The sequence below is a fragment of the Streptomyces venezuelae genome, assembly GCF_008642375.1.
In the GTDB taxonomy this organism is placed as follows: domain Bacteria; phylum Actinomycetota; class Actinomycetes; order Streptomycetales; family Streptomycetaceae; genus Streptomyces; species Streptomyces venezuelae_G.
Genome location: NZ_CP029194.1, coordinates 4190568 through 4246184, shown reverse-complemented (window position 1 = coordinate 4246184; position 55617 = coordinate 4190568). Strand labels below are relative to the sequence as shown.

54 protein-coding genes and 3 tRNA genes (2 of these 57 running past the window's edge) are annotated in these 55617 nt (G+C 71.8%); 31 read left to right on the top strand and 26 right to left on the bottom strand.

Features of this window, described 5'->3' with window-relative positions:
* Window positions 1-223, bottom strand: the 5' end (the start) of a protein-coding gene (locus DEJ46_RS19375; protein ID WP_150268123.1) for a PP2C family protein-serine/threonine phosphatase. Its footprint begins 1235 nt before the window's first position; only the first 223 of its 1458 coding nucleotides appear in the window; the start codon lies at window positions 221-223; its stop codon lies beyond the left edge, outside the window.
* A 593-nt stretch (window positions 224-816) separates the two neighbouring features.
* Between DEJ46_RS19375 and DEJ46_RS19370 the strand changes: the two genes are divergently transcribed.
* Together DEJ46_RS19370 and DEJ46_RS19365 are read left to right on the top strand one after the other, a co-directional pair.
* Window positions 817-1524, top strand: a complete 708-nt coding sequence (locus DEJ46_RS19370) for a bifunctional DNA primase/polymerase (protein WP_150268121.1) — start codon at window positions 817-819, stop codon at window positions 1522-1524.
* 187 nt (window positions 1525-1711) lie between these two features.
* The gene (locus tag DEJ46_RS19365; RefSeq protein WP_223834812.1) at window positions 1712-2410 is read left to right on the top strand and encodes a hypothetical protein; all 699 of its coding nucleotides are present in this window, start codon (window positions 1712-1714) and stop codon (window positions 2408-2410) included.
* A gap of 220 nt (window positions 2411-2630) precedes the next feature.
* On the opposite strand, the gene DEJ46_RS19360 is transcribed toward DEJ46_RS19365, so the two are convergent.
* The 3 genes from DEJ46_RS19360 to DEJ46_RS19350 all read right to left on the bottom strand — a co-directional run bounded on the left by DEJ46_RS19360 (window position 2631) and on the right by DEJ46_RS19350 (window position 5324).
* Window positions 2631-3608, bottom strand: a complete 978-nt coding sequence (locus tag DEJ46_RS19360) for a DUF5926 family protein (protein WP_150268120.1) — start codon at window positions 3606-3608, stop codon at window positions 2631-2633.
* 201 nt (window positions 3609-3809) lie between these two features.
* The gene (locus tag DEJ46_RS19355) at window positions 3810-4412 is read right to left on the bottom strand and encodes an ATP-binding protein (protein ID WP_150268118.1); all 603 of its coding nucleotides are present in this window, start codon (window positions 4410-4412) and stop codon (window positions 3810-3812) included.
* 81 nt (window positions 4413-4493) lie between these two features.
* Window positions 4494-5324, bottom strand: coding sequence for a glycerophosphodiester phosphodiesterase (locus DEJ46_RS19350; protein WP_150268116.1), 831 nt, complete (start codon window positions 5322-5324; stop codon window positions 4494-4496).
* A 251-nt stretch (window positions 5325-5575) separates the two neighbouring features.
* On the opposite strand from DEJ46_RS19350, the gene DEJ46_RS19345 reads away from it, so the two are divergent.
* Window positions 5576-7060, top strand: a complete 1485-nt coding sequence (locus DEJ46_RS19345; protein WP_190622752.1) for a S1C family serine protease — start codon at window positions 5576-5578, stop codon at window positions 7058-7060.
* A 79-nt stretch (window positions 7061-7139) separates the two neighbouring features.
* Here DEJ46_RS19345 and DEJ46_RS19340 read toward each other — a convergent pair whose 3' ends face one another.
* Window positions 7140-8048 (bottom strand): MHYT domain-containing protein, encoded by a 909-nt coding sequence (locus DEJ46_RS19340; RefSeq protein ID WP_150268113.1) that lies wholly within the window; start codon window positions 8046-8048, stop codon window positions 7140-7142.
* Between the two features lie 166 nt (window positions 8049-8214).
* Here DEJ46_RS19340 and DEJ46_RS19335 point away from each other — a divergent pair.
* The 11 genes from DEJ46_RS19335 (at window position 8215) to DEJ46_RS19285 (ending at window position 18239) form a co-directional block, all read left to right on the top strand.
* A tRNA-Ser gene (locus DEJ46_RS19335) sits at window positions 8215-8301 on the top strand.
* Window positions 8302-8383: 82 nt separating this feature from the next.
* A complete protein-coding gene (locus DEJ46_RS19330) occupies window positions 8384-8908 on the top strand; it encodes an O-acetyl-ADP-ribose deacetylase (RefSeq protein ID WP_150274565.1) in 525 nt (174 codons plus the stop codon).
* A gap of 427 nt (window positions 8909-9335) precedes the next feature.
* Window positions 9336-9641: a hypothetical protein gene (locus DEJ46_RS19325; protein ID WP_055642378.1), complete on the top strand. Its 306-nt coding sequence runs from the start codon at window positions 9336-9338 to the stop codon at window positions 9639-9641.
* 205 nt (window positions 9642-9846) lie between these two features.
* The gene (locus tag DEJ46_RS19320) at window positions 9847-11013 is read left to right on the top strand and encodes an acyl-CoA dehydrogenase family protein (RefSeq protein WP_150268111.1); all 1167 of its coding nucleotides are present in this window, start codon (window positions 9847-9849) and stop codon (window positions 11011-11013) included.
* Entirely contained in the window at window positions 11010-11957 is a 948-nt protein-coding gene (locus DEJ46_RS19315) for a bifunctional MaoC family dehydratase N-terminal/OB-fold nucleic acid binding domain-containing protein (RefSeq protein WP_150268110.1), read from the top strand. Before DEJ46_RS19320 ends, DEJ46_RS19315 begins: the two co-directional genes overlap by 4 nt.
* Before the next feature lies 1 nt (window position 11958).
* Window positions 11959-13020: an acyl-CoA dehydrogenase family protein gene (locus tag DEJ46_RS19310; protein ID WP_150268107.1), complete on the top strand. Its 1062-nt coding sequence runs from the start codon at window positions 11959-11961 to the stop codon at window positions 13018-13020.
* Window positions 13017-13406, top strand: coding sequence for a MaoC family dehydratase (locus DEJ46_RS19305; protein WP_150268105.1), 390 nt, complete (start codon window positions 13017-13019; stop codon window positions 13404-13406). Before DEJ46_RS19310 ends, DEJ46_RS19305 begins: the two co-directional genes overlap by 4 nt.
* Window positions 13403-14569 (top strand): lipid-transfer protein, encoded by a 1167-nt coding sequence (locus DEJ46_RS19300; RefSeq protein ID WP_150268103.1) that lies wholly within the window; start codon window positions 13403-13405, stop codon window positions 14567-14569. The genes DEJ46_RS19305 and DEJ46_RS19300 overlap by 4 nt, the downstream gene beginning before the upstream one ends.
* 52 nt (window positions 14570-14621) lie before the next feature.
* Window positions 14622-15734: a DUF1906 domain-containing protein gene (locus DEJ46_RS19295; protein WP_150268101.1), complete on the top strand. Its 1113-nt coding sequence runs from the start codon at window positions 14622-14624 to the stop codon at window positions 15732-15734.
* Window positions 15735-15878: 144 nt separating this feature from the next.
* Window positions 15879-16436 carry a SigE family RNA polymerase sigma factor gene (locus DEJ46_RS19290; RefSeq protein WP_150268099.1) on the top strand — a complete coding sequence of 186 codons (558 nt, stop codon included), beginning with the start codon at window positions 15879-15881 and terminating at the stop codon, window positions 16434-16436.
* Between the two features lie 150 nt (window positions 16437-16586).
* Window positions 16587-18239 carry a long-chain fatty acid--CoA ligase gene (locus DEJ46_RS19285; RefSeq protein ID WP_150268097.1) on the top strand — a complete coding sequence of 551 codons (1653 nt, stop codon included), beginning with the start codon at window positions 16587-16589 and terminating at the stop codon, window positions 18237-18239.
* A 63-nt stretch (window positions 18240-18302) separates the two neighbouring features.
* Here DEJ46_RS19285 and DEJ46_RS19280 read toward each other — a convergent pair whose 3' ends face one another.
* Together DEJ46_RS19280 and DEJ46_RS19275 are read right to left on the bottom strand one after the other, a co-directional pair.
* Window positions 18303-22151 carry a PAS domain-containing protein gene (locus DEJ46_RS19280; RefSeq protein ID WP_150268096.1) on the bottom strand — a complete coding sequence of 1283 codons (3849 nt, stop codon included), beginning with the start codon at window positions 22149-22151 and terminating at the stop codon, window positions 18303-18305.
* 152 nt (window positions 22152-22303) lie between these two features.
* Window positions 22304-22729: an SSI family serine proteinase inhibitor gene (locus DEJ46_RS19275; RefSeq protein ID WP_150268094.1), complete on the bottom strand. Its 426-nt coding sequence runs from the start codon at window positions 22727-22729 to the stop codon at window positions 22304-22306.
* Between the two features lie 284 nt (window positions 22730-23013).
* Here DEJ46_RS19275 and DEJ46_RS19270 point away from each other — a divergent pair.
* From DEJ46_RS19270 to DEJ46_RS19260, 3 genes are all read left to right on the top strand, one after another.
* Window positions 23014-23104, top strand: a tRNA-Ser gene (locus tag DEJ46_RS19270).
* Between the two features lie 278 nt (window positions 23105-23382).
* Window positions 23383-23455, top strand: a tRNA-Arg gene (locus tag DEJ46_RS19265).
* A gap of 116 nt (window positions 23456-23571) precedes the next feature.
* On the top strand, window positions 23572-23802 hold the full coding sequence (locus tag DEJ46_RS19260) for a hypothetical protein (RefSeq protein ID WP_150268092.1): 231 nt from the start codon (window positions 23572-23574) through the stop codon (window positions 23800-23802).
* Here the strand turns inward: DEJ46_RS19260 and DEJ46_RS19255 are convergent.
* The 13 genes from DEJ46_RS19255 to DEJ46_RS19190 all read right to left on the bottom strand — a co-directional run bounded on the left by DEJ46_RS19255 (window position 23799) and on the right by DEJ46_RS19190 (window position 34863).
* Entirely contained in the window at window positions 23799-25049 is a 1251-nt protein-coding gene (locus DEJ46_RS19255; RefSeq protein WP_150268090.1) for a tyrosine-type recombinase/integrase, read from the bottom strand. The genes DEJ46_RS19260 and DEJ46_RS19255 overlap by 4 nt on opposite strands.
* A complete protein-coding gene (locus DEJ46_RS19250) occupies window positions 25049-25246 on the bottom strand; it encodes a helix-turn-helix domain-containing protein (protein ID WP_150268088.1) in 198 nt (65 codons plus the stop codon). Before DEJ46_RS19250 ends, DEJ46_RS19255 begins: the two co-directional genes overlap by 1 nt.
* A gap of 198 nt (window positions 25247-25444) precedes the next feature.
* Window positions 25445-26611 carry a DUF3631 domain-containing protein gene (locus tag DEJ46_RS19245; protein WP_150268086.1) on the bottom strand — a complete coding sequence of 389 codons (1167 nt, stop codon included), beginning with the start codon at window positions 26609-26611 and terminating at the stop codon, window positions 25445-25447.
* A gap of 184 nt (window positions 26612-26795) precedes the next feature.
* Entirely contained in the window at window positions 26796-27746 is a 951-nt protein-coding gene (locus DEJ46_RS19240; RefSeq protein ID WP_150268084.1) for a bifunctional DNA primase/polymerase, read from the bottom strand.
* Window positions 27747-27827: 81 nt separating this feature from the next.
* Entirely contained in the window at window positions 27828-28325 is a 498-nt protein-coding gene (locus DEJ46_RS19235) for a hypothetical protein (RefSeq protein ID WP_150268082.1), read from the bottom strand.
* A gap of 208 nt (window positions 28326-28533) precedes the next feature.
* Entirely contained in the window at window positions 28534-30651 is a 2118-nt protein-coding gene (locus DEJ46_RS19230) for a hypothetical protein (protein WP_150268081.1), read from the bottom strand.
* Window positions 30652-30653: 2 nt separating this feature from the next.
* Window positions 30654-32381 (bottom strand): hypothetical protein, encoded by a 1728-nt coding sequence (locus tag DEJ46_RS39975; RefSeq protein ID WP_223834794.1) that lies wholly within the window; start codon window positions 32379-32381, stop codon window positions 30654-30656.
* Window positions 32382-32459: 78 nt separating this feature from the next.
* A complete protein-coding gene (locus DEJ46_RS19215) occupies window positions 32460-32675 on the bottom strand; it encodes a hypothetical protein (RefSeq protein WP_150268079.1) in 216 nt (71 codons plus the stop codon).
* A gap of 14 nt (window positions 32676-32689) precedes the next feature.
* Window positions 32690-33028, bottom strand: coding sequence for an RRQRL motif-containing zinc-binding protein (locus DEJ46_RS19210; protein ID WP_150268077.1), 339 nt, complete (start codon window positions 33026-33028; stop codon window positions 32690-32692).
* Complete coding sequence (locus DEJ46_RS19205) at window positions 33028-33267, bottom strand: hypothetical protein (protein WP_150268075.1); 240 nt, start codon at window positions 33265-33267, stop codon at window positions 33028-33030. Before DEJ46_RS19205 ends, DEJ46_RS19210 begins: the two co-directional genes overlap by 1 nt.
* Window positions 33264-34214, bottom strand: a complete 951-nt coding sequence (locus tag DEJ46_RS19200; protein WP_189508825.1) for a DUF2637 domain-containing protein — start codon at window positions 34212-34214, stop codon at window positions 33264-33266. The genes DEJ46_RS19205 and DEJ46_RS19200 overlap by 4 nt, the downstream gene beginning before the upstream one ends.
* Window positions 34215-34267: 53 nt before the next feature.
* Complete coding sequence (locus tag DEJ46_RS19195; protein ID WP_150268071.1) at window positions 34268-34606, bottom strand: hypothetical protein; 339 nt, start codon at window positions 34604-34606, stop codon at window positions 34268-34270.
* Complete coding sequence (locus tag DEJ46_RS19190) at window positions 34603-34863, bottom strand: DUF6284 family protein (RefSeq protein WP_150268068.1); 261 nt, start codon at window positions 34861-34863, stop codon at window positions 34603-34605. Before DEJ46_RS19190 ends, DEJ46_RS19195 begins: the two co-directional genes overlap by 4 nt.
* Before the next feature lie 676 nt (window positions 34864-35539).
* Between DEJ46_RS19190 and DEJ46_RS19185 the strand changes: the two genes are divergently transcribed.
* The gene (locus DEJ46_RS19185; RefSeq protein ID WP_150268067.1) at window positions 35540-36346 is read left to right on the top strand and encodes a sigma-70 family RNA polymerase sigma factor; all 807 of its coding nucleotides are present in this window, start codon (window positions 35540-35542) and stop codon (window positions 36344-36346) included.
* A complete protein-coding gene (locus tag DEJ46_RS19180) occupies window positions 36333-37157 on the top strand; it encodes a protein phosphatase 2C domain-containing protein (protein WP_150268065.1) in 825 nt (274 codons plus the stop codon). The genes DEJ46_RS19185 and DEJ46_RS19180 overlap by 14 nt, the downstream gene beginning before the upstream one ends.
* Window positions 37158-37413: 256 nt before the next feature.
* On the opposite strand, the gene DEJ46_RS19175 is transcribed toward DEJ46_RS19180, so the two are convergent.
* A complete protein-coding gene (locus DEJ46_RS19175) occupies window positions 37414-38307 on the bottom strand; it encodes a hypothetical protein (protein WP_150268063.1) in 894 nt (297 codons plus the stop codon).
* A 114-nt stretch (window positions 38308-38421) separates the two neighbouring features.
* On the opposite strand from DEJ46_RS19175, the gene DEJ46_RS19170 reads away from it, so the two are divergent.
* The 11 genes from DEJ46_RS19170 to DEJ46_RS19125 all read left to right on the top strand — a co-directional run bounded on the left by DEJ46_RS19170 (window position 38422) and on the right by DEJ46_RS19125 (window position 50288).
* Window positions 38422-38787: a PH domain-containing protein gene (locus tag DEJ46_RS19170; RefSeq protein WP_056653911.1), complete on the top strand. Its 366-nt coding sequence runs from the start codon at window positions 38422-38424 to the stop codon at window positions 38785-38787.
* Window positions 38788-38915: 128 nt separating this feature from the next.
* Window positions 38916-39752, top strand: a complete 837-nt coding sequence (locus tag DEJ46_RS19165) for a BRO family protein (RefSeq protein WP_150268061.1) — start codon at window positions 38916-38918, stop codon at window positions 39750-39752.
* Between the two features lie 82 nt (window positions 39753-39834).
* Complete coding sequence (locus DEJ46_RS19160) at window positions 39835-40704, top strand: DUF2797 domain-containing protein (RefSeq protein WP_150268059.1); 870 nt, start codon at window positions 39835-39837, stop codon at window positions 40702-40704.
* Between the two features lie 74 nt (window positions 40705-40778).
* Complete coding sequence (locus tag DEJ46_RS39970) at window positions 40779-41114, top strand: antibiotic biosynthesis monooxygenase family protein (protein ID WP_223834791.1); 336 nt, start codon at window positions 40779-40781, stop codon at window positions 41112-41114.
* Complete coding sequence (locus DEJ46_RS19155; RefSeq protein ID WP_223834789.1) at window positions 41101-41988, top strand: amidohydrolase family protein; 888 nt, start codon at window positions 41101-41103, stop codon at window positions 41986-41988. The genes DEJ46_RS39970 and DEJ46_RS19155 overlap by 14 nt, the downstream gene beginning before the upstream one ends.
* Window positions 41989-42087: 99 nt before the next feature.
* Entirely contained in the window at window positions 42088-42831 is a 744-nt protein-coding gene (locus DEJ46_RS19150) for a response regulator transcription factor (protein WP_150268055.1), read from the top strand.
* 5 nt (window positions 42832-42836) lie between these two features.
* Entirely contained in the window at window positions 42837-44366 is a 1530-nt protein-coding gene (locus DEJ46_RS19145; protein WP_150268053.1) for a sensor histidine kinase, read from the top strand.
* A gap of 26 nt (window positions 44367-44392) precedes the next feature.
* Entirely contained in the window at window positions 44393-45682 is a 1290-nt protein-coding gene (locus tag DEJ46_RS19140) for a bifunctional glycosyltransferase family 2/GtrA family protein (protein ID WP_223834787.1), read from the top strand.
* Window positions 45679-47868: an ArnT family glycosyltransferase gene (locus DEJ46_RS19135; protein ID WP_150268049.1), complete on the top strand. Its 2190-nt coding sequence runs from the start codon at window positions 45679-45681 to the stop codon at window positions 47866-47868. Before DEJ46_RS19140 ends, DEJ46_RS19135 begins: the two co-directional genes overlap by 4 nt.
* Window positions 47869-47943: 75 nt before the next feature.
* Window positions 47944-49464 (top strand): MFS transporter, encoded by a 1521-nt coding sequence (locus DEJ46_RS19130; RefSeq protein ID WP_150268047.1) that lies wholly within the window; start codon window positions 47944-47946, stop codon window positions 49462-49464.
* Window positions 49465-49499: 35 nt separating this feature from the next.
* Window positions 49500-50288 (top strand): TetR/AcrR family transcriptional regulator, encoded by a 789-nt coding sequence (locus DEJ46_RS19125; RefSeq protein ID WP_150268045.1) that lies wholly within the window; start codon window positions 49500-49502, stop codon window positions 50286-50288.
* A 78-nt stretch (window positions 50289-50366) separates the two neighbouring features.
* Here the strand turns inward: DEJ46_RS19125 and DEJ46_RS19120 are convergent, their stop codons facing one another.
* Together DEJ46_RS19120 and DEJ46_RS19115 are read right to left on the bottom strand one after the other, a co-directional pair.
* Entirely contained in the window at window positions 50367-51974 is a 1608-nt protein-coding gene (locus tag DEJ46_RS19120) for an MDR family MFS transporter (protein ID WP_150268044.1), read from the bottom strand.
* 15 nt (window positions 51975-51989) lie between these two features.
* Window positions 51990-52433, bottom strand: a complete 444-nt coding sequence (locus DEJ46_RS19115) for a MarR family winged helix-turn-helix transcriptional regulator (RefSeq protein ID WP_150268042.1) — start codon at window positions 52431-52433, stop codon at window positions 51990-51992.
* A 178-nt stretch (window positions 52434-52611) separates the two neighbouring features.
* Between DEJ46_RS19115 and DEJ46_RS19110 the strand changes: the two genes are divergently transcribed.
* The gene (locus tag DEJ46_RS19110) at window positions 52612-52923 is read left to right on the top strand and encodes a hypothetical protein (protein WP_150268040.1); all 312 of its coding nucleotides are present in this window, start codon (window positions 52612-52614) and stop codon (window positions 52921-52923) included.
* 132 nt (window positions 52924-53055) lie between these two features.
* Here DEJ46_RS19110 and DEJ46_RS19105 read toward each other — a convergent pair whose 3' ends face one another.
* From DEJ46_RS19105 to DEJ46_RS19095, 3 genes are all read right to left on the bottom strand, one after another.
* Window positions 53056-53922 (bottom strand): hypothetical protein, encoded by an 867-nt coding sequence (locus DEJ46_RS19105; RefSeq protein WP_223834785.1) that lies wholly within the window; start codon window positions 53920-53922, stop codon window positions 53056-53058.
* Between the two features lie 50 nt (window positions 53923-53972).
* Entirely contained in the window at window positions 53973-54941 is a 969-nt protein-coding gene (locus DEJ46_RS19100; protein ID WP_150274560.1) for an RNA polymerase sigma factor SigF, read from the bottom strand.
* Window positions 54942-55176: 235 nt separating this feature from the next.
* Window positions 55177-55617, bottom strand: partial view of an RNA polymerase sigma factor SigF gene (locus DEJ46_RS19095; protein ID WP_150268038.1) — the 3' portion only. It continues 405 nt past the right edge of the window; the window shows 441 of its 846 coding nt (coding positions 406-846); the start codon falls outside the window, past its right edge; its stop codon occupies window positions 55177-55179.

Genomic DNA, 55617 nt, shown 5'->3' with positions numbered 1-55617 from the left:
GTTCGTGGAGGGTGGTGAGGTCGGAGACCCAGCCGGCCAGCCGGTCCTGGATCAGCGCGCCGGGCGGGAGGGCCGCGTCGGCGGGTGCCGCCGCCGCGGGGACCCCGGGAAGGGGCGCCGTAGTGTGCGGGGGGTGGGGAACCGTGGAATCGATTCCGGCCACTTTCGGCATGTGTGGGGCGCTCATGTCAGTCGGCTTTCCGACCGGTGCGTTTGACGCCATAGCATCGCAAACCCCCATGTCATTCTGCGCCGCTCGATGCATCCACATCTACACGCACGGGAGGAGCGATGTCCAGCATTGTCCCCATGGGACTTGTGGTGTCCGTGAGCTTGGGCGCAGGGGTTGAAGTCCGCGAGAAGTTGGCCGAAAATTGCCCCCGGTGTGCACCTTTTGCGGTCGACTGGCGTCGTTTGAAAGCGCGTCATTCCGAGCGTGCTGGGTACGTACTCGATGACAGGCAGGGGCAGTTGGAGCTGCCCCGGAACGTGCCGTGGAACCCCGGCGTCTTACGTGCCGCAGGCCTCGGCCCGTCCCCCAGTGGCGGGGAACGTGTTCTGACCCGGCTTGGATCTGGCACCGATACGGATCGACCTGGCTCGACCTGGTTCCGACCTGGCTCCACCTGGTTCTGACCTGCTCCACCGGTTCCTCCCTGGCTCGACCTGGCTCCACCGGTTCATACCTGGCCCGTCGACCCCGCTTTCGGCGCGGGGCGGGGCGCCACCGACCCTGTACGCGCTGATACGCACGGTGAAGAGATCTGCACATGGTGTGATGTGGATTCGGCGTTCAACGGAAAGGAACGAGCGCTCATGCGCGAGATCCTCGGAATCCTGGGACCCCTCGTGAGGCGAGGCAGGCGACGCAGGCTCCGGCTCCGGCGCGCGGCGACGACCGCCCGGCTCGACGCCGCGGTCGCCTTCGCGGTCGAGTGGGACTGGCCCGTCCTGCCGGGCGTGGGCCTGAGCGCGACGACCCGCACGGCCGCGGGGCCCGCCTGCGCCTGCCCCGACCCCGAGTGCGCGGTGCCCGGCGCGCACCCGTTCGACCCCGGGCTCCTCGCGGCCACCACCGACGAGCGGATGATCCGCTGGTGGTGGACCAAGCGGCCGGAGGCCCCGGTGGTGCTCGCCACGGGCGGCGGCGCGCCCTGCGCGGTGAGCCTGCCCGCGGTGGCGGGAGCTCGGGCGCTGACCGCGCTCGACGCGATGGGCATGCGGCTCGGCCCGGTGGTGGCGACCCCGACGCGGTGGTCGATCCTCGTCGCCCCGTACGGCCTCGAACGGCTGGGCGAGCTGCTGTACGCGAAGGACAGCGTGCCCAGTTCGCTGCGGTTCCACGGCGAGGGCGGCTATCTGCTGCTGCCGCCCTCGGTCGCCGGGAGCGGGCAGGTGCGGTGGGAGCGGGCGCCGCTCGCCGGGTCGGCCCGGCCGTGGCTGCCGGACGTGGAGGCCGTGGTGGACGCCCTGGTCGAGGCGAGCACGAGCACACCGGGCGGCGGGAGCCGGCTCACTTACTGAGCGGGGCGGTGCTGCGCGGTGCGGGCTGCGCGGTGCGGGGCTGCGCGGTGCGGCGCGTTCACCCGAACGGGTGTGTCCTGGCCCGACTTGCAGGGGAATCGGGCGCGCGGCCGACCGGGCGCCCGCCGGCCGCCGATATGTTCGCCCCACCCGTCGAAGATTCCGGGCGAAAGAGCAGGTGGGTCGCATGAGTCCGGTGATGAGCCCGGCGAAACTCCGCATGATCGGACTCGGAACGGCCGTCGCGGTCGCCGTCCTCGTGCCGATCGTCGCGGTGGCCGGACCTTCGGGCGATCCCGTACGGCCTGCCGGCCCTGCCGGCTCTGGCGACGCGAAGTCCGGGGACGGAGCCCGAACCGGAGCCCGTGCCGGCGACGGGGACCTGTTGGCGGACCTGGGGCTCGGGCGTGGGCCTCGTACGGCGGAATCCTCGGCCGCCGGTGCCACGCAGGGCGGCCGCGCTTCCGCCCCCTCCGTCTCCCCGTCCGCCCCAGCCGCCACATCCGTCCCCTCCGCCGCTCCTGTGGCCCCCGAGCGGATCACGAAGTGTGGGCCGGAACTCGCCTCTCCCGAGGGGATCGAGGCGCAGACCTGCGTCCTGGCCGAGGGGCCCGACACCTGGGCGCGTACGTACTACCGGAACGCGACGGGGCAGGAACTCGACGCGTTTCTGACCCTGATGGCGCCCGGCGGGCGGACCGTACAAGTGCGTTGTCCGGTCGCGGCGCAGGACGAACCGGGAACCTGTGAAACGCCCAGGGAACGCGGTCAGGGCAAGGCCACGGCGTATACGGCGGTAGCGGAATTCGCGGGTACCGGCGAAGGGGGCAGCACTCCGCTGCTGCTGAGGTCGGGCAGCAACACGGCGGACGCCGAAGGAAGTTGAGTGCCGAACGCCCCGGCGCGGCCTGGGGCGGGCATGGAAACGCCCGATCGCTGGCGACGGGGGATGCACCAGCGACCGGGCTTCCAGAACGGTAACAAGAGATCTGCTGTTCGCAAATTCGATCTCGGTTATTCGGACAGGGATTTACCCGCCCGCAGACCGGGTTGTGGCGGAAGTCACCGACTGGTCGGTCTGTCAGTCACCGATACCGCCTGGGGTATCAGCTGAGAGTCACCTGACGGTTCGTGAGGCCGCCGCGCGCCCGGCGCTCCTCGGCCGTGAGCGGAGCGTCCGAGGCGAGCGCTCCGGCGAGCCGCTCGGCGAACTCGGCGGCCGGCTTCTCGCACTCCTCCGCGGTCATGGAGGTCGGCAGGTCCCACACCGGCACCATGAGGCCGTGGGCGCGGAACGAGCCGACGAGCCGGGTGTTCTCGCCGAGGGACGTGCCCTCGCCGGCCTGGAGCCGGGCGAGCGCGTCGAGGAGCTTCTCCTCCGGGTGCGGCATGACCCAGCGCAGGTGGTTCTTGTCCGGGGTCTCGCACCAGTACGCCGAGTCCACACCGGTCAGCTTGACCGTCGGGATCGCGGCGGCGTTGGCGCGCTCCAGGGAGGCGGCGACCTCGGGGTCGGCACCGTCCGCGGAGGCCGGGACCCAGAACTCGAAGCCCGTGTGGACCTCCGGGGCGAACGGCGCGTCCGCGTCGAGCAGCTCCTGCAGGCGCGGCCCCTCGGCCGGCACGCGGCGCGGCGGGACCGGGGTGCCCGGCTCGGTCTCCAGGGCGCGCTGGAGGGTGTCGGCGAGGTCGCGCGCGAGGTCGCCGGAGGAGGAGTCGTTCTGCAGGGCGAGGAGGACGGAGCCGTCGTCGCGGCGCAGCGCCGGCCACGCCATCGGCAGCACGGTCGCGAGCGTCACGGACGGCACGCCCTCGGGCAGCACGCCCTTCAGGGTGAGCGGCACGGTGGCGGCGGGCACGAGCTCGCGGAGCGCGACCCAGTCGCACTCGCCGGGCAGGCCCTCGAAGGGGCGCTGGACGAGCTCCGTCACGGCGTGCGCGGCCGACCGGCCGTGACAGGCCTTGTAGCGGCGGCCCGAGCCACAGGGGCAGGGCTCGCGCGCGCCGACGACCGGGATCTCCCCGCTCGTGACCTGTGCCTGGCCGGCCTTGCCGGCCTTCGTCTGGGGGCGCTTCTTGGCCATGGTGTGGCTTTCTCCCGATCGCGGCGGTGCTGGTGCGTGCTGTATCGGGCGCGAGCCTAGCCGCACAGCGCACCACCGCTCCTCAGGCGGGGCGCGGGGCCCGGTGTCCCCGCGCCCCGGTGCTGCCTGTACCCGGTGCTGCCTGTGTCCGGCGTGCCTGTGTCCGGCGCGCCTGTCCCCCGGCCTGCCTGTACCCCGGTGTCAGTCCAGATCGTCGTACGAGTCGAGGAAGTCGAAGCCCGAGCCGCCGCCGACGCGCGCCGCGAAGTCCTCGCGGCGGTGTCCCTCGGTGACCACGACCCAGACCGTGACCTCGCCGGTCGCGCTGTCCCGTACGCCCCAGTCCTGGGCCAGCGCGCTGATGATGTTCAGCCCGCGTCCGCCGCGTGCGGTGACCGAGGGAGTGGACGGCACGGGTCTCGTGGGACCACCGCCGTCCGTCACCTCGACCCGCAGGCCACCTGACGAGTCGACCCGCCAGGCCGCCAGGACATCGCCCTCGCCCCGTTCCGCCCGTCCCAGCGGCCTGCCGTAGCGACAGGCGTTGCTGAGCAGTTCCGAAAGGATCAGTACCGCGTCGTCGACGACCGATTCGGACACCCCGCTGCGATACAGCTCGTCCCGCATCCGGTGTCGTGCCTCACCCACGCCGGCAGGGCCATGGGGAACGGCCATGCTCGACGACGTCGGCACCTCTTGTGCCACCACCAACGCCACCCCCGAGACCTCCTTTGCCCCACGCCACGGTGTGGATGCCCCAAGGGAATGGACCGGAAACCGGCCAAGGCACGTGGCGTGTCGCACTCGTGACGATCGAGTACGCGCTGAACGCGCCGGTGCACTCCCTGTAAGCCCTGGGAAAGGTGTGACGAGTGGGGCAGAAACTCAGTCGCGGCCCAGCTGGGCGAGCACCTGCTTGGGGCGGTTGGTGATGATCGCGTCCACCCCCAGGCGTACGCAGAGCTCGACGTCCTCGGGCTCGTCCACCGTCCAGACGTGGACCTGGTGCCCGGCCTTCTGGAGCCGCAGGATCACGGCGGGGTGGTGGCGGACGATCCGGATCGACGGGCCCGCCACGCGCGCGCCCGCGGGGAGGCGCCCGTCGCGCAGTCGCGGGGTGACGAACTGGGTGAGGGATACGGTCGGCAGGGTCGGAGAGGCGGCGGCGATCCGGTGCAGGGAGCGGGCCGAGAAGCTCATGATCCGTACGGGAGAGTCGTCGGGGGACGCCGGGGCGTCGAGTCCGAACCTTTTCAGGAGCTGGAGGAGCCGCTCCTCGACCTGGCCGGCCCAGCGGGTGGGGTGCTTGGTCTCGATGGCCAGCTCGACCCGGCGCCCGGCGTCGGAGACGAGCTCCAGGAGGCGCTCCAGGGTGAGGACGGAGGTGTACTCGGGGTCTCCCCAGTCGGGGCTCTCCGAGGCGTCGTCCCGCTCCTCCCGTTCCTTCCAGACGCCGAAGTCGAGCGCGGCGAGGTGGGCGAGTTCGAGGGCGGAGACGGCACCGCGGCCGTTCGACGTACGGTTGACGCGTCGGTCGTGGACGCAGACGAGGTGGCCGTCGGCGGTGAGCCGGACGTCGCACTCCAGGGCGTCGGCGCCGTCCTCGATGGCCTTCACATAGGCGGCCAGGGTGTGTTCCGGGGCGTCTTCGGAGGCTCCGCGGTGGGCGACGACCTGGACCGGGGCGCTGTTCGGGTGCTGCCGTGCGTGAGTCACGGCGTCATGGTGCCATTGGCGGGTAGGGCGAGCACATGGGGGCTGTCCGTTCTGTCCGTATATAAAGGATGGGGCGCAGATGCACAGCTCCGCCTTACAGCGGCCTGACGCGCTGTGGGAAAAGCTGGTGACAACACCCTGAGCCAGGCGCGACCAGCCAAGACCACCCCCGCGCAGTGATCGAGCGGTCACAGAGCAGTCAACAAGCAGTCAACAAGCAGCCAATGAGCAGTCGACGAGGAGAGCGAGCTGTGAGCACCGAGAACGAGGGCACGGCGGTTCCGGCGGACCCGACTGCCCCGTCCGCCCCTCCGACGCCTCCGACCCCTCCCGCACCTTCGGCGCCGCCGGCATCGGAGGCAATGGCGAAGGAGCAGACACCGGCACAGGCCCCTGCTCCCGAGCCCACCCCGGCCGCGGCACCGGTCCCGACTCCGGCTCCTGAGCACGCGACGGTCGCGGCTCTCGTGCCGCCCGCCGCTCCCCCGGCCCCTGCTCCCGAGCCCGCTGCCGTCGGTGGGGCCGGTGGCTGGCCCCCGCCCCCGCCGGCCGTACCGGCCTGGGGTGCGCCCGTCCCGCCCGTGCCCGTCGCTCCCGAGGCGCCCCGCAAGCGGACCGGCGGCCTCGTGGCGGCGGTCCTGGTCGCGGCGCTCGTCGCGGGCGGTGTCGGCGGCGGCATCGGCTACTGGGCGGCTCAGCGGGGCGACGGCGAGAGCACCGGCTCGACGACGGTCTCCTCGGGCGAGGCACCGGCCTCGTTCAAGCGCGACCCGGGCACGGTCGCCGCGGTCGCGGCGAAGGCGCTGCCGAGTGTGGTCACGATCCAGGCGAAGTCCGGCGGAGCGCAGGGCGAGAGCGAGGGCGGCACGGGCACCGGCTTCGTGTACGACCAGGAAGGCCACATCGTCACCAACAACCACGTGGTGGCGTCGGCGGCGGAGGGCGGCGCGCTCTCCGTGACGTTCTCCGACGGCAAGACGTACGACGCGGAGGTCGTCGGCCGGGCCCAGGGCTACGACGTGGCCGTCCTGAAGCTCACGAACGCCCCGAAGGGGCTGAAGCCGCTGCCGCTCGGCAACTCCGACCAGGTGGCGGTCGGCGACTCGACGATCGCGATCGGCGCGCCCTTCGGCCTCTCGAACACGGTGACGACGGGCATCATCAGCGCCAAGAACCGCCCGGTGGCCTCCGGCGACGGCCAGGGCGGCGGCAACTCGTACATGAGCGCGCTGCAGACCGACGCCTCGATCAACCCGGGCAACTCCGGCGGCCCGTTGCTCGACGCGAGCGGCGCGGTCATCGGCATCAACTCGGCCATCCAGTCCACCGGGAACGGCTTCGGCCAGTCCCAGGCCGGCTCGATCGGCCTCGGCTTCGCGATTCCGGTCAACCAGGCGAAGAACGTGGCCCAGCAGCTGATCAAGACGGGCAAGCCGGTCTACCCGGTGATCGGCGCGACCGTGAACATGACCGAGCAGGGCGAGGGCGCGACGATCGCGGCCCAGGGCTCCGGCGGCACTGCCTCGGTCACCCCGAACGGCCCGGCGGCGAAGGCGGGGCTCAAGGCCGGCGACGTGATCACGGGCTTCGGAGGCCATGTGATCGACAGCGGCCCCACGCTCATCAGCGAGATCTGGACCCACAAGCCGGGCGACTCGGTCAAGATCACCTACGAGCGCGACGGCAAGACGGCCACGGCCACGGTCACCCTCGGCGAGCGCACGGGCGACAGCTAGGGCCTCTGCGGTACGGAATCGGGGGAGGGGAACGCCGGCACCAGGCGTTCCCCTCCCCCACGTCATGCCCGCGCCGGGTTCACGACCGCCACCCGACGGGAGAGGCGAGGGTCTCGGTGCCGGCCTCCCGCGGATCCCACACCTCGTCGCCGGCGACGTCCCCGATGTCGATCCGGGAGACACCGGACTCGCGGAACTCGCCGGATTCGCCGCCCTGAGTCCCCTTCCGGTGCGCCGGGCGGCGGCGGTGAGGCTCGTCGTCGCCCATGATCAGCAGTGGGTCGAACATGACGACGGCCGCGGCCAGGACGAGGAAGATCAGCGGGCCGACGAGCATCGGCAGCACGTTCAGGAGCGAGGAGACCTCGGCCGCGTGCGACGCCTCGTCGACCCGCACGCTGACCGCGGCCATCCCCGTGTAGTGCATGCCGGTCACGGCGACGCCCATGACGACACTGGCGCCGAGGCTGGCGAGGAAGCCGCGGACCGAGACGGCCGCCCAGAGCGCGGCGGTCGCCGCGACGACGGCGATGACGACGGACACGACGACGACGGCGGGGGCGTAGGCGAGCTGCCCGTTCATGCGCAGGGCGGCCATGCCGAGGTAGTGCATGCCGGCGACGCCGAGCCCGGTGAGCAGACCCGCGACGAGCAGCGGGGCCGGCCGGGTGCCGAGGTAGCCCACGATGAAGACGCCGACGCCCACGACGGCCACGGCCACGAGGAGGCTGAGGAACGTCATGGCGGTGTCGTACGAGATCGGTGCCTCCCGCACCTGGAAGCCGAGCATGGCGATGAAGTGCATCGTCCAGATGCCGCACCCGATCGACGCCGCACCGAGCGCAAGCCAACCGGGCTTCCGCGCACGGTCGGTAGTCAGGGACCTGACCGTGCAGCGCAGGCCCAGGGCGCTTCCCAGACAGGCCATCACATAGCCCACCAGGGGTGTGACCATGCCGTAGCTGAAGCCGTCGATCGTGCCGTGCACCCTGCAACCCTTCGGGAATCACGCGGCACAAGCCGCGAAACCCCTATATGTGGAGATCTTGTGAACAAGGGACTCTAACCCAGCCCCCTCCCCGGCCGACCCAGCGCCACCCCGCTCCCCAGCCGGTACGCTGTAGCCCGCTCCACCCCAGGTGGGCCGGGGCGAAGGTGGGTTGCCCGAGCGGCCTAAGGGAACGGTCTTGAAAACCGTCGTGGCAGCGATGTCACCGTGGGTTCAAATCCCACACCCACCGCACCAGGTCAGCGCCCGAGTTGACCGGAAGGGGCGCCTCTCGTCAGGGGCGCCCCTTTCTCATGGGTGAGAAGGTTCTCGGCATGGTGCGGATCGTGCTTGTTCAGGGGGACATCACCGCCGAGGCGGCCGACGCGGTGGTCAACGCCGCCAACTCGTCGCTGCTCGGGGGTGGCGGCGTCGACGGGGCCATCCACCGGAAGGGCGGGCCGGAGATCCTCGCCGCCTGCCAGGACCTGAGGCGCTCCCATTACGGCAAGGGCCTGCCGACCGGCCGGGCCGTGGCGACGACCGCGGGGCGGTTGCCGGCCCGGCACGTGATCCACACCGTGGGGCCGGTCTGGTCGCGGGACGAGGACCGGTCGGACCTGCTGGCCTCCTGCTATCGCGAATCCCTGAGGGTCGCCGACGAGCTGGGCGACCGCACGGTCGCCTTCCCGGCCATCTCCACCGGGATCTACGGCTGGCCGATGGACGACGGGGCCAGGATCGCCGTGGAGACCGTGCGGGCCGCCCGTACCGAGGTGGAGGAGGTGCGCTTCGTGCTGTTCGACGCGGGGGCGTACGCGGCCTTCGAGGCGGCGGTCGGCAGGCAGGACCTTCCGTAGAGGAAACCGGGAAACCGGGAAACCGGGGCGCGTCCGTAGAACTCTTCCGCCCTCGTCGTCGGTGAGTTCGAATACCGCGCTTCCCGGACTCGCCGGGCCGCCTTTCCGAGAGAGAGATTGGCGGAAAATCTGCCGGAACGCTTCCTCCCTTACCGTGCACGGATCCTCCCGGCCGATTACCCCCCTCCGGTCGGCTGAGCTGCGTCGTTCTCGCTTCGCCGGGGTTTATCAGCCTGTCCTCACGCTTGCGGGGGAATAAGCCGCTCCGGGGTGGTTCGCCGGGGATTCGGTGGGCAACTCTGGATTCGCGACGTCGAGCACAACGACCGAGGCGGTCGGCCAACTGCCTGGGTAATGGCTGGAGTTCAGAGAAGTTCTCGAAGCAGTTCCGTGCAAAGCATCAGTTTCAGTTCCCGGAGGAACAGACATGGCAAGCATCCGTACCGCCCGCGTTCTCGCCGCTGCCGCCGCCCTGCCCCTCGCCGCCGCGCTCTTCACCGGGGTGGCCCAGGCCGACAACGGCGGATTCGCGGACGACGGATCGAACACGAGCGTCGCCACGATCATCGGCAGTGGTGTGGGCGGGGACAACAACGGAAACTCGACCACCACGCAGCAGGTGGCGACCGGTTCCGGTGCCTCCAACCAGAACAACACTGCCAGCGTGAACGGCTCCGCGTTCACCCACATCGACCAGTCGAACGCGGTGGTGAACTTCTACCCGTGGTGGTAGTCGGCAGCAGCACGGGAGCCGGCCCGACGGGGGGCGTGACCGCGGTGTGAACGACGGCCTGTACGCCGGTACTTCGGTACCGGGGTGCGGGCCGTCCGCGTTTCCGCGCCCCGCGCGCCGGGGGCGTACGGTCGCCGGCCTTGACAGAGGTCCTGAATCTGACGGACAGTCAGAAACCTCAGTCGTCCCACGGGAGGCCGTCGCCGTGCACCTCGCCCCGACCGAGCGGCAGCTGCGGCTGCGCGCCGAACTCCGCGCGTACTTCCGCGAGGTGATGCCCGACGGCCCTCCTCCTCCCGACGACGCCGCCGCCCAGCGCCGGCTGCTCCGCCGGATCGGGGCCGACGGGCTGCTCGGCCTCGGCTGGCCGGAGGAGTACGGCGGCCAGGGCCGCGGCTCCGACGAGCAGTTCGTCTTCTTCGACGAGGCCTACCGGGCGGGCGCCCCCGTCTCGATGGTCACCCTCAACACCGTCGGACCCACCCTCATGCGGTACGGGACCGACGAGCAGAAGGGCTACTTCCTGCCCCGGATCCTGCGCGGCGAGACCGTCTTCGCCATCGGCTACAGCGAGCCCGAGGCCGGCACCGACCTCGCCTCCCTGCGGACCCGGGCGGTGCGGGAGGGCGAGGACTGGCTGATCGACGGGCAGAAGATCTTCACATCCAACGCCCAGAACGCCGACTGGATCTGGCTCGCCTGCCGCACGGACCCCGCCGCCCCGCCGCACAAGGGCATCTCCATCGTTCTGGTACCCACCGGCGCGCAGGGCTTCTCCTGGACCCCGATCGCGACCGTCGGCGGGCTGACGACGACCGCCACCTACTACGACGGGATACGGGTCCCCGCCGGGAACCTCGTCGGGCCGGAGCACGGCGGCTGGGGGCTGATCACCGAGCAGCTCAACCACGAGCGGGTCGCGCTGGCCGCGATCGGCATGCAGGCCGAGGACTTCTTCGCGGCGGCGCTCGACCGGGCGAGTACCCCCGATCCGGTGACGGGCAGGCGCCGCATTGACGAGCCGTGGGTGCGGATCCGGGCCGCCGAAGCGCATGCCCGGCTGGCGGCGACACGCCTGCTCAACTGGCGTTTGGTGGGGGACGTGGGGGCCGGCCGGCTGGCCCCGGGGGACGCGAGCGGCGTGAAGTTCGCGGGAACCGAATCGGCGGTCGAGGTGTATCGAATATGTCAGGAGATCGCGGGCGGGGCGGGGACGGTGCGAGCGGGTTCGCCGGGGGAGTTCGACGGCGGCGAGCTGGAGCGCATGAACCGGGCGGCTCAGATCAACACCTTCGGGGGAGGGGTGAGCGAGGTGCAGCGCGAGATCGTCGCGAGGATGCGGCTCGGCATGAAGGGGAGGGGGCGGCGATGAGCGAGGGGGAGCGGGCGGCGGACGCGTTGTACGAGCGGATCGCCGCCTACGAGGGGCGGCCCGCCGCCGTCGCCGGGGTCGGCAAGGACCCGGTCAATCTGCCGATGATCCGGCACTGGTGCGAGGCCATGGGCGATGCCCATCCGGCGTACGAGGGGCCGGGGGCGGTGGCGCCGCCGACCATGCTCCAGGCCTGGACCATGGGCGGGCTCTCCGGGCACGGCGACCGCTCCGAGGCGTACGACGAGCTCTTCGCTCTCCTCGACGGCGCCGGATACACCTCGGTCGTCGCGACCGACTGCGAGCAGGAGTACCTCAGGCCGCTGCGGCCGGGAGACGTGATCACCTTTGACGCCGTCATCGAGTCCGTGTCGCCGCGCAAGACGACCAGGCTCGGGACCGGGCACTTCGTCACGACCCGCATGGACGTCCGGGCGGACGGCGAGCTCGCGGGCACCCACCGCTTCCGCATCCTCAAGTACGCGCCTGCCCGGCGCCCTTCGAAGCCCGACCGGCGCCCCTCGGAGGTCACCGCCGCGGCGCCCCGGCGGCCCCGCCCGGTCGTCAACCGGGACAACGCCGGATTCTGGGAGGGCGTGGCCGCGCACCGGCTGCTCATCCAGCGCTGCGCCGATTGCGCGAGCCTGCGCATGCCCTGGCTGCCGGGGTGCGCGGAGTGCGGCTCGCCGGAGTGGGACACGGTCGAGGCGAGCGGGGCCGGGACCGTCTACTCGTACGTGGTGATGCACCACCCGCTCTTCCCGGCCTTCGACCCGCCTTACGCGGTCGGGCTGATCGAACTGGCCGAGGGCGTACGGATGATCAGCAACGTGGTGGGTGTGCCGTACGACAAGGTCCGGATCGGGATGCCGGTGCGGCTGGAGTTCCTGCGGGTCGACGAGGAGCTGGAGCTTCCCGTCTTCCGTGCGGGAGGGGAGGGCTGACATGGACTTCACCCCCAGCGAGGAGCAGGAGGCCGCCCGGGACCTGGCCGCGCGGATCTTCGGCGACCTCGCCACCCACGAGCGGCTCGCGGCGGCCGGCACCGGCAGCGACGCCGAGCTGTGGAAGGCGCTCTGCGCGGCCGGACTCCCCGGCGCCGTCGAGGAGACCGGGCTGCTCGGCCTCGTGCTCCTCCTGGAGGAGCAGGGGCGCAGGACCGCGCAGGTGCCGCTCGCCGCGACCTGTGTGTACGGGATCCTCGCCGTCACCCGGCACGGCACCGAGGAGCAGCGCGCCCGGCTCCTGCCGGGTCTCCGCGACGGTACGACGGTGGTGACGGGCGCCTTCCCCGCGACCGGCGGGGTCGTGGCGGACGAGGGGCGGCTCAGCGGGGCCGTGGAGTGGGTGCCGTGGCTCAGGGACGCCACCCATGTCCTCGTGGCGGACGCGGAGCACGGACTGTGGTTCGTCCGCACCGAGGACGCGGCCGGGATCGAGAGCGTCGAGCTCACCGCACCCTGGTCCGCGGGGCGGCTCGTGCTCGACGGCACGGCGGCGGAGCGGCTCGGCAGCGGATCTGGCTGCGGGCCCGGGTCCGGCTCCGGTTCCGGGACCTATGCGGACGTGCTGGTCGCCGCGCGGGTCGCATTCGCCGGGCTTCAGGCGGGGGTGTGCGCGGGGTCGCTCGCCAGGGCCGTGGAGTACACCTCCGTCCGAGAGCAGTTCGGGCGCCCGCTCTCCACCCACCAGGCGGTCCAGCTGCGCGCCGCCGACGCCCACATGGACACCGAGGCCATCCGGGTCACGGCCTACGAGGCGGCCTGGCGCCACGACGAGGGCCTGGACGCCACCGAGGCCGCGCTGACCGCCGCCTGGTGGGCGTCCGAGGCGGGCAAGCGGGTCGTGCACACCGGGCAGCACCTCCACGGCGGCATGGGCGCCGACCTCGACCACCCCGTCCACCGGCACTTCCTGTGGGGCCGGCAGCTCGACGCCTACCTGGGCTGCGGCACCGAACTCCTCGCCGAACTCGGCGACCTGCTCGCGAAGGGAGAACCGTCATGAAGCCCGGGGAAGAGCTGCCACCGCTCACGATCCCGATCACCCGCACCCTGATCGTCGCCGGGGCCGTGGCCTCCCGCGACTACCAGGACGTGCACCACGATGCCGAACTGGCCCGGGAGAAGGGCTCCCCGGACATCTTCATGAACATCCTCACGACCAACGGGCTCGTCGGCCGGTACATCACCGACCACTTCGGCCCCGGCGCGGTCCTCCGCAGGGTCGCCATCCGGCTCGGCGCCCCCAACTACCCCGGGGACACGATGACCCTGACCGGGACGGTCACCGAGGTGGCCGGGGACACGACGACGGTCCGGGTCGTCGGGGCCAACGACCTGGGGCACCACGTGACCGGGACGGTCACCGTCACCGTGGAGGTGGCGCCATGAGCGTCCGCACCAGGGACAGCCTCGGCGGGCGGGCGGCCGTGGTCGGCATCGGGGCGACGGAGTTCTCCAAGGACTCGGGCCGCAGCGAGCTCTCCCTCGCCACCGAGGCGGTACGGGCCGCCCTCGACGACGCCGGGCTGACGCCCGGCGACGTCGACGGCCTGGTCACCTTCACCATGGACACCAACCCCGAGATCACCGTCGCCCAGGCCGCCGGCATCGGTGAGCTGTCCTTCTTCTCCCGCGTGCACTACGGGGGCGGGGCGGCCTGCGCCACCGTCCAGCAGGCCGCGCTCGCCGTCGCCAGTGGGGTCGCCGAAGTCGTCGTCTGCTACCGGGCGTTCAACGAGCGGTCCGGGCGCCGCTTCGGCTCCGGCGTCCAGCAGCGCGAGCCCTCCGCCGAGGGTGCCGCGCTCGGCTGGCAGCTTCCCTTCGGGCTGCTCACCCCGGCCTCCTGGGTCGCGATGGCCGCCCAGCGGTACCTCCACACCTACGGGCTGACCCCGGACGCCTTCGGCCACGTCGCCGTGACCGACCGGCGCCACGCGGCCCGCAACCCCGCCGCGTACTTCCACGGGAAGCCGATCACCCTCGCCGACCACGCCGCCTCGCGCTGGATCGTCGAGCCGCTGCGCCTCCTCGACTGCTGCCAGGAGACCGACGGCGGCCAGGCGATCGTGGTCACCTCCGTCGAGCGCGCCCGCGACCTGCCCCGGCCGCCCGCCGTGATCCTGGCGGCGGCCCAGGGCGCCGGACGCAGACAGGAGGCCATGACCAGCTTCTACCGGGACGAGTTGACCGGGCTCCCGGAGATGGGCGTCGTGGCCCGGCAGCTCTGGCGGACAGCCGGCCTCGCGCCGGGCGACATCGACGTGGCCATCCTCTACGACCACTTCACCCCGTTCGTGCTGATGCAGCTGGAGGAGTTCGGCTTCTGCGGTCCGGGGGAGGCGGCGGACTTCGTCGCGGCCGACGCCGTCCCGTTGAACACCCACGGAGGTCAGCTCGGCGAGGCGTATCTGCACGGAATGAACGGCATCGCGGAGGCGGTGCGGCAACTGCGCGGCACGTCCGTGAACCAGATACCCGGCGCGGCCCGGACGCTGGTCACCGCGGGCACCGGGGTTCCCACGTCCGGGTTGATCCTGGGCACGGACGGCTGACGCGACGGCCCCAGCGGTGGCCGGGCGGGGCGGGCGGCTCTTCACTCGCGCCATGAGCACAAACGCACCGCCCTCGAATTCGCCCTCGTCCCTCCGTCCGCCGTACGCACGGTCCGCGCCGCCTCCCGGGGCGCGGGCCGTGGCCACCGCCCTGGTGGCGGCGATGGCCGGTGCGGCCCTCCTCACCGGTCCGGCGGGCGCCTCGGCCGTGGCACCCGCCGGACCGTCGGGCCCCGCCCCGGTGGCACCCGTAGCCGTCCCGGCCCCGGCCCCGGCCCCGGCCCCGGCCCCGGCCCCGGCCCCGGCCCCGGCCCCGGCCCCGGCCCCGGCCGCGCCCGAAGCCGCGCCCGAAGCCGACGCCGAAGCCGCGCCCGAAGCCGCGTCCGACGCCGAAGCCGACGCGCCCGTGCCGCCCGTGTCCGCGCCGCGTTTCGCGGGCAAGGCATTCGACACCTGCGAGGCGCCGTCCCTCGCGGTGATGAGGGCCTGGCTCAGGTCCCCGTACCGGGCCGTCGGGGTCTACTTCGGTGGCCGGGGCCGGGGGTGCCCCGGACAGAAGGAGCTGACCCCCGCCTGGGTCGCCTCCGCCCACGCCATGGGCTGGCGGCTGCTGCCGCTCTTCGTCGGCTCCCAGGCGCCGTGTGTCCACTCCGCCGCGAAACGGCCGTACGCGATCGGCAGCCGCCCCTGGAGCCAGGGCGTACGGGAAGGGGGCGAGGCGGTGCGCGCGGCGCGGGCCCTCGGGATCGGCGCGAGCAGCCCGCTGTACCTGGACATCGAGGCGTTCCGATTGGAGGACACGAGCTGTGCCGCCACCACCCTCTCCTTCGTCCGCGGCTGGAACCGTGAGGTGCGGCGCCTCGGCTATGTGCCCGGCTACTACAGCAGCGCCGACACCGGGATCCGGCAGATCGAGGAGGCGCGGAAGGCGGGTACGGAGGACCTGCCCTCCGTGCTGTGGTTCGCGCGCTGGCGAGGCGTGCCCGCGCTGTACTCGGAGACCTCGCTGCACGCCGATGCCTGGACGCCGCACGCCCGGATCCATCAGTACGCGGGGAACGTCGCCGAGACGTACGGAGGCCATCGGGTCCTGATCGACCGGAACGCGGTGGACGCGCCGGTCGCCCGCGTCACGACGACGGAAAGTACCGGTTCGGCCCGGTAACGACCCGGTCCCGACCCTGACTCCGGTGCGGGGCGACTCCACCCAGAGGAGGTCCGGCCGCCGTCTCTCCTCCAACCTGAGGCGGATCCCGGTTCGGGACCTGGGGCCGATCCGCGGGGCACGGTCCGCTTCTAGCGTGGAGTCATGACCCCGCCACCCTCTGGCCCCGTCTGCACCGGCGCCTCGAAGGCCGCCCTCGGCCACGTGCCGTACCCGTCGTTCTCCTCGTACGTCCGGGCGCGTGGTCCCGTGCTGCTGCGTACGGCCCGCTCCCTGACCGCCAACCCCTGCGACGCCGAGGACCTCCTCCAGACCGCGCTCGCCAAGACCTTCATGGCCTGGGAGCGCATCGAGGACCACCGCGCCCTCGACGGCTACGTCCGCCGTGCGCTGCTGAACACCCGTACGTCGCAGTGGCGCAAGCGCAAGGTCGACGAGTTCGTCTGCGAGGAGCTGCCGGAGCCGGCCGGCCTCCCCGAGCCCGACCCGGCCGACCGTCAGGTGCTGCACGACGCGATGTGGCGCGCGGTGATGAAGCTGCCGGAGCGCCAGCGCCAGATGGTGGTCCTGCGGTACTACGAGGACCTCAGTGAGGCCCAGACCGCCGAGGTCCTCGGGGTCTCGGTCGGCACGGTCAAGAGCGCGGTGTCCCGGGCGCTCGGCAAGCTCCGCGAGGACCCGGAACTGACCCCCGTACGGTAAGTACCGGCGCGAATCAGAGGGAAGAGCCACTTCCGCCAGCGATCACTGGCAATTTACGTACTCCCGGGTAGTGACATACCGCGCGGTACGTGCGCAGAATCTCCACACCCTTTCTGCCACGCCACGTAGCGCCCACCGGGAGGACGCCCCGTGTACAGCACCATGCAGGACGTACAGCTGACCGTGAGCCGCATCCTCAAGCACGGGATGACGATCCACGGGAAGTCCACCATCACCACCTGGACGGGCGAGCCCGAGCCGCACCGACGCTCGTTCGCGGAGGCCGGAGCCCGCGCGCACCAGCTGGCCAACGCCCTGCGCGACGAACTCGGGGTGACCGGCGACCAGCGGGTCGCGACCCTGATGTGGAACAACTCCGAGCACGTCGAGGCGTACTTCGCGATCCCCTCCATGGGCGCGGTCCTCCACACCCTCAACCTGCGTCTTCCCCCCGAGCAGCTCGTGTGGATCGTCAACCACGCCGAGGACCGGGTCGTACTCGTCAACGGCTCCCTGCTGCCGCTCCTCGTCCCGCTGCTCCCCCACCTCCCGACGATCGAGCACATCGTCGTCGCGGGCCCCGGGGACCGCTCCGGTCTCGAGGGCGTCGCGCCGCGCGTGCACGACTACGAGGAACTGATCGCCGGCCGCCCGACCAGCTACGACTGGCCCGAGCTCGACGAGCGCTCCGCCGCGGCCATGTGTTACACCTCCGGCACCACCGGCGACCCCAAGGGCGTCGTCTACTCCCACCGCTCGATCTACCTGCACTCCATGCAGGTGAACATGGCCGAGTCGATGGCCCTGACCGACCGTGACACGACCCTCGTCGTCGTGCCGCAGTTCCACGTCAACGCCTGGGGCCTCCCCCACGCCACCTTCATGACCGGCATCAACATGCTGATGCCGGACCGTTTCCTCCAGCCCGCCCCGCTCGCCGAGATGATCGAGCGCGAGCGGCCGAGCCACGCCGCGGCCGTCCCGACCATCTGGCAGGGCCTGCTCGCCGAGGTCACCGCGAACCCCCGCGACCTCTCCTCCATGACCCAGGTGACCATCGGCGGCGCGGCCTGCCCGCCCTCTCTCATGGAGGCGTACGACCGGCTCGGCGTCCGCCTCTGCCACGCCTGGGGCATGACCGAGACCTCCCCGCTGGGCACGATGGCCCACCCGCCGGCCGGTCTGAGCGCCGAGGAGGAGTGGCCGTACCGCGTCACGCAGGGGCGTTTCCCCGCCGGTGTCGAGGCGCGGCTCGTCGGCCCCGGCGGCGACCACCTGCCCTGGGACGGCGAGTCCGCGGGCGAGCTGGAGGTCCGCGGCACGTGGATCGCGGGCTCGTACTTCGGCGGCGCCGACGGCGAGGAGATCCGCCCGGCCGACAAGTTCAGCGAGGACGGCTGGCTCAAGACGGGTGACGTCGGCGTGATCAGCCCCGACGGCTTCCTCACCCTCACCGACCGCGCGAAGGACGTCATCAAGTCCGGCGGCGAGTGGATCTCGAGCGTCGACCTGGAGAACGCCCTCATGGGGCACCCGGAGGTCGCCGAGGCCGCCGTCGTCGCCGTGCCGGACGAGAAGTGGGGCGAGCGCCCGCTCGCGACGGTCGTCCTCAAGGAAGGTGCCACGGCGGACTACGAGACGCTGCGGTCCTTCCTCGCCGCCGAGGGCGGCATCGCCAAGTGGCAGCTGCCGGAGCGCTGGGCGGTCGTGCCGGCGGTGCCGAAGACGAGCGTCGGCAAGTTCGACAAGAAGGTCATCCGCAGGCAGTACGCGGAGGGCGAACTGGACGTGACGCAGCTGTAGCCGGGGCGTTGCGGCCGATGCGGGGGAGGGCAGCTGCCCTCCCCCGCTTCCTTGCTGCTCCGGCTAGTTGGTGCCGATCTTCGCGAGCAGATCGACGATCCGGGCCTGGACCTCGGTGCTGTTCGACCGCTCGGCGAGGAAGAGGACCGTCTCGCCGGAGGACAGCTTCGGCAGCTCCTCCTCGTCGAGGTCGGCCGAGGTGTAGACGACGAGCGGCGTACGGTTCAACTGCCCGTTCGCGCGCAGCCAGTCGATGATCCCGGCCCGTCGGCGGCGCACCTGCATCAGGTCCATCACGACGAGGTTCGGCCGGGTCTCGGTGGCCAGCGCGACCGCTTCGGTGTCCGTGGCCGCCCGCTCGACCTGCATCCCGCGCCGCTCCAGGGTGGCGGCGAGCGCCTCCGCGATGTCGTCGTGCTCCTCGATCAGCAGGACCCGGGACGGGTGCTGCTCGCTGTCGCGGGGCGCGAGCGCCTTGAGGAGCACGGCGGGGTCGGCGCCGTACGCGGCCTCCCGTGTCGCCTGCCCGAGGCCGGCCGCGAGCAGCACCGGCACCTCGGCCGCGACGGCGGCCTGGCGCAGCGACTGGAGCGCGGTGCGGGTGATGGGCCCGGTCAGCGGGTCGACGAAGAGCGCGGCGGGGAAGGCGGCGATCTGGGCGTCGACCTCCTCGCGGGAGTGCACGATCACCGGACGGTAGCCGCGGTCGCTGAGCGCCTGCTGGGTGGAGACGTCGGGCGCGGGCCAGACGAGCAGCCGGCGCGGGTTGTCGAGCGGCTCGGGGGGCAGCTCGTCGTCGACGGGCCGCGGCGCGGGCCGGTTGGCGACCTCGATCGCGCCACCGGGACCGTCGAGCGGTTCGGGCCCTTCGGCGGAGCCCTCGGCGGGCGCCCCTATGGCGTAGGCGCGGCCTTCGGGGGCGGCCGGGGAGAGCCCGAGCGCGGCCTCGGGGGAGGACTGCGGGTGGGGCTTGGCGGTGTTCTCGGCGGCGGCCGGTACGGGGATCGCCGCCGGGACGGGCGGGTCGACCTCCGGCGGGGTGGCGAGCTTGCGCCGCCGACCGGAGCCGTTGGAGGGCGCGGCGGGGGCCACCGGAGCGGCCACGGGCGTCGCGGCGACGGGAGCAGCGGGCGCGGCCGTCGGCGGGACGAAGGGAACGCCCTGCCCCAGGGTGCGCACGCTGAACGCCCGCCCCTGGGTCGAGTCCTTCGCTTCCTTCGACGTCGCGACCGGCATGGGCAGTTCGGGCGGCAGCGGTACGGAGCCGGTGCCCGTCCCGGAACCGGTGCCGCTCTGCGGAGCAGGCGCAGGTACGGCCGCGGGCACGGCCGCCGGGACCGCACCCGGCAGCGGCGTCGACGACGGCGGTACGGGCGCCGGCGCTACGGGCGTCGGCGGCAGGGGCGCCGGCGGTGCCATGGCGCGGCGGCGACCGCTCGGCTCGGGCAGCGGCTGAGGCTGCTGCGCGAGGTGCGGATGGGGCTGCGGGGGCGTGTGGCCGGAGCCCGGGACGCCTCGTACGGCCTCGTGCTGCCCCTCGTCGGAGACCGGCAGCGCGAAGCCACCCGGAACCGGAACCGGCGCGGGAGCAGGCGCATGAGCAGGAATCGCAGCCGCAGCCGCGTCGTCGGACTCGGGGCGGTCCGCGTCGGCCGGCGGGAGCGCGAACGGCGTGCGGGGACCGGCCTCGGCCGCCGCGGCACGCTCCTGCGCGGCGGCGAGGGCCCGTCGGCGGCGCCCGCTCGGCGGGGCGGCCGCCACGTCACCGCCGGTGGCGACGGCGGGCAGGGCCAGGGCGGGGTTGTGCGCCGGCGCGACAGCGGGCGCGCTCAGGTGCTCGGCGGCGGAGACCCCCTGCGGGGGCACGGCGGCGCCCAACGCGGCCCGCCCCTGCGCGCCCTCGGCGGCGGTCACCACGGAGCCTTCGGCGGGCCGGCCCCGGCGTCGTCCGGTGGGCTCGACGGCGGGCGCGGCGGAGGGAAGGGAGACGGGCCCCGTCGACGAGGGAAGGGCGGCGGGCGCGGAAGCGGGGAGCGCGGCCATGGCGGAGCCGTCGGCGCCGGCGTTCTGCTGGGCGGGGATCAGCTCGGCGGGGCCGGACGACTCGCTCGTACGGGCACGGCGACGACCGCCCGACTCGGCGGCCTCAGGGGCGACCGGGCTCTCCAGGAAGGCGTCCGTCGAGGCGCGCCGCGCCCGGCGCCGCCCACCGCCCGAGGTCTCCCCCTCGGTACCCGTGGCCTGCGCGGGCAGAGCGGGCAGCTCCCGTACGCCGGCGTCCTGCGCTTGCAGGGCAGGAGCAGCGACGGGCGCAGGAGCAGGATCGGTAGCAGCGGTGGGAGCGGCAGCGGGAACAGTGCCCCGCCCGGCCCCGAGCGGCACTTCAAGGACGTACGCGCCGCCGCTCGTCCCCGGGACCTCGTGGGTCTGGACGACACCGCCGTGCGCCGCCACGATCCCGCGCACGACGGGCCCGTGGACGGGGTCGCCGCCCGCGTACGGGCCGCGGACCTCGATGCGTACGACGTCTCCGCGCTGGGCGGCCGCGACGACGATCGTGGAGTCGACCGGCCCGGCGCCCGGCACCGCGGCCCGGTTCTGGCCGGTCGCATCGACGCCGGCGACGTCCGCGACGAGGTGCGCGAGCGCGGTCGCGAGCCGGTCGGGGTCGACCTCGGCCTCGATCGGCGGCGCGTGCACGGCGAACTGCGCGCGGCCGGGCCCGATCAGCTCGACAGCCGCGTCGATGCCGGCCGTCACGACTCCGTCGAGCAGCGCGACCCGCCGGTCGAGCTCCTCCGCGCCCGAGTCGAGGCGCTGGTAGGCCAGGACGTTGTCCACGAGCGCCGTCATCCGGGCGTATCCGGCGGTCAGATGGTGCAGCACCTGGTTGGCCTCGGGCCACAGCTGCCCGGCGTCGTCGGCGGCGAGCGCGCCCAGCCGGCCGCGCAGCTCCTCCAGCGGGCCGCGCAGCGACTCGGCGAGGACGGCGGTCAGCTGCTCGTGCCGGGCGGCCAGCGAGGCGTACCGCTCCTGCTGCTCCTCCCGCTCGACCGCGTGCCGCTCGGCGCGGTCGGCGAGCTCGGCGGCGTGCTCCTCGGCGAGCTGCTCGTACGGCCTGCGGTCGGTGAAGGTCATCACGGCGCCGACGAGCTGGTCGCCGTCGCGCACGGGAGCGGTCGTGAGGTCGACCGGCACCCGGTCGCCCTTCTTCGCCCACAGCACCTGCCCCCGGACGCGGTGCTTGCGCCCGGACTTGAGGGTGTCGGCGAGCGGGGACTCCTCGTACGGGAAGGGCTCGCCGTCCGCGCGCGTGGCGAGGATCAGCGGGTGCAGCTCCTGGCCGCCGAGCTCACCGGCGCGGTAGCCGAGGATCTGCGCGGCGGCGGGGTTGACGAGGACGACCCGGCCGTCGGTGTCCGTGCCGACGACGCCCTCGGCCGCGGCGCGCAGGATCATCTCGGTCTGGCGCTGCGAGCGGGCGAGTTCGGCCTCGGTGTCGAGGGTCCCCGTGAGGTCCCGTACGACGAGCATGAGGAGTTCGTCGCCGGTGTAGCCGCTGTACGAGTCGTAGGCCTCGCGGCCGTCCTCCAGGCTGGCGCTGGTCACCTCGACGGGGAACTCGCCGCCGTCCGTGCGACGGGCGATCATCCGGGTCGGCTTGGTGCGGCCGCGCTCGTCCGTGCCCTCGGGGCGGCGCATCGAGCCCGGGATCAGCCGCGAGTCGAAGGACGGCAGCAGGTCCAGCAGGCCCCGGCCGACGAGCGCGGTGCCGGGCGTCTCGAACATGCCGAGGGCGATCGTGTTGGCGTTGACGACCGTGCCGTTGCAATTGACGAGCACGAGGCCGTCGGGGAGGGCGTCGAGTATGGCTGCGAGGCGAGCAGCGCCTCGGGATGGCCTGCTGCTCACGACGACGGTTCCTCCCTGACCCACTGCACGTGCTTGCCTGTCGGCAGGCGGGCCCCATCTTGCCCCTCGGGCCGCAGCCTGTCACTGAGGGAGTCTAAGGGAGCCGCCGCCCGCCGTTCGTTGCCAGAGTCATTGCCCGGGCCTCCCCGGAGTCATCGTCCCAGGATGGGGAGCACCGGCTGGAGGTCGGTCCAGCGGTCGATCTCGCAGCCGTTGACGCGGGAGAACCGGGAGTCGATCTTGCGGCCCTGCCAGGTCCCGGTGACGTGCGCGACGGCGGTGCCGCCGTACACCTGGGTGCACATCGCGTCCCGCGGAACGGGCTTGAAAGGGTTCGTGCCCGCCTGCGCGTGGTCCTCCAGACGCGCGCAGGCGTCCTCGGCGGCCGGGTGCGTCCCGCCGGCCCGGTCGTCGCAGGTCAGCTCGAAGGTGCCGTCGGCACCCGGACGGCCGCTCTCGGCGACCTTCACGGTCAGCGTGTCGGGCGGGGAGAGCAGGGGCAGCGGCGGCAGGGGGCCGAATCCGGCGGTCCCTGCGGCGGTGGTGGCGAGGGTCGCGAGGACGAGACGGCGCAGCATACGGATCTCCTGGAGCGGCGGTGCACGGCAGCGGACACGGGGCGGGCACGAGTACGGGCGGACCCACGGCGTCCCGTCCCTCTAACGCTCCGGGCGCCGGGGCGTTGCGCAAGCGGGGTGCGCCGGCCGGGCGGGCGGCCCCGGCCGGGGCGTGCGCGGCGCGGCCGGGGCCGCAGGGCTTTGCCCTGGACCCCGAAGGCCTAGTACGGTGAGAATCGATTGGTGACAGCCGGTTCGCCTGTGTCATCATCTGCACGCACCACTCGCGTATGCGCGGGGTGCATGGAGGCGTCGCCTAGTCCGGTCTATGGCGCCGCACTGCTAATGCGGTTTGGGTCTTAAAGCCCATCGAGGGTTCAAATCCCTCCGCCTCCGCCCTACCGAAGCCCCGGCCCCAAGGCCGGGGCTTCGGCCGTTCCCGGGCCGCCTGCGGGGCGCATGTGACGCCGGTCTCTTTCGGCCCGTTTTCACCCCGCGCACCCCCGCCCGCGACCTCCGGCCACCGACTCCCCGATCACCCTCTGGGTGAGGTTTTCGCAGGTCACAAGGGGTGGGGTGAATGGATTTCACATGACGGCGGCAGTCATGTAATGTTCTTCCTGTCGCCGCGAGCGGGCCGAAAGGCCGGGGAGCGAAGACGGAAAACAAAACAAGCACTCGTAGCTTAACGGATAGAGCATCTGACTACGGATCAGAAGGTTGCAGGTTCGAATCCTGCCGAGTGCACACAGCTCAGAGGCCCCCTGGACATCGTCCAGGGGGCCTCTGACATCAGCGGGTGACATCAACGTCTTCGCCGATTGAGCGACGGCCCAGTCGGTACCTCTCAGGGGAGACCGCGCATGGGCGACTGGGTACTGTCGTTCGTCGTGCCGTTCGCGTCCAGCGTCGGTGCGCTCGTCATCGCTTTCGACTACCGCAACCTCGGGCTGAGGGCGTACGACCTGATGGCACGGTGGGTCCCCGGTGGAGTGAATCCAAGATTCTCCCCGGATGTGCTGAGAGTGATCGTAGGATTTTTTGGGGTGGTCCTTCTGGTCGCCATCGGCGCTCAGGCGGTCGACCGGCTCTAGCTCTCAGTCGGATGCTCCCCTCCCAGGACATCGTCCATCCGATCGGCTGCGGCCCTCAGCGTCGTTTGCATGACGTGCGCGTAGGTGTCGAGCGTCATCGTGATCGTGCTGTGCCCGAGGGTTTCCATGATGACCCGGGCGTCCACGCCCTGGGCGAGTAGCAGTGAGGCGCAGGTGTGCCGCAGGTCGTGCACCCTGATCCGGCGGACCTTCGCCTTGGCGCACAGGATCGTGAGCATGCGGTTCAGGCTCCGAGGGTCGGTCGGCCGGCCGGTCGACGTGGTGAAGATGAGCCCGCCCGGCTGGTGAAGCGACGGCTTCCACTTCTCACCGGCCACCATCCGCTCTTCCTCCTGCTTCGCGCGGTGCGCGTGGAGTGCGTCCACGCACCGCTTCGGAAGCGAGACTGTACGGATCGACCGTGCCGTCTTCGGCGTGCCGAAGAGCAGTTCCCGCTTGATGCGCTGGAGGTTCCTGCGGACCCGGAGCTGTCCGGCGTTCAGGTCGACGTCCGACCACGTGAGCCCGAGGGCCTCCCCTCGGCGCAGGCCGGTGGAGACCATCAGCAGCCACAGGGCGTAGAGCCGGTGGTCTCGGGAGGCCTTCAGCAGCATGCGAACCTCGCCCGCATCGAGCGGACGTACCTCCTCACGCTGCACGGTGGGGGTCTCCACGATCTTCGCGACGTTGCGACCGATCAGCTCCTCCCGGACGGCCTGCTGGAGGGCCGAGCGAAGCACGGCGTGGACGTACTGCACGGTCCGCGCCGAGGGGCCGCGCTTGCAGCACTTGTGCACGGCGCAGCAGTTCCGCTTTCCCTCGGGGCGAGCAGCGTCCGCCCCGCGCAGGCAGCACAGGCAGCCGTTCTTGAAGTCGGCGAGGAACAGCCGGATATCGGTGGGGGAGAGCCGGTTGAGCCGCTTCTTGCCGAGGGCGGGCCGGATGTAGAGCCGGGACAGCCCCTCGTAGCTGTTGAGCGTCGCGGGCTTGAGCCGGGTCGGGGCGATGGCGCCCAGCCAGTAGGTCAGGTAGTCCCCGAACGGCATCGCCGACGTGGCGGCGGGGATGCCCTGGCGGGTCTTGTCCTGCATCTCGATGAGCTTGGCGCTCACTTCCTCGCGGGTCCTGCCGTAGACGAACTTCCGCACGCGGGTGCCGTCCGGCCTGTAGACGTAGGCGGCGGCCTGATAGCGGCCGTCCGCGCGCTTCGTGATGGTGCCCTCGCCGTTGGCGCGCCTCTTGGCCATCAGGCGGTCTCCTCAAGTCGGTTGTGGATGTAGGTGTGGAGGGAGTCGAGCGGGATGCGTCGGGCGCGGCCCTCGGTGTAGCTGGGCAGGGCGCCGGAGCGGAGCAGGTCGTAGACCTTGCTGCGGCTGAACTTGAGCGCTGCCATGACTTCCGGGACGGTCACGGCCCTGTGGCTGGTCGGGAGCGTGATGCTCACCTGTGCCTCCTGGGTGGATGGCCGGGGCCTGTGGCCCCCCTCTGGAAAGTCCGCTACATCCGCTACGCCGCTACATCGCAGGTCAGCGGCATGCTCTGTGTAGCGGGAAGGGCGGGTGTAGCGGCTACACCTTGCTGCGGGCCGCTCAAGATGGGCCGGTGGTTGGGGTGGGTGTAGCCGCTACACGTGGGGTTGCCGCTACGCGAGCACCGGCTGTGAGCTGGGCTGTAGCGGCGTAGCGGATGTAGCGCTGTTCTGGGCAGGCGGCGGGCAGTAGCGGGTCCACGCGTCCTGGAGGTCCTCGGCGTAGTAGCCCTTGAGGATGCCGCCGGCGGTCCGGATGTTGCGGGAGACGATGGGCTCGTCGCCGGTGGTCCGGTACTCCTTGAGCATCTTGGACAGTCGCCGGTTGTCGAGAGGCTTGCCGTCGAGGTCGGCCCAGGGGGCGTCCTCCAGGGCGTTGAGCCGATCGAGGACGGCGATGGTGGGCAGTTTGTCGACGCCGATGAGGACGTGGTCGCGCAGGTCGGTGAGGAGCCGGATGCCGAGAGATGCCCTGTCGTCGGCCTGGGACGACTTGACCAGTTCCAGGCACGCGGCACGGGCTCGCTCGGGCCAGTCGCCTCCGGCGGCATCGGCGACGGCCAGGAGAGGCTCCCACACGTCGGCAGGGCGGTCCGTGATGCCGTCGGGCATCTCGGGCCAGGCTCCCTCGACCTTCTCGCGGACCTGCTCGGCCCATGCGGCGAGGCGGTCGCGCAGTGCGTGACCCTGCTTCTCGTGCGTCCCCAGCCGGTAGGGCTCGACCTTCTCGTTCCAGGCACGGCGGCGCATGCGGATGATGACGGACCGGGTGGTGATGGTGTCGGGAAGGCCCCCGAGTCCGGCCATGGCCACGGCGCAGTAGGACGGGAAGCCCTGCACGGTCTGGTTGGCGCCGTCGCCGACGCACCGGTACATCAGCCGTCCGCGTCGGTGTCCGGCGTTGAGGAAGCCGCGGAGCTGTTCGTTGTCTCCAGCCTTGGGGCCGAAGACGGTGTCAATCTCGTCGAAGATGATCGTGGGCCGCTCGCCTTCGATCCCGGCCACGGAGCGGAAGAGCGCGGACGGGGAAGCGTCCACGGCCGCCATCTTGTTCGGCACGAGGGTCTCGATCACCTCCAGTGCCCGGGACTTCCCTGAGCCGGGCTCCGGGGAGAGGAACGCAATCCGGGGCGTGGAGTCGAAGGCGTCGATCAGGTGGGCGTGGGCGTCCCACAGGGCGACGGCGACGTAGGCGCCCTCGCGGGGGAAGACGTTGAACCTGCGGTGGAAGGCCTCCACCTCGTTGAGCAGAGCGGCGCCGTCGATGGGCTGCTGGGTCATGCGGCTTCCCCTTTGGTCAGGAGCGGGTGGACGTCGTGGGCGGGGTGCGGGTCAGAACCAGAAAGGACGCCTTCGGCGACGACCTTCGAGGCGCCCACCGTTTTCCGCTCCCGGGGCTGTTCGGCGACGTCGGGCCGGTGGGGGGTGGCGGCGTTGCTTTTCAGGTGGGGGGATTCGGGGCTGGTCATGCGGCTGTCTGCCGGGGGCGGGCGGTGCGGATGGACCAGTCCAGGGCGCTGCGGATCGTGGAGCGGCACTCGGCCGGCGGCAGTCCCGCCGTCTCCCCCGCTACCTGAAAAGCCTCCTCGGCCACGTCCCGGGGGAGGTCTCCCCATGCGACGAATCGCCCCACAGCCCTTACAGAGTTCAGGAGTTGGGCGTTCCTGCCGCCCTCGTGAGTCGCTCGAACGGCAGCGGTCTCGCGCTCCAGCGCCACCTCCGCGACCCGATGACCGCCCACTACGGTGATCGCCGGGGCGGTCAGGACGGGCTTGGGGCGGGTGGTGAGAGCGTCCAGGAGCCATCCGGGCAGCGGAACCGGGGGACGGCTGTCGAGAACGACGTACGACCCGTCGGGGGTGTGGCTGCCGGGGGCGACGACGTATCCGCCCCAGCCCCGGGTGTCGATGTGCTTGCCGAGTCGTCCGGCGGTGTTGCCGAGCCGGACGCCGTCGGGCGGGGTGAAGTACAGGTGTTGTCCGCCGCGCGCGGTCCGCACTCGGTGGGTGAGGGGGACGGCCTGTCCGGCGCGCTCGCAGAGCGCCTCGAAAATGGCGACGCCGTCAGGCGTTCCCTTCTCGTCCTTCTCCTTGAGCGTGTCCAGGTCGACCACGAGCAGGCCGGACGGGCCGGTGGCGATGCCGATGTTGTACGGGGCGTGGGTCCAGGCGGCGGCGAGCAGATCGGGGTCTGTGGTGGCCCGCTGCTCGGGGGTCTTGTGTCCGTCCGCGCACCGGCCGGTGCCGGGGCAGCGGGATTCGGCGTGGCCGGCGGGCCGCTTGTCGCCGGGACGCAAGGGGAAGACGTGCCAGCCGTTCTCGACGGCGCTCACCGCGTGCGCGAGGAGCTCCAGGCCGGGCATATCGATAGAGGGCAGGTCCCTGCCCTCTCGCGGAGAGGGGGGAGATTCAGTCATGCTGGATACCTCCGGTCAGCTAGATCAGGAGTGAGGGCGGCCCCGGTTCTTTGGCGAGATGCGGGGGCCGCCCTTCCGCTGTCAGCGATGGTTGATGGTTCCGTTGGCGCGGCCGAAGAGGCCGGTGGCGGTGATGTTCTGGGTGATGTGGGTCGTCGTCCGCACCGAGCCCTCGCCCCCGTTGCCGGTGGCCCGGCGGGCGGTGCGGATCAGGACGGGGATGGCGATGACGGTGGCGACGACGAGGGCGGCGGCGGACCAGAGGGCGTGGGTCATGGCGATGAGTCCCGGGGCGGCGTAGGAGAGTCCGATGCCGGCGGCGCCGATGCCGCCGCCGATCGTGGGGGCGAGTAGGGCGGTGGTCTTGGCCCATGCGGGGATCGGCTGCGGGGCGGTAACCGGAATTTGCGGCGGGGCCGTGGGGTGGGTGTAGGCGAGGGTGCGGACGCCGTTGGGGAGGGTGACCCAGTTGACGCCGGGCGGGATGTCGGCGGGCAGGAGCACCGGCCGGACGGCGGGCGTCTGCGGCGGGAGGTAGGTGTGCGGGGTGGTGATCTCGTACGCGGTCGGCTCGTACACAAGGTGCCCCTTTCAGCGCTCCGGGCAGCACCCCGTGTGGTGGGTGCTGCCCGGTTGGCTGTTTGTCGTGTCGCTTGTCGGCTGGCTTGTCGTGTGGCTTGTCGCTTGTCTTGTCTTGTCGCTTGTCGCCTTCCAGGTCAAAGCCGGTTTCCGGCCCGCTGGGGCCCGCTTGCGGGCCTTCGCGGGACAGGGCGACAAGCGGGCTCGGTTAGTCCTGGGTGGGGGCGTGGCGGTGGTGGACGTAGCGGGTCTTGGTGCCGGTCCCGGTCCGTACGGTGGTGCCGTCTTCGGCCCACTCCTTGAGCCATCCGGCGATGGTCTGCCGGGTGGTGCCGTGTGTGTCGGCGAGGGCCCGGGCGATGGCGGATGCACCGGTGCCTTCCGGTCCGGCGGCGAGCAGCACCGCGAGCGCGGCCTGCCGGGCCTCGCTGTCCTGCTGCTCGTTGCGGAACGCCGACAGGTTCAGCCCGTGCGGCTGCTCGGGCTCCTCATCCACGTTGGGTGCGGTCTCGGTTGTGGTGCCGAACTGGGCGTCGATCTGCGCCATGAACTGGGCCGCGAGCGCATCCTCATCCGAGACCGGAGCGGTGGGAGCGCCACGGAGCGCGGACAGGTTCAGCCCGCCCGGTCGTGTCGGTTGCTCGTCGGTCGCCGGAGCAGCCGCGGCTTCCGCCACGGAGGTGACGGTGGTGGTGTTCATCCATGCGGTGCGGGTGGTGTCCCAGCGGCGGGCGTAGGCGGGGCCGGCGGCCTTGGCCGAGTTGTCGTCGAGCCAGGGGTGTCGGTCGGAGGTGGCGTGGACGATGTCGGCGATCTGCTGGGGCAGGATCCGCCAGGACTTGAAGAGCCCCGGTGCGGATTCGGGGGTGCCGATGAACCCGGCGCCCTGGAACGGCGCCTGCTCCGGCTTGAGCCCCCGGGCACCCGGGAAGATCTTGCCCAGGTCCATGCCCTCGACCTCGCCGCCGGTGAGGCAGACGCGGGCTTTGGCCTCGCGGCGGATCATGAGGTTGCCCAGGACCGCTCCGGTGGCGCCGAGCGCGGTGAGGACGGTGCGGATGCCCATGGCTCGGAGCTGCCGGATCACTTCCAGGATCTTGTCGGCGAGCTTGCGCATCTGCGGGTCGTTGCTCATGAGGATCTCGGCGCCCTCGTCGATCAGGATCATGATCTGCGGGATCTGCGCGGAGATCGGCAGGAGGTCGGTGTTCTCCCGTGCCATCAGGTCCTGGTAGACGACCTTGCGGTGCTTCCCGATCCGGATCGCCGCGTCCAGCATCAGTGCCGCCTCCTCGGGGGTGGAGGCGAGCCAGTCGATCCCGGGCCGCGTCTCCACGCCGGTGTTGCTGGGGGCGTTGAGGGCGGGGCGGACCCAGGGGAGGCCGGCGGATCCGGCGTTGAGGTCGATGACGAAGGTCAGGATGTCCTCGGCGCGGGCGAAGCCGCTGATGATGTTGTGGACCATGTTGGTCTTGCCCGACCCGGTCGGCCCGACGACGAGGGCGCACTGTTCGCGCAGGTAGGTGAGGACTTCGCGGCCGTCGGAACGGACGCCCCAGGGCAGGCCGGTGTGGATCGACAGGCGGCTGTAGTCGGCGGGGTAGGGGATCTCGCCGGCCAGGACGTTGACGGTGGAGACGTCGATGAGGACGCGGCCTTGGTGGATGCCGGGGGTGGCTGCCACGGTGCAGCCGTGCGGGAGTCGGGCGTCGGCTGACAGGCGGGCGGAGTCGCGGGCGATCTGGTCGTAGGTGGTGGCGCCGGGCAGTTCGGCGTCGATGGTGAATCCGGTGCCGGTGGGCCACTTCTCGATCGCCAGCACCGTCAGCGTCACGTTGCTGACGCGCTGGACGCGCTCGACCCATTCGGCGGCGAGGGTGCGGCGCTCGGCGTGGAGCTCGGCGGACACCTGCCGGTCGGCCAGCGCGATCAGCTCCAGCTCCCGGGCGTCCTCGTACAGGGCGGTGGAGCGGGCGGCGGTGCCGATGCCGACGCCGAGGGCGGCGAGGGATCCGATGGCGGCCCAGGTCAGCGGGCCGGACGTCATGGCCCACGTCGTCCACCCGGCGCCGAGCAGCCAGGAGGAGGCGCGGAGGGTGGCGGTGCGGGCGGAGAGGCGTTCGCGGAAGGTGCTGATGGTGTGGCCGATGGCGCCGGCGGTGCCGACGGCGAGGGCCCAGGTGGGGGGCATGCCGGTGGCGGCGCCGGTGGTGGCGAGGGCGAACGCGCCGGTGGTGGCGGACAGGGCGCCGGTCACGGGTCCGTGACCGGCGGCCCAGTCCCACACTGGCCCCGACGCGGTGGTGGGGGTGTCGGTGGTGGTCATGGTCAGACGTTCCAGCCCTTCTCGGCCTCGTGTCCGTTGCGGGGGTCCTCGTGACGGGCGATGTCCTGCGCGTGGACGTGACGGAACAGCGGCGCGAGGTCCCCGGCGGCGTCGACGGACCGCATCAGGGCGCCGTAGATCTCGTCGAAGCCCCCGGCAATGTCCTTCTCCAGCGGGAACTCTGTGTCGGAGCGCTCGGCGAGGATGCGGAAGGTGTTCGCGACCGACGCGAGCGCGGCGGGCAGGCCCTCGACCATGGCGAGGATCTCCATCGCGGTGTCGGGGGCGTAACTGCGGGCCGCCGACTCCATCTCGGCGGCGGCCACTTCGAACTTGAAGCCAGACATGTCGACCTCCAGGAACGACGAAGAAGACCCGGTAGGGGTGGTGGTGTTGGTGGGGCGGTTGAGGGCGGTGGGCCGCTGGACGGTGCCGCCGATCTCCTCCTGCTCGTCGGAGAGTTCGGCATCGATGGCCGTCTCGGCCTCGGCGAGGCCCTCGCGGATCTCGGCGTCGCGAGCGGCCTTCTGCTCGTCGGCCGTGCGCAGCATCCGCCGGTACAAGCGCCGCCCCGGCTGCTGGATCGACGTAATCCCGAGCTTGCGGCCGAGCGGCGTCGACACCAGACCCACCACCCCCAGCGGGGCGGCGAGGGCCGCGGCCAGGAGACGGCGGCCCTGCTTACGGGCCGCGGACCGCCACAGCTGCCGCCGGGCATCCTTACGGACCCCCTTCTTCGCCGCGCGAGCCTGCTTCGCCTTGAGACCGGCACGGACCTGCTCGCGGCCGTTCTCCACAGCCTGTGCGGCCGAGCGGTCCCGCGCCTTACGGACCCGCTCGACGGCCGTGTCCCGACCCGCTCGGACCTTCCCGCCCAGCCACGAAGAACCGCGGCTGCCGGACGACTTGGAACCACCACCCTTACGGCCGGAACCACCGCTGGTACCGCTGCCGGACCGGCCGGCGGGGCTGCCCTTCCAGCTGATTCCACCGCTGGTGCCGCTGCTGGAAGGGCCGCTGGGGCTGTTCTTCCGGCCGGTGCCGGTGCCGGTGCCGGTGCCGGGTGTGCGGGGCGGGTTGGGGCTGCTCAGCCGCGCCGGGGCGGTGCCTCGGCGAGTGTCAGCGATCGCGCGGCGGTTCTGCACATCCGCCGCCCGCCGTTCCGCCCGCGTCGTCCCGTTCTTCGGTGCGGTCCGGGCGGCCTGCCGCAGAGCCTTGACCTGCCCCATCCGGTTCTTGGAGCTCTTCGGCGTGACGGGCGAAGACGCCCCTCCGGCGGTGCCGGTGTGCCCCTTTGAGGTCCGAGACGGGGTCGTCCCGCCCCTCTTTGGGGTGGTGGAGCGACGGTACGGCGCCGGAGAGTTGGCGGCCGTAGTGGTGGTGGGGCGAGGGGTGCGGCGCGGGGTGGGGATCTTGGCCCCGGCGCGGCTGGTCGTCTTGGCCGTGCGGTTGCGGGTCGCGCGGCGGGCCAGGACGGCGCCGCCGACGAGGGCCGCACCGGCGACCGCGAGCACGGCGCCTGCGGGGCCGGTGGCGAGCGCGGTGGCGGCGACCGCGCCGATGGTGCTGTTGGCGCCGGTGGTCGCCAGCGGGACCACCGGCCAGCCGCCCGGCGTGTGCGCAACCGGGCGGGTCTCCTGCACCGGCTGCTCCACCGCCACCGGGGCGGGGGCGGGTGGGACCGGCGGGGTGTGGGTGCCCACTACCGGCTCGGTACTGATGTCCGTCATCCTTGCAACCTCCCTTGGGAGATCAGGGGCCCGGCCGAGCTGTGGAGGCTGGGGGCCGGGCCCTGTCAGATGTGCAGGTCAGAGGGTGTTCTTGTCCAGCGAGAAGTACAGGACGGTGGCGCTGGCCATCGACGGGTAGCGGCGAGAGGCGTCCGTGCGGAGCTGCGTGTAGAAGTCGTGGCGGCTCCATCCGGCGAGCGGGCTGAAGGTGCCTGACAACGTGCAGACGTGCCCGCCGTCGTTCTGCAGGGTCAGCACGTACATGTGCGAGCCCTGCCGGCCGTTGTTCTCCATGCGGTTCCTCCAGGTCAGGCAGCGAGCTGGGACGGGTTGTCGGCGCAGGGGACGCACGTGCCGAGCGAGGACGGGATCCGATACCCGGCATCCCGCCCGCACTCGGGGCACATCCGCCGGGCCGCGTTCGCTTTGGCGAGCGCGGCCTGCTTCGCCGGGGTCATCGGCCGGACCGGCAACGCCAGATCGACCCGGTAGAGGAACGCGACGAGAGCGCCGCGCCGGCGGCGGGGGCGTTCGAGCTGGGCGGCGACGTCCTGACCGCCGGGCCGCAGACCGAGCGCGCGGAGCTGCCGGAACGTCGCGTATCCGTCGGGGGCCAGTCGCCACCGGTAGGTGGGCAGGCTGGCCATCAGCCGAGCCGGTGGTAGGACGCGCGGCAGTCTGTGGCGTGCTCGTTCGCCTTGCGGCGGGTGAAGCTGAGGCTGTCCAGCGCGGGCATGTCGGAGCGGTCGCCGCAGCCGTGGCAGTGCCAGCGCGATCCCAGGTATGCCGTGGTGCCGGTGACGTCGACGGCGGCTCCTACCTGGTTGTGCAGGCGGATCAGCAGGTTGGTGGGCTCGGGCGGGTTGGAGATCGGGGAGAGCTTCACTGGGCGGCTCCTTCCAGGGAGCGGGCGGGGTCGTCCTCGCGGAGTTCCTGGTAGCGGGCGGAGACCCAGCCGACCGACCAGCCGCACAGCTCAGCCGCCTGCCTGACCGGCACATTGGCGGCGAACGCGGCGGCCACCGTGCGGCGAGCCGTCTCCTCGTCCTGCTTGGTGTTCACGGGCCCGGTGGCCAGCAGGGCAGCGCGTTCACGCTCGGCCCGTTCAGCCTGCTCACGCTGTTCACGGCGGGCCCGCTCCTCGCGTTCCGCACGCTCCCGGCGGGCACGTTCGGCGGCCTCGTGTTCACGGCGTTCACGCTCCAGCCGCTGCTGTTCACGCTCACGCTCACCGCGTTCACGAGCCTCACGCTCCGCACGCTCAGCCGCCTCACGACGCTCGGACTCGGCCAGCCGGGAACGCTCCTCCCGCTCAGCCTGCTCACGAGCCAATTGGGCCTCATGCTCACGCTGTTCACGCACCATGCGAGCCTCGAACTCCCGCGCCTCCCGCGCCTTGCGCTCCTCCGCCTCGGCACGCTCCCGGGCCGTCTGCTCGCGCTGCAGCCGTTCGGCGCGTTCCCGCTCGGCGGCGGCGTTCAGAGCGGTGGTGATGGCCTGGCGGTAGGCGAGGCCGGTCTCAGCGGTCACGATCAGCAGCAGCGGCGCCACCGAGTGGACCGCCGCCCCCACCAGGTCTTTCTTCAACGCGGAGTCGGCGATGTTCAGGGCCAGGGTCATGGCCCCGGTCATCCACCGCAGAATCACCGGCCACCGGCCCCCGTCCCCGCCCAGGCGGGCCAGGACGGAGTCGAGACGCACGACGATGACCACCGCGGCATCGACGACGAGGGGGAGGATCGGCGCTGTCCACTTCCACCCGTCCGGGGTGTGGGCACGCATCAGCGGGGTCACGGTGAGGACCGAGTACAGCATCGCGCCGCACACGATCATCCATGTGCCCACGCTCAGCGCACGCTCCGCTGAACGGATCTGAACACGACCGTTCACGACGCCCCCAACCCAGCCGCGACCGGCTCCAGCTCGGGAATCGGCGCGAAGCCGACGAGCCGGATACGGGCCCCGGCGAAGGTGCCGTGAACACGCCGGACGGCCGTCGCGCCGTCGCCCTGAACACGGTGCTCGACGTCGGCCGGCGTCATGTTCAGGGCCTCGCGCCAGGTCTCGAACGCGGCGAAGTCGTCGCAGTGGAACGCCAGCTCCAGCCGGTCCGGGAAGATCGTCGACACCTCCAGGCACGGCGCCGGGAGGTGCTGGAACTTCGCCTCCAGGACGAGGAGCGCGGTCAGCGGCACGGACAGGTCCGCGAGCGTCCGGGCGTTCACGCCGCACCGCCCAGGCCGGCCACGCGGTTGGTCAGGTCCCGACGCTCAGCCAGGACCCGGTTACGGGCCCGACGCACCCGGCGGCCGTCCAGCACGGACACCGGCCGATCCAGCAGGGCGATCTCCACGTCGAGCAGGTCAACCTCCGCCACGATCAGCGGCATCTCCAGCTCGATCGCGTCCAGCTCCGCGTCCGACGGCTCGCCGTCGAACGACAGCCCCGCACTCGACACGGGGAGTGTGATGATGGACTTCATGGGTCGTGCTCCTTCCAGAGAGGAACGGCCCGAACGAGGTCCCGGAGTAGCCGCTCCGGGGCCTCTCGCCGTTGGGAACCATCCGGCTCCCCTCAACCCCGCCCGTACGGCACCCCGCGAACGGGGCCCGGACGGGCGGAGGAGGCAACCGGCCGCAGCCGCCGAGCGGCTGCGGGGTTGGTCAGATGACGCGGTGGGCGCAGCCACCCCGCCGGTCCAGCGGGAGTGGCGCCCAAGGTTTTCGTCGCTTCACGTCGGCCTCCAGGGGCGGACATGGTGCGTGGCGTAGGTCGCGATCTCTGCCCTTGTCTCACCGCACGTACGGATCACTTGTCCGCCCCACAAGGACGGATTGGGAAAAGGTGCTTGCTGCTCGTGCGGCAGGGCCTGCGGCTTGTCGCAGATGCCTGTCGTTCTGTGTGTCCGCTGTTCAGTTCTCAAAGAGCGGTCGCTTCCATCGAGCCGCTTCACCAGCTCTCCGGGCGTCACGCACCTGGCAAGGGGGGGTTACCACCCGAGCCGTCCGGAGCCCCTCCTGTTAAGGGGGGGTTGCCACAGAGCATGGCGGTGGCTGGCGGTTGATGTCAACCCCCCCTTAACATGGGTCTGAAGAGGTACTCCCCTGAGCCGATACGCGAGGCGGACATTGATCGAGGAAGTTCGACGAGTCTCGGCGATGCAGGACCACGCCCTGCGCGTCAAAGCCGCTGCTGATCTCATGACAGAGCTGCAATCCGCCGTCATTGAGACCTCACGCATGCGCAAAGAGAGCATCGCGTGGCTGAGGAAAAACGGTCACTCCATGGCTGACGTCGCGAAGCTCATGGGGGTGAGCCGAGCCCGTGTCTCTCAGCTTCGGGACTCAGGCCCGCCGCCGGAGCGGGCGTTCCTTGGAACCCAGCACGTGCAGGTGGCTGTCCCGACGCGACCGGGTGAGCGGGAGTACGTGGCGGTGGAAGACAGCTCGACAGGGCAGAAGATGTTGGCTCTGGCCCAAAGCCTCCAGCTCGAAGGGGAGCTCCAGTACATCCCGGTCTCAGGGGAGATCGACCTGAACCGTGATGATCTCGTCGTCGTCTGCGGGCCGAAGTCCTCGGCGGCTGCTGCTGCCGCACTCAGCCAGGACCCTCGGCTTTCGTTCGAGACTCTGCCTGATGGGCGGTGGGCACTTGCCGAGCGGGAGAGCGGCAAGACGTACATGTCGCCGAGCGACGACCCGCAGAAACCGGTGCCGGCCGACGTTGCCTATCTAGGAAGGCTTCCCCGACCGGACGGGCAGGGGACGTTCATCCTGATCGCCGGTGTCCATGCCGTTGGGTCGTTGGGCGTGGCTCACTATCTGACCGAGAACCTTGCCTCCCTCTATGAGCAGGCGGGCACTGAACCGTTCTCCATGGTCGTGGCGTGCGACTACTCCCCTGAAGACAAGTCGGTGAAGGCGAGTCGATCGGCGAGCGGCGTACTGCTTCATGAGGCTGTTTGACGTGCGTGTCGAGGCGTTCAGCAGCAGTTGCCCGGGTCGGGGAAACGAAGACTTCGCGACCTGGGGCGACGGCGTGGCCGTACTTCTGGACGGCGCAGGCATACCCGATGAGCTGCACGCCCCGTGCGTCCATGGCGTCTCATGGTTCGCCGCGACCCTAGGAACGGCGCTACGTTCGGCGGCGAGCGGTAGTGGGCCACTCCCGGATGCCCTGGCCTCAGCGATCGGGGACACGGCAGAGCTGCATCGCGGTACCTGTGCCGTTGATGATCCTCTCTCTCCCTCGGCGACGCTCGCGATGCTTCGGGTACGTGAGGGCGTCGTGGAATGGCTGGTGCTGGGTGACTGCACCGTCGTCGTCGAGCACGGGGGTTCGGTGGAAGCGATCTCAGACGACCGGCTGGCGTTGGTGGCGGGGGAGGAGCGGGCTGCCATGAAAGCCGCGGCGCCGGGGTCCGAGCAGCGGCGCCAGCTCCACGCGCGCCTTGTGCGGGCCGAGCGCGCACTTCGGAATCGACCGGGTGGCTATTGGGTGGCGGCGGCGGCCCCGCAAGCCGCCGGCGCGGCTCTGCACGGCACTTACCCCAGAGGGGATGTGACTCGGGCCGCCCTACTGACGGATGGCGCGGCGCGACTCACGACCACCTTCGCCCTGGCGGACTGGTCGGGGTGCCTCGATATCCTTGAAGAGCAGGGGCCGGAGCGGCTGATCGAGCGGGTGCGTGACGCGGAGCGGGGGGACGCCTCCATGGCCCGCTGGCCGCGCAGCAAGCCGCACGACGACGCCACGGTGGTCTACGTCCGCCCGTAGCGAGTGACATCAGCGGCTGACATCAACAGCCACGTACGTCGGCGGACATCGATGGACCCGGCGGTTTCGGCTTGGTGTCGTAGCCCTCGCGTTCCGCCGCTTTCCCGGCCTGCTTTGCGGGGCAGCACGCGCCTACGGATCAGAAGGTTGCAGGTTCGAATCCTGCCGAGTGCACACAGACAAGAGGCCCGGACGAGAGTCCGGGCCTCTTGCGTTGTGCGTGGGGGTACGGCCGCGGGGTGCGGCCCGTTGGGGGTCAGCCCTGTTTGGCCGGGTCGACGCCGTGGAGGGTGGTGGCGGTCATGGCCTGCTGGATGTCGCAGGCCGCTTGTTCGTCGGCCGGGGCGGACCACAGGGGTATCAGGTCGGTCGCCGTGGGCGACGCGTCCATGCGCAGGTAGTGGCAGACGTTGTTGATGCGCAGGGAGAGGACGTACGCGCCGTCGTCGGCGGTCCGGCCGGAGAGTGCGCTCACCGCGTCCCCGGTGGCGATCACGCGCTCCTCCTTCAGGAAGTCCACGGCGCCTTTCGGGGTGTGGGCGTATCCCTCGGTCGACCTCGGTCGGTAGGGGCGCGTGCCGGTGGGCTGCTGGGTGAGCAGCATGCCCATCTGGGCCGCGAGGCTGCCGGGCAGGCCGTCGGTCCGGGAGGACGGGCACGTCATGGCGGACTGTTTCACGCTGTATGTGCCGATGCCGAACGTGTAGCGGTAGCAGCGGACCGGATAGGCGGCCGCGGGGACCGTCCCCTCGCTCGGTGGCACCAGGCCGAGCATCACCTCCGCCGTATGGGTCTTGTCGGGGGTCCGGGTCCGGTCGGAGTCGGCGCTCAGCAGTACTCCGCCGTGTGCCTGGACCTGGGCGACGAGCGTGCCCTCGGTGAACTGCCCGCCGTAGGAGCCGCGCCCCGAGTAGAAGCCCGTGGTCAGTTCTCCGCGCAGGGCCTCGGCGACCTCGGCCGCCTGGGCGTCGACCGCGGACGTGTCCGGAGCGGTGATCCGCTCGTGGAGCACGGTGCCGGCCACTCCCGCGGCGCCTGCCGCCAGCGCGGTCGCCGCCAACAGCAGGGCCCGTGGCCCGGAGCCGCGCTTCCGCTCCCGGGCGGGGCCGGACTGCTGGTCGAGCCCTGGTCCGGCAACCGGCGTCGTCATGTCTCTTCCCTCCGTAGGTGTGACGCAGGGGTTTCGTTCACCTGTGGGTCCCTTGCGCCGAGGCGTGCCGAGGTCTGATGATCGTCCTTTCTCTTCATCGGTGGGGGTTGGAACATGGCACTCTTCGGGAACGCGCACGCGATCGACCCGGCGCAGGCGCAGCAGGACTACGCGCGGCTGCTCGGCCAGGGGGAGCAGGTGCACGCCGCGTACCTGCTGATCCGCGACACGATCTTCTTCACCGACCGGCGTCTCGTGCTCGTCGACAAGCAGGGCATCACCGGCAAGAAGGTCGAGTACCACTCGATCCCGTACCGCAGCATCACGCACTTCGCCGTCGAGACGGCCGGCACCTTCGACCTCGACGCCGAGCTGAAGATCTGGATCTCGGGCAACGCCGTGCCCGTCCAGAAGACCTTCACCAAGGGCGTCGACATCTACGAAGTCCAGGCGATCCTCACGCAGTTCGTCGCCAAGTAGGGACGTCCAGGACACAGGGGAAGGCTCCCGGGTTTCCGGGGGTCTTCCCCTTTTTGGGTGAACCTGTCTGATTTGCATGTCAGTTGAATATGCCCTCGGCCTAGCTTGCGAGGCGGAGGTGATGATCGATGGACGCGATCGACATCGATGACATGGTGTACGTCGCCATCGGGACCCGTCCGAGGCGGCTGACCGCGCCGGACGGGACGCACTGGTTCCCGGTCGTGGACGTGGCGAAGCGGCTCGGGTACCCCGGGACACGAGAGGCGCTGCGGACCGTGGTGCTGCCCGAGTGGTGCCTGGCGCGGGCGGGGGAACTCGCCGGGAGCACCGCGATACTCGCCCTCAGCGGCGTCCGGGCTTCGGCGCGCATGGTGAACGTCCCCGGACTCGTCCAGCTCGTGGCCGCGTGCCGGAGGCCGGAGGCCGCGCCGTTCCGGGCGTGGGTCGCGGAGGTCGTGGCGGCGGTCCAGCGGGACGGCGGCTACGGGCTCGAACCCTCTCCGGTGCACGCCGGGTTCCTCCTGCCGCCGGAGCTCCTCGACGCGCTCGTACGGCTGGAGGGCGAGTTCGACGAGCAGGCCGCCGTGTACGCCGCCTACGAGGAGCACGCCGACCGCGCGGAGCTGCTCCGTGAGACACGCGAGAACCTCGCGAGGGCCGCCGACTCCCTCGCGCGTCTCGCAGTGCCCCGGCAGCGCACCGGGGCCGCCGTCGCCGCGCTCACCCCGCGGCAGCTCGTCGAGTCCTGGGCCATCACCGGCGACACCCGCACCGTCGCCAGCTGCCTCGCTCCCGCACTCGTGCGGGGCGGGGTCCGCTACCGGCCCCAGGACGTCACCCTCCGCACGGGTCTGTCCGGCGAGCGCGTCAGCGACTGCGTCCGGATCCTCCTGGAACGCGGCTGCATGCGCGAGGTGGGGTCTCCGGATCCCGACGGTGCTCGGATCTACGTCCTGCCGTGAGCGGGCGTGTGACGGGTGTGCGTACCCCCGGTACCGGGTGGCGGAGACTGGTCACCACAGCGGGGTAGGGAGGCGTGGGCCGGTGGAGTGGTGGTGTCGGGGGCTCGGCTGGGCCGGTGGTGTACCGGGGCTGCGGTGGCGCGGTGGTCGGGTGAGCACCCTCGCGTACGGGCAGGAGCTCGGCTTCCGGGCCGTCGGCGTGCGGCGCTGCCCCGGGGCCCGGAGCAATCCCTGCCCCCTGGAGGCCGTCGTGTCCGGGCGGGCCACCGGGGGGCGGTGCGCCGAGTGCGCGCGGCTCGACCGGGCGCACTCGGTCGCGGCGGACACCCTCCTCGACGATCCGCAGCCGTACCGCATCTACCTGGCCTGGTTCGGGCCCGGCATGACCAAGGTCGGGATCACCGCCGAGGCCCGTGGTGAGGCCCGGCTCCTGGAACAGGGGGCCGTCGCCTTCAGCTGGCTCGGGCGGGGGCCCCTCATGGCCGCGCGCCGGACCGAGGAGGTGCTGCGGCAGGCGCTCGGTGTGCCCGACCGGATCGCGTACGAGCGGAAGCGGGCCGTACGGCACGTCCTGCCGGCCGTCGAGGAGCGCGCCCGGGAGGTCGGGGAGCTGCACCGGCGCGCGCGGGCGGTCGGGGGGTGGACGGAGACCCTGGAGCCGCTGGACTTCGTTCCCCGCGACCATGCGCGGGCCTTCCACCTGGACGGGCTGCCGCCGCTCGGCGCCACGGTCACCGAGCTCGTCGACGGCGGTGTCGTCACCGGGCGGCTGCTCGCCGCCGCCGGGCCCGATCTGCACCTGCTCGCCCCCGACGGCCGCTGCGTCGCCCTCGACACCCGGCTCATGGGTGGCTGGGCGCTCCAGGGCGCGGGGGAGGGCGCGGAATTCTCGGTGCCCGTGACACCGGCGACCGCGGCGGAGCCGGAGAGCGCCCAGGGGGAGCTCTTCTGACCCTTCGTAAAGTTCTGGATCCCTTTGGCCGGCGACCGTGGACATCCCGGCCCCGCCCCGGCGAGGGTGATCACATGACTCCGAAGCTGGTGGCGGGCCTGGAACCGCCCTATTACAACGTCGTGTTCACTTCCCTCCGTCCCGAGGGCCTGGAGGGCTACGCCGAGACCTCGGACCGCATGGAGGAGCTCGTCAAGGAGATCCCCGGGTACCTCGGCGCCGAGTCCGCCCGCAACCCCGGCGGCATCGGCATCACCGTCGCCTACTTCCGTGACCTGGAGGCCATCGACGCCTGGCGCCTCAACTCCGAGCACCAGGACGCCAAGGCGCGCGGGCGGGAGCAGTGGTACGACAGCTACAGCATCCACATCGGCAAGGTCGAGCGGAGCTACAGCTTTGAGCGAGAGTGACATCCCGGCGCTGATCGAGCGGCTCGGGATCCCCGGGCTCGTCGATGTGCACACGCACTTCATGCCGCAGAACGTCCTCGACAAGGTGTGGGCCTACTTCGACTCGGCAGGCCCCCTGACGGGCCTGGAGTGGCCCATCACCTACCGCGAGGAGGAGCACCGCCGGCTCGCGATCCTCCGCGGGTTCGGAGCCGTCGCCTTCACCGCGATGCTCTACCCGCACAAGCCCGGCATGGCCGCCTGGCTGAACGCGTGGGCCGCCGACTTCGCCGCCCGCACCCCCGACTGCCTCCACACCGCGACCTTCTTTCCCGAGCCGGGCGCCGACCTGTACGTCCGCGAGGCGCTCGACGCCGGAGCCCGGGTCTTCAAGGTCCACCTCCAGGTCGGCGGTTTCGACCCGACGGACCCGATGCTCGACTCCGTGTGGGGAACCCTCGCCGACAGCGGTACCCCCGCCGTCGTCCACTGCGGATCCGGGCCCACCCCCGGGAAGTTCACCGGGCCCGGGCCCATGGGCCAGCTGTTCGCGCGCCACCCCCGACTGCGGGTGATCGTCGCGCACATGGGGATGCCCGAGTACGGCGACTTCCTGACCCTGGCCGAGCGGTACGAGGGCGTGCGCCTCGACACCACCATGGCCTTCACCGACTTCAGCGAGCGGCTCGCGCCCTTCCCGGCGGCGGAGTTCGGGCGGCTCGCCGACCTCGGGGACCGGATCCTCCTCGGTTCCGACTTCCCGAACATCCCCTACCCGTACGCCCACCAGCTCCACGCCCTCGAACGCCTCGGGCTCGGGGACGACTGGCTGCGGCGGGTCCTGTACGAGAACGGGGCCGCGCTGTTTCACGTGAAACCGGCCCCTTCCCCCTGAGGTCCTTCGAGGTCCTTCGAGGGCCCTTCGCGGGTCTTTCTCAGGGAATTCACAGGAAAGGGAAAGAGGGATCTCAGCGGCGGCGGCGAGCGTGGGCGCATGACCGTCACCACACGCCGCCCCGGCACCCGCGCCGACATGCTCCGTGCCGACGGCACTGCCGTCCGTGTCCTCGTCGTCGACGACGAGGCCTCGCTCGCCGAGCTCCTCTCGATGGCCCTCCGCTACGAGGGATGGCAGGTGCGGAGCGCCGGCGACGGCGCCGCCGCCCTGCGCTCCGTACGCGAGTTCCGGCCCGACGCCGTGATCCTCGACGTGATGCTCCCCGACGCAGACGGGCTCAGCCTGCTGGGCTCGATCCGGCGCGAGCTGCCGGATGTCCCGGTCCTCTTCCTGACCGCGAAGGACGCCGTCGAGGACCGGATCGCCGGACTCACCGCCGGCGGCGACGACTACGTCACCAAGCCCTTCAGCCTGGAGGAGGTCGTCGCCCGGCTGCGCGGCCTCATCCGCCGGTCCGGCGCGGCACAGGCGCGCAGCGAGTCGCTGCTCGTCGTCGGGGACCTGACCCTCGACGAGGACAGCCACGAGGTCACCCGGGGCGGGGACTCGATCCACCTCACCGCGACCGAGTTCGAGCTGCTGCGCTACCTCATGCGCAACCCCCGCCGGGTGCTCAGCAAGGCGCAGATCCTCGACCGCGTCTGGTCGTACGACTTCGGCGGCCAGGCCAACGTCGTCGAGCTCTACATCTCCTACCTGCGCCGGAAGATCGACGCGGGCCGCGCCCCGATGATCCACACCCGGCGCGGGGCCGGGTACCTCATCAAGCCGGGGGAGTAGCCCCCGTGCGCGGACGAGGCCGGCGGCCGTGGTCGCTGCGTACCCGGCTGGTCGTCTCGGCGGTCGCGCTGATCGCGGTCGTCGCGGCGGTGATCGGGACGGTGACGACCATCGCCTTCCGCTCGTACCTGTACGACCAGGCGGACGAACAGGTGCGGGACGTGTCGATCCGGGCCGCCGGGCCGCCGGCCGGCCTGTTCCCCAAGCCGCCCGACCTCGGCCCGGGGAAGGACAAGCTCGCGTTCGTCGTGGGCGGCGGCAACCCGGTCGGCACGCTCGGCGTCGAACTGGTGGGCGGGGAGATCGCCTCGGCCGGGTACTCGGTGGAGGAGAAGACCGAGGACGGCGGGTTCGACGGGCCGGAGCCACGGGACCTCGACGCGGCCCAGCGGGCCGCCCTCGCCGCCGTCCCCCGCGATACGCGGCCTCATACCGTCGACCTGCCCGGCCTCGGCTCCTACCGGGTCGCATACGCGGAGGGCAGCCGCGGCACGTTCCTCATAGGGCTCCCGCTCACCGAGGTCGAGGAAGCCCTCTCCACGCTCGTCCTCGTCGAGCTGTGCGTCACCGGCGCAGGGCTCGTCGCGGCCTCGATCGCCGGGACCGTACTGGTCCGGGTGGCGCTGCGGCCGCTGCGGCGGGTCGCCGCCACCGCCGGGCAGGTCGCCCGGCTCCCGCTGCACAGCGGCGAGGTGGCGCTCCATCAGCGGGTCCCGGAGGCGGAGGCCGATCCACGGACCGAGGTCGGCCAGGTCGGCGCGGCCATCAACAGGATGCTCGACCACGTCCACTCGGCCCTCGACGCCCGCCAGCAGAGCGAGACCCGCGTCCGGCAGTTCGTCGCCGACGCCAGCCACGAGCTGCGCACCCCGCTCGCCTCGATCCGGGGCTACGCGGAGCTGACCCGGCGCGGCCGGGAGGAGTGCGGGCCCGACACCCGGCACGCGCTCGGCCGGATCGAGTCCGAGGCGACCCGGATGACGGGCCTGGTGGAGGACCTCCTGCTGCTCGCGCGGCTCGACGCCGGACGCCCGCTCTCGTACGAGAGCACCGACGTCGTCCCCCTCGTCGTGGACGCCGTGAGCGATGCCCGCGCCGCAGGTCCCGAGCACCACTGGCGCCTCGAACTGCCCGCGGACGGCGAGGCCGTGACCGTACGGGCCGACGGCGCCCGGTTCCAGCAGGTGCTCGTCAACCTGCTCGCCAACGCCCGCACCCACACCCCGCCGGGAACCAAGATCATCGCCCGGGTGCGGACGGAGCCCGGCGCGGTGGCCGTCGACGTCGAGGACGACGGGCCCGGCATCCCGCCCGCGCTCCTGCCAGCCGTCTTCGAGCGGTTCGCGCGCGGTGACGCCTCGCGCTCCCGGAACGCGGGATCCACCGGCCTCGGGCTCGCCATCGTCCGGGCGGTCGTGCTCGCGCACGAGGGCGACGTGACCGTCGAGAGCGCCTCGGGCCGGACCGTCTTCACCGTCCGGCTGCCGCACGCGGCCGGCTCACAGGCAGGGCACAGGCTCGTCACACAGCCGTGACAGCGGCCCCGGCGAGTGTCGTCGGTATGCGAACCCCAACGATCGCGGGCCCCACGTCCCGGACTCCCGGCGCTCTTCCCGCCCGGGAGCACCTGCCGGTGAGCGTCGCCGGAAGGCCCGTCCTGGACGTGGTGATTCCCGTCTACAACGAGGAGAAAGACCTGGAGCCGTGCGTCCGCCGGCTCCACGAACACCTCGTCCGGACCTTCCCGTACGGCTTCCGCATCACCGTCGCCGACAACGCCTCCACCGACACGACGCCCGCCGTCGCCGCGGCCCTCGCCGCCGAGGTGCCCGAGGTGCGCTCCGTACGGCTGGAGCAGAAGGGCCGCGGCCGGGCGCTGCGCACGGTCTGGTCGGGCTCGGAGGCACCGGTCCTCGCCTACATGGACGTCGACCTGTCGACCGACCTGAACGCGCTGCTCCCGCTCGTCGCGCCGCTCATCTCGGGCCACTCGGACCTGGCCATCGGCTCCCGTCTCGCCCGCTCCTCGCGGGTGGTGCGCGGGCCGAAGCGGGAGTTCATCTCGCGGGCGTACAACCTGATCCTGCGCGGCTCGCTCGCCGCCCGCTTCTCCGACGCCCAGTGCGGGTTCAAGGCGATACGGCGGGACGTCGCCGAGCGGCTGCTCCCGATGGTCGAGGACACCGGCTGGTTCTTCGACACCGAGATGCTGGTCCTCGCCGAGCGGGCCGGGCTCCGCATCCACGAGGTGCCGGTCGACTGGGTCGACGACCCCGACTCGACCGTGCACATCGTGAAGACGGCGACCGACGACCTCAAGGGCGTCCTGCGGGTCGGGCGGGCGCTCGCGACCGGTTCACTGCCGCTCGATCGCCTCGCCCGCCCCTTCGGCGACGACCCCCGGGACCGCGAGCTGAGCGGGGTGCCCGGCGGGCTCGCGCGCCAGCTGGTGGGCTTCTGCGTGGTCGGCGTCCTGTCCACGCTCTTCTACCTCGCCCTGTACTCGGCCTTCCGGCTCGGCGTCGGTCCGCAGGTCGCCAACGCCGGCGCCCTGCTCGTCTCGGCCGTCGCCAACACGGCGGCCAACCGGCGCCTCACCTTCGGCGTACGGGGCCGGGAGCGGGCCGTCCGCCACCAGGCGCAGGGGCTCGTCGTCTTCGCCATCGGCCTCGCCCTGACGAGCGGTTCGCTCGCCGCCCTGAGCGCGGCGACCGGCGATCCGGCGCACTCCACGGAGCTCGCCGTCCTGATCGTCGCCAACCTCGCCGCGACCGTCCTGCGCTTCCTCCTCTTCCGGCTCTGGGTCTTCCCGGACCGCGCCTCGGCCTCGGCAGCAAGGAACGAACGATGACCACCCTGTCCACCGCCGTCCACGCGGCACCCCGCACCGGCCGGCTCACCCGGCTCCGGCGCGGGCGTCCCGAGGACGCCCCCTGGGTCCGGCCCGCCTTCCTCGGCCTGCTCGCCCTGACCACCGCGCTCTACCTCTGGAACCTGAGCGCCTCCGGCTACGCCAACTCCTTCTACTCCGCCGCCGTCCAGGCGGGCGGCGAGAGCTGGAAGGCCTTCTTCTTCGGCTCCCTCGACGCGGCCAACGCCATCACCGTCGACAAGCCCCCGGCCGCCCTCTGGCCGATGGCGCTCTCCGTCCGCCTCTTCGGGCTCGGCTCCTGGCAGATCCTCGTGCCCGAGGTGCTGATGGGCGTGGCCACGGTCGCCGTGCTCTACGCGGCCGTCCGGCGCCGGTTCGGCGCGGGCGCCGGCCTGATCGCGGGCGCGGTCCTCGCGCTGACGCCCGTCGCCGCGCTGATGTTCCGCTTCAACAACCCGGACGCGCTGCTCGCGCTGCTCATGACGGTCGCGGTGTACTGCGTGCTGCGCGCCCTGGAGCAGGACAAGGGCGCGGCGAAGTGGCTGGTGTGGGCGGGGGTCGCCCTCGGCTTCGCGTTCCTCGCGAAGACCCTCCAGGCCTTTCTGATCCTGCCGCCGCTCGCGCTCGTGTACCTGGCCTGCGCGCCCGGCGGGTTCGGGAAGCGGCTCGGCCGGCTCGCCCTCGGCGGGCTCGCGATGATCGTCTCGGCGGGCTGGTGGGTGGCCCTGGTCGAGCTGTGGCCGGCGGCCTCCCGCCCGTACGTCGGAGGCTCGCAGACCAACAGCTTCCTGGAGCTGACCTTCGGCTACAACGGCCTCGGCCGGATCAACGGCAACGAGACCGGCAGCGTCGGCGGAGGCGGCGGTCGCGGCGGCCAGGGCGGCGGCTGGGGCGAGACCGGGATCGGCCGGATGTTCAACGACGCGGTCGGCGGTCAGATCTCCTGGCTGCTCCCGGCCGCGCTGATCCTGCTCGTCGCGGGGCTCGTCGTCACCTGGCGGGCGCCCCGGACGGACACGGCCCGCTCGGCGTTCCTGGTGTGGGGCGGTTCGCTGCTGATCACGCTCGCCGTCTTCAGCTTCATGGCGGGCATCTTCCACGAGTACTACACGGTGGCCCTGGCCCCGTACCTCGCGGCGCTCGTCGGCATGGGCGCGGCGGTGCTCTGGGAGGAGCGCACGCGGTGGCTCGCCTCGGCGGCCCTCGCGGTGACGGTGGCGGTGACGGCCTGGTGGGGCTGGACGCTGCTGGGCCGCACGCCGGACTGGCTGCCGTGGCTGCGCTGGGCGGTCCTGGTGGCGGGTGCGGTGGCCGTGCTCGGGCTGCTGTTCGCGGGGCGGATCGACCGGCGGCTCGGGCTCGCGGTGGCGGGCCTCGGCCTGGCGGCGGGACTCGCGGGACCGTTCGCGTACACCCTGGAGACGCTGGGTTCCGGGCACCAGGGCTCGATCGTCACGGCGGGCCCGTCGGGCGGCGCGATGGGTGGTCGGGGCGGTGGCCCGGGTGGCCCCGGCGGCGGCCGGATGTTCGAGACGGGGGCGATGCCTCAGGGCGGCCAGGGCCAGATGCAGCCCCCGGGCGGTCAGGGCGGTCAGATGATGCCACCTCCCGGCCAGGGCCAGGCCGCCGGCGGTCAGATGCCCGGCGCAGGCCAGATGCCCGGCGGTCAGATGCCCGGCGCAGGCCAGATGCCCGGCGGCGGACGCCTCGACGGCGAGCGTGGCGGCATGGGCGGCGGCGGCATGGGCGGTCTCCTCAACGGTGCGAACGTCGGCACCGAGGCGAAGGCCGCGCTCCTCGCGGACGCCGGCTCCTACACCTGGGTCGCCGCCACCGTCGGCGCTCAGAACGCGGCCAGCTACCAGCTCGCCACCGAGAAGCCGGTCATGGCGATCGGCGGCTTCAACGGCAGCGACCCGTCCCCGACGCTCGCGCAGTTCAAGCAGTACGTCGCCGAAGGGAAGATCCACTACTTCATCGGCAGCGGCGAGAACAGCGGCGAGAACAGCGGTGAAGGCAATGGCGGAGGCGATGGCGGAGGCGGCGGCGGTCGCATGGGCGGTGGTCCCGGCGGCAACTCGGAGATCTCCACGTGGGTCTCGGAGACCTTCGAGAAGGTCACGATCGGCAGCGCCACCTTCTACGACCTGACCAAGTCGAAGTAATCGCTATACAGCGTACGAGGATCCTTGTACGGTGTACGAGACCAAGTCCCGTACACCGTACAAGGAGTCCTGCCCATGGCGGCGTCGACTGCCCCGGCCGCGCCCGCCGGCGGCCACCCTCAGCGCTGGCTGATCCTCGGCGTCATCTGCCTGGCCCAGCTGACCGTGCTGCTCGACAACACCGTGCTCAGCGTCGCGATCCCCTCGCTGACCTCCGAGCTCGACGCGACCACCACCGACATCCAGTGGATGATCAACGCGTACTCGCTCGTCCAGTCCGGCCTGCTGCTCAGCGCGGGCAACGCCGCCGACCGCTACGGCCGCAAGAAGCTCCTCGCCGCCGGGCTCGCGCTCTTCGGCCTCGGTTCGCTCGCCGCCGGCCTCGCCGACTCGACCACCCAGCTCATCGCCGCCCGCGCGGGCATGGGCGTCGGCGGCGCGCTCCTCATGACCACCACCCTCGCCGTCGTCATGCAGATCTTCGACGACTCCGAGCGGGTCAAGGCCATCGCGCTCTGGGCCACCGTCGGCTCGCTCGGCTTCGCCGCCGGACCGCTGATCGGCGGTGTCATCATCGAGCACTTCTGGTGGGGAATGATCTTCCTCGTCAACATCCCGGTGGCGGTGGTCGGCTTCGTCGCCGTCCTCAAGCTCGTACCGGAGTCGAAGAACCCGCAGGGCGCCCGCCCCGACCTGCTCGGCGCGCTGCTCTCCACGATCGGCATGACCGCCGCCGTGTACGCGATCATCACCGGCCCTGAGCACGGCTGGACCTCCGCCGAGGTGCTGGTCCCGGCCGCGATCGGCATCGCCGTCCTGGCCGCCTTCGCCCTGTGGGAGCTGCGGACCCCGTACCCGATGCTCGACATGCACTTCTTCCGCAACCAGAAGTTCGTGGGCGCGGTCGCCGGAGCGATCCTGGTCATGTTCGGCATGGGCGGCTCGCTCTTCCTGCTCACCCAGCACCTGCAGTTCGTCCTCGGCTACGAGCCGCTCGAAGCCGGTCTCCGTATGGCGCCGCTCGCGCTGACCGTGGTGGCGCTCAACCTCACGGGTGTCGGCCCGCGGATCGTGATGAAGCTCGGCACCCCGGTCACCGTGGCCGTCGGCATGACGCTGGTGGCGGCCGGGCTCGGCTCGATCGCGCTGATCGGCGGCGGCACCGAGGGCACGTACTGGGGCATGCTGCTCGGCCTGGTCCTGATGGGCACCGGCCTCGCCGTCTCCAACCCCGCCATGGCCAACGCGATCATGAGCTCGATTCCGCCGGAGAAGGCGGGCGTCGGTGCCGGCGTCAACGGCACCCTCGCCGAGTTCGGCAATGGTCTGGGCGTCGCCGTCCTCGGAGCCGTGCTCAACGCCCGCTTCGCCGCCCTGGTCGCCGTCACCGCGACCTCGCTTCCGGCCGCCCTCGCCGCCGCGGGCAGCGAGGCCGAGCGCCAGGAGATCTCCGACGCCTTCGCCGCCGGCCTCCAGACCAGCCAGCTGGTCGGCGCGATCGCCGTGTTCGCCGGCGGACTGCTCGCCGCGGCCCTCCTCAGGCGGGCCGAGCGGACGGAGAAGGCACTGGCCACCGAGCAGCCGATCGCTGCCTAGCATGGTGACGGACCGCTGACAGACGGAGGAACGCGATGGTCAAGGCAGCCGATCGGGCCAAGAACCCGGCGCGTTCCAGCGTCTGGCTGGAGGAGAGGGCCGCCCGCAGCGGCGGCGGCCCGGCCGGCCTCGACCGGGACCGGATCGTCACCACCTCGATCCGGATGCTCGACGAGGAGGGCCTCGCCAAGCTGTCGATGCGCAAGCTCGCGACCGAGCTCGGCGTCACGGCCATGTCCCTCTACTGGTACGTGGACACCAAGGACGACATCATCGAGTTCGCCATGGACAGCGTCTACGGCGAGGTCGACCTGGCGGCCGTCGACGCCGCCGGCGACTGGCGGGAGCGGATCCGCGTGCTCGCCCTGGAGTACCGGCGGATGCTGGTCCGGCACGCGTGGATGTCGCCGAGCACGTGCCAGTACCTGAACATCGGCCCGAAGGCCATCGCCGTCGGCCAGAAGATCCACGAGTCGATCCGGGACACCGGCCTGTCGCTGGAGCGCCAGCCGAGCGCGATGTCGGCGGTCTTCCAGTTCGTGTACGGCTACGGGACGATCGAGTCCCAGTTCGGCCGGCGCGCGGCGGACGTCGGGATGTCACAGGACGAGTTCTACGTGGACTCGATCAAGGCGTTCCGGGACGACCCGCAGTTCCGGACGCAGGCCGAGGGCATGAAGGAGATCCTCGACGAGCGGGCCTCGCACGGCAGCGTCAGCGCCATCTGGGACCGCGACTTCGCCTACGCCCTGGACGTTCTGGTCGCCGGCATCGAGGTCATGGTCGCGCGTGAGGCCGAGGCGGCGCGCGACACGGAGAAATGACGGAGCGGCGGGCCGTCCCCTGCCCGCCGCTCCGTACCCGACCCGGCCGCGCCTCCGCTCGAAGCGCGGCCGGGAGTCTTACGCGTCGGCCTTCGCGTCGGCCTCCACCGCGCTGCTCTTCAGGGCGACCTCCTTGATGAACAGGGTCACCACGAAGGCGAGCAGCGCGAACGGCGCCGAGTAGAGGAAGACGTCGCCGACACCGTGTCCGTACGCGCTCTCCATGACCGTACGGATCGGGCCCGGCAGCTTGTCCATGTCCGGGATCCCGCCGCCCGAGCCGCTCTGGCCCATCGCGGCCGCGGCCTTCGGACCGAGCTCGGCCATGCCCTCCTTGACGTAGTCCGTGACCCGGTGGGCCATGACCGCGCCCAGCGCCGAGACGCCGACCGCACCGCCGAGGGAGCGGAAGAAGGTGACGACGGAGGAGGCGGCGCCGAGGTCGGCGGGGTCCACCTGGTTCTGGGTGCAGAGCACGAGGTTCTGCATCATCATGCCGAGGCCGAGGCCGAGGACCGCCATGAAGACCGCGATGTGCCAGTACGTCGTGTCGTAGCGGATCGTGCCGAGCATCCCGAGCCCGCCGGCGGCCAGGGCGCCACCGCTGACCAGCCACGCCTTCCACCTGCCGGTCTTCGTGATGATCAGGCCGGAGACGGTGGAGGAGAGGAACAGGCCCGCGATCATCGGGATGGTGAGGACGCCGGACATCGTCGGCGACTCGTTCCGCGCGAGCTGGAAGTACTGGCTGAAGAAGACCGTGCCGGCGAACATCGCGACACCCACGAAGAGCGAGGCGAGCGAGGCCAGGGTGATCGTGCGGTTGCGGAAGAGGCGGAGCGGGATGATCGGCTCGCTCGCCCTCGACTCGACGAGCACGAAGATCCCGCCGAGCGCGATCGAACCGAGCACCATGACGGCGGTCTGCCAGGACATCCAGTCGTACTTGTCGCCCGCGAAGGTGACCCAGACGAGGAGCAGGGAGACGGCGGCGCTGATGAAGAAGGCGCCCGCCCAGTCGACCTTGACCTGGCGCTTCACGACGGGGAGGTTCAGGGTCTTCTGCAGGACGATCAGCGCGATGATCGCGAAGGGCACGCCCACGTAGAAGCACCAGCGCCAGCCGAGCCAGTCGGTGTCGGTGATGACGCCGCCGAGCAGCGGGCCGCCGACGGTGGCGACGGCGAAGGTCGCGCCGAGGTAGCCGCTGTAGCGGCCGCGCTCACGCGGGGCGATCATCGCGGCCAGGATGATCTGGGAGAGGGCGGTCAGACCGCCGACGCCGATGCCCTGGACGACACGGCAGGCGATGAGCATGCCGGTGCTCTGCGAGAGGCCGGCGACGACCGAGCCCGCGACGTAGATGACCAGGGCTGTCTGGACGAGCAGCTTCTTGGAGAAGAGGTCGGCCAGCTTGCCCCAGAGCGGGGTCGTCGCGGTCATCGCGAGGAGGGCGGCCGTGACCACCCAGGTGTAGGCGGACTGGCCGCCGCCCAGGTCGGTGATGATCTGCGGGAGGGCGTTGGAGACGATCGTCGAGGACAGGATGGCGACGAACATGCCGAGCAGCAGGCCGGAAAGCGCCTCCATGATCTGCCGGTGCGTCATCGGGGCGCCGGTGGCGGTGGTGTCCCCCGGTCGGGCACTCCCGCCGCGCACACCGGTGGCAGGTGTGGTGGTTGCCATCAACTTCCTTCGTTCTCAAGCGTGGTGGGCCCGGCAGTCCCCGAAGGAGTCGCGGAGGCGGGCGAGCAGGTCGGTGAGCAGTTCGACGTCGTCGTCGGACCAGTCGGCGAGCGTGCGGGCGAGCATGTCCGTCAGCCGTCGGTCGAGGACGGCGAGCATGGACTCGCCCGCGGTGGTCAGGTGCAGGATGCGGGAGCGCTTGTCGGCGGGGTCGGGCAGTCGCTCGACCCAGCCGCGGTCCACGGTGTGGGCCACGTGGCGGCTGCTGACCGACATGTCGACGGCCATCAGTTCGGAGACGCGGCCGATCCGCATGTCCCCGTGGTGGTGGAGCAGGGCGAGGACGACGGCGGACCCGCCGGGGCATTCGGCGGGCAGGGTGCGTGCGAGTCCACGCTTCACCGCTCCGATCGCGCTCACCTGGCGGGCGAGGTTCTCGTAGCGCCTGTCTCTGTCCATCGGACCCATCGGACACTCCATGGATGTTGTTGCTTAGGGCAACGATAGAGATGGATGGTTGCTTCAGGCAAACTAAATCGGTCAAACGGCGCTAAAGAATCGGCAAAGGGCGGTCGGGGCGGAGGGGGAGGGCCACGGGCTTGGGCCGCCCACCCGGACTTCGCTAGGGTCCTGGCTCATGGCACACAACCCCCAAGCACCGTACGGCCAGGGCCAGGGCCCTCAGGGTTACGGCCCCCAGGGCCAGGGTCCTCAGGGCTACGGCCCCCAGAACCCGCAGGGTTACGCCCCCCAGGGGCAGGCCCCCGAGGGCGCCTACGACCCCGCCGGCAGCACGCAGATGTTCCGCGCCTTCGTCGACGAGGCTCCGCAGCAGCGCCAGCCGCAGACCGCGGCCCCCGCGTCGGCCGGGCCGCGCGTCGGCCTGATCGTCGGCGTCGTCGCGGTGATCGCCATCCTGGCGGCCGTCGCCTGGCTCGCCCTGGGCTGACCGCCCGTCCCTACAGCAGCACCCCGGTGGGCCGGGTCCGCTTCAGGCGGACCCGGCCCACCGTCGTTTCCCGGCCCACCGTTGTCATCGGTCCGTTTCCCGGCCCACCGTTGTCATCGGTCTGCTTCCCGGTCATTGCCAGTCGGCGGTGACCCGCTGGGTGTCGATCCGCATGCCCAGCGGCACCCGCCAGGAGTCCACGCACACGGTGTACGTCTGTGTCCGTGACGTCGCCGCGGCGATCGGGGCGGGCAGGGGCTGGCTGGAGGTGATCGTCGCCCAGTGGACACCGAGGGCGCCGATGATGTGCGTGGCGAAGGTGGCCGTGCCCGAACGGGCCGCCGTGCCACCGGTGTTGCGGAAGGTGACGGTCACCCGCTCGCACCAGCGCCGGTCGCCGTCGGCGAGGACGGGCGAGGAGACGGTCAGCAAGGCGGGTGCGGGCGTCGTCGCCGGGGGCGTGGGGGAGGGCGTCGGGGCCGGTGTCGTGGGCGGCGCGGACGACGGGCCGGGGCCGCCGGTGCCGGGGGCGGGTGCGGTGGTGGGGGTACGGGGCGGGGTGCCGTCGCCGGAGCCCGGAGCCGTACCGGAGGTGGAGGAACCGCCGCCGGGGCCGGGGCCGGAGCCGGAGCCAGGGCCGGGGCCGCCGGGTGCGGAGGTCGCCGGAGCCGTACCCGGACGCGTACCGGAAGAGCCCGGGTCGCCCGGGTCGCCCGGCGCGTCGGAGAGCGGGGGCGTGGGGGAGAGCCCCCCACCCGCACCCGACCATGACGGCGTCGGTGCCGGTGACGAGGTGCTGGAGGTCGTCCCGCTCGCCGTGGGGTCGTCCAGGGGGACCAGAGTGACCGCGCCGGAGGGGGTGACCGCGCCCTTCGGGGAAGGGCCGGCGCCGACCGCCGCGTACCCCTCGCCGTCTCCTCCGCCACCGCAGGCGGTCAGCGCTCCGCCGAGGCAGAGCGCCACCGCCACGAGTCCCGGTCCCGGCTTCCTTCGCCTCATGGGCTCAAGTGTGACTGACGGATCGTCAGTAGGACCGAGCTTTCGGCAAGTCAGTCGGAGATGAGGCCCTCGCGCAGCTGGGCGAGCGTGCGGGTGAGCAGCCGCGAGACGTGCATCTGGGAGATGCCGACCTCTTCGCCGATCTGCGACTGGGTCATGTTGGCGAAGAAGCGCAGCATGATGATCTGCCGCTCCCTGGGCGGGAGTTTGGCGAGCAGCGGCTTGAGGGACTCGCGGTACTCGACGCCTTCGAGGGCGGTGTCCTCGTAGCCCAGGCGGTCGGCGAGCGAGCCCTCGCCGCCGTCGTCCTCGGGCGAGGGGGAGTCGAGGGACGAGGCCGTGTAGGCGTTGCCGACGGCGAGGCCGTCGACGACGTCCTCCTCCGACACCCCGAGCACGGCGGCGAGTTCGGGCACGGTGGGGGAGCGGTCGAGCTTCTGCGCGAGCTCGTCGCTGGCCTTGGTGAGGGCGAGCCGCAGCTCCTGGAGCCGGCGCGGCACGCGCACGGACCACGAGGTGTCGCGGAAGAAGCGCTTGATCTCGCCGACGACCGTGGGCATGGCGAACGTCGGGAACTCCACGCCCCGTTCGCAGTCGAAGCGGTCGATCGCCTTGATCAGGCCGATGGTGCCGACCTGGACGATGTCCTCCATCGGCTCGTTGCGGGAGCGGAAGCGGGCCGCCGCGTACCGCACGAGGGGGAGGTTGAGCTCGATGAGGGTGTCGCGGACGTAGGTCCGCTCCGGGCTGTCGGCGGCGGCGCCTTCGGTGTCGAGGGCGCGCAGGCGCAGGAACAGGGAGCGCGAGAGGGTGCGCGTGTCGAGGGCGCCGGAGGTGGCGGGCAGCGGCGGAGCCGTGGTCGCCACGGTGTCGACGGCGCTCGCCGTGACGTTCTCCGCCACGACGATCTCCGCGGAGCTCCCCGCGGAGCTTTCGGCCGCGGTCGGAGCCGTCGTCTGCGTGGGCACGGGAACGGGCGTGAGCGTGAGCACCTTCGAGCTGCCCAGTTCTGTGGACATGCCACCCCCTTGAGGTCGCGGACGGTCGCGGTGGCCGCGACCATCTGAGGAACGCAGCCTCCACCTGAATACCGGCGGCGGGGCTGCGGCAAACTCGGTTCCAGCAGAATGTCACATGTCGGCAACACGCTGTAGTGACTTGTCGACAAGCAGACGGTGCATTTCCGCAGGAAACAAGGGGTGTACGGCATTTGGGGTGCCGCAGAACTGCTCCGAACCGGTCTACCCGTTCCGGTTACGCCTCGATTCTGTTTGCGGATCTCAAACGTGCGAAGCTGCGGGCGAGGAGCCTTGACACATGCATCTGCGAGACGCCGAGCTCCTGGCTGATCTGAGACTGGGTCAGGTTGCTGTAGTAGCGCAGCATCAGGATCCGCTGCTCGCGCTCGGGCAGTTGGACGAGCAGGTGCCGGACGAGGTCGCGGTGCTCCACGCCGGCGAGCGCGGGGTCCTCGTAGCCGAGCCGGTCGAGCAGTCCGGGCAGCCCGTCGCCCTCCTGTGCGGCCTCCAGTGAGGTCGCGTGGTACGACCGTCCGGCCTCGATGCAGGCGAGCACCTCGTCCTCGCCGATCCGCAGCCGCTCGGCGATCTCCGCGGTCGTGGGGGAGCGTCCGTGGGCCGTCGTGAGGTCCTCCGTGGCGCCGTTCACCTGGACCCACAGCTCGTGCAGTCTGCG

What these genes read in the sequence shown, in the direction of transcription:
- DEJ46_RS19310 (WP_150268107.1), top strand. Translation starts at nt 11,959, where the DNA reads ATGGACTTCACCCCCAGCGAGGAGCAGGAGGCCGCCCGGGACCTGGCC.
- DEJ46_RS19365 (WP_223834812.1), top strand. Translation starts at nt 1,712, where the DNA reads ATGAGTCCGGTGATGAGCCCGGCGAAACTCCGCATGATCGGACTCGGA.
- DEJ46_RS19305 (WP_150268105.1), top strand. Translation starts at nt 13,017, where the DNA reads ATGAAGCCCGGGGAAGAGCTGCCACCGCTCACGATCCCGATCACCCGC.
- DEJ46_RS19110 (WP_150268040.1), top strand. Translation starts at nt 52,612, where the DNA reads ATGGCACACAACCCCCAAGCACCGTACGGCCAGGGCCAGGGCCCTCAG.
- DEJ46_RS39970 (WP_223834791.1), top strand. Translation starts at nt 40,779, where the DNA reads ATGACTCCGAAGCTGGTGGCGGGCCTGGAACCGCCCTATTACAACGTC.
- DEJ46_RS19230 (WP_150268081.1), bottom strand. Translation starts at nt 30,651, where the DNA reads ATGACCACCACCGACACCCCCACCACCGCGTCGGGGCCAGTGTGGGAC.
- DEJ46_RS19120 (WP_150268044.1), bottom strand. Translation starts at nt 51,974, where the DNA reads ATGGCAACCACCACACCTGCCACCGGTGTGCGCGGCGGGAGTGCCCGA.
- DEJ46_RS19150 (WP_150268055.1), top strand. Translation starts at nt 42,088, where the DNA reads ATGACCGTCACCACACGCCGCCCCGGCACCCGCGCCGACATGCTCCGT.
- DEJ46_RS19185 (WP_150268067.1), top strand. Translation starts at nt 35,540, where the DNA reads ATGCAGGACCACGCCCTGCGCGTCAAAGCCGCTGCTGATCTCATGACA.
- DEJ46_RS19290 (WP_150268099.1), top strand. Translation starts at nt 15,879, where the DNA reads ATGACCCCGCCACCCTCTGGCCCCGTCTGCACCGGCGCCTCGAAGGCC.
- DEJ46_RS19190 (WP_150268068.1), bottom strand. Translation starts at nt 34,863, where the DNA reads ATGAAGTCCATCATCACACTCCCCGTGTCGAGTGCGGGGCTGTCGTTC.
- DEJ46_RS19130 (WP_150268047.1), top strand. Translation starts at nt 47,944, where the DNA reads ATGGCGGCGTCGACTGCCCCGGCCGCGCCCGCCGGCGGCCACCCTCAG.
- DEJ46_RS19295 (WP_150268101.1), top strand. Translation starts at nt 14,622, where the DNA reads ATGAGCACAAACGCACCGCCCTCGAATTCGCCCTCGTCCCTCCGTCCG.
- DEJ46_RS19100 (WP_150274560.1), bottom strand. Translation starts at nt 54,941, where the DNA reads ATGTCCACAGAACTGGGCAGCTCGAAGGTGCTCACGCTCACGCCCGTT.
- DEJ46_RS19115 (WP_150268042.1), bottom strand. Translation starts at nt 52,433, where the DNA reads ATGGACAGAGACAGGCGCTACGAGAACCTCGCCCGCCAGGTGAGCGCG.
- DEJ46_RS19275 (WP_150268094.1), bottom strand. Translation starts at nt 22,729, where the DNA reads ATGCTGCGCCGTCTCGTCCTCGCGACCCTCGCCACCACCGCCGCAGGG.
- DEJ46_RS39975 (WP_223834794.1), bottom strand. Translation starts at nt 32,381, where the DNA reads ATGACGGACATCAGTACCGAGCCGGTAGTGGGCACCCACACCCCGCCG.
- DEJ46_RS19140 (WP_223834787.1), top strand. Translation starts at nt 44,393, where the DNA reads ATGCGAACCCCAACGATCGCGGGCCCCACGTCCCGGACTCCCGGCGCT.
- DEJ46_RS19180 (WP_150268065.1), top strand. Translation starts at nt 36,333, where the DNA reads ATGAGGCTGTTTGACGTGCGTGTCGAGGCGTTCAGCAGCAGTTGCCCG.
- DEJ46_RS19255 (WP_150268090.1), bottom strand. Translation starts at nt 25,049, where the DNA reads ATGGCCAAGAGGCGCGCCAACGGCGAGGGCACCATCACGAAGCGCGCG.
- DEJ46_RS19315 (WP_150268110.1), top strand. Translation starts at nt 11,010, where the DNA reads ATGAGCGAGGGGGAGCGGGCGGCGGACGCGTTGTACGAGCGGATCGCC.
- DEJ46_RS19105 (WP_223834785.1), bottom strand. Translation starts at nt 53,922, where the DNA reads ATGAGGCGAAGGAAGCCGGGACCGGGACTCGTGGCGGTGGCGCTCTGC.
- DEJ46_RS19170 (WP_056653911.1), top strand. Translation starts at nt 38,422, where the DNA reads ATGGCACTCTTCGGGAACGCGCACGCGATCGACCCGGCGCAGGCGCAG.
- DEJ46_RS19135 (WP_150268049.1), top strand. Translation starts at nt 45,679, where the DNA reads ATGACCACCCTGTCCACCGCCGTCCACGCGGCACCCCGCACCGGCCGG.
- DEJ46_RS19300 (WP_150268103.1), top strand. Translation starts at nt 13,403, where the DNA reads ATGAGCGTCCGCACCAGGGACAGCCTCGGCGGGCGGGCGGCCGTGGTC.
- DEJ46_RS19360 (WP_150268120.1), bottom strand. Translation starts at nt 3,608, where the DNA reads ATGGCCAAGAAGCGCCCCCAGACGAAGGCCGGCAAGGCCGGCCAGGCA.
- DEJ46_RS19245 (WP_150268086.1), bottom strand. Translation starts at nt 26,611, where the DNA reads ATGACCCAGCAGCCCATCGACGGCGCCGCTCTGCTCAACGAGGTGGAG.
- DEJ46_RS19215 (WP_150268079.1), bottom strand. Translation starts at nt 32,675, where the DNA reads ATGGAGAACAACGGCCGGCAGGGCTCGCACATGTACGTGCTGACCCTG.
- DEJ46_RS19330 (WP_150274565.1), top strand. Translation starts at nt 8,384, where the DNA reads ATGGTGCGGATCGTGCTTGTTCAGGGGGACATCACCGCCGAGGCGGCC.
- DEJ46_RS19200 (WP_189508825.1), bottom strand. Translation starts at nt 34,214, where the DNA reads ATGATCGTGTGCGGCGCGATGCTGTACTCGGTCCTCACCGTGACCCCG.
- DEJ46_RS19370 (WP_150268121.1), top strand. Translation starts at nt 817, where the DNA reads ATGCGCGAGATCCTCGGAATCCTGGGACCCCTCGTGAGGCGAGGCAGG.
- DEJ46_RS19125 (WP_150268045.1), top strand. Translation starts at nt 49,500, where the DNA reads ATGGTCAAGGCAGCCGATCGGGCCAAGAACCCGGCGCGTTCCAGCGTC.
- DEJ46_RS19240 (WP_150268084.1), bottom strand. Translation starts at nt 27,746, where the DNA reads ATGACTGAATCTCCCCCCTCTCCGCGAGAGGGCAGGGACCTGCCCTCT.
- DEJ46_RS19175 (WP_150268063.1), bottom strand. Translation starts at nt 38,307, where the DNA reads ATGACGACGCCGGTTGCCGGACCAGGGCTCGACCAGCAGTCCGGCCCC.
- DEJ46_RS19210 (WP_150268077.1), bottom strand. Translation starts at nt 33,028, where the DNA reads ATGGCCAGCCTGCCCACCTACCGGTGGCGACTGGCCCCCGACGGATAC.
- DEJ46_RS19165 (WP_150268061.1), top strand. Translation starts at nt 38,916, where the DNA reads ATGGACGCGATCGACATCGATGACATGGTGTACGTCGCCATCGGGACC.
- DEJ46_RS19325 (WP_055642378.1), top strand. Translation starts at nt 9,336, where the DNA reads ATGGCAAGCATCCGTACCGCCCGCGTTCTCGCCGCTGCCGCCGCCCTG.
- DEJ46_RS19260 (WP_150268092.1), top strand. Translation starts at nt 23,572, where the DNA reads ATGGGCGACTGGGTACTGTCGTTCGTCGTGCCGTTCGCGTCCAGCGTC.